The organism is Porphyromonas gulae DSM 15663 (assembly GCF_000378065.1).
Classification (GTDB): domain Bacteria; phylum Bacteroidota; class Bacteroidia; order Bacteroidales; family Porphyromonadaceae; genus Porphyromonas; species Porphyromonas gulae.
In genome coordinates this window covers 1-42736 of record NZ_KB899171.1, presented here as the reverse complement: position 1 = coordinate 42736, position 42736 = coordinate 1, and the positions used below count along the sequence as shown (strand labels likewise).

Sequence of the window (42736 nt, the reverse complement as noted above, 5' to 3'; positions counted from 1 at the left end):
CGAAAACGTTTTATATATAGATCGTCAGCCATTCGATGGGGGAAAGAAGCCGAAGACGTCTTTCATGGAAGCATAAAAAAGCAAAGCACCCGCCAAAGTTCCTGTCGAACTCCGAGCGGGTGCTTTGCTTTTTGTCGTGTGGGAGAGGTTCCCTTGTCAGCTTTATTCTTTTATTCTACCGATGTAGGAGCCGTCGCGGGTATCCACTTCGATGAGCTCTCCCTCCTGAATGAAGAGGGGTACGCGTACTTCTGCTCCCGTCTCCACGGTAGCGGGCTTCAGCGTGTTGGTGGCGGTGTCGCCCTTGAGTCCCGGCTCGGTGTAGGTCACGCGCAGCTTAACGTGCGGAGGCAGTTCGCAGGTGAGTACCGTTTCGCTGGCGGCATGTACCATGGCTTCGACCATATCGCCGTCTTTGAGGAACTGAACGCCGTCGATGCTTGCACCGGGTATGGTGATCTGCTCGAAGGTTTCGGGGTGCATGAAGTTGTATCCCATCTCATCCTGATAGAGGTACTGATAAGGGCGTCGTTCTATTCTGACTTCTTCGACCTTAACGCCGCTGTTCCAAGTCTTATCGAGGATACGTCCTGTAGCCACGTTTTTGAGTTTGGTACGGACGAAAGCCGGGCCTTTGCCGGGCTTGACGTGTAGGAATTCGACGATGAAGTAGTACTGTCCCTCTATTTCGAGACACATGCCGTTGCGAAAGTCTGCAGTTGTAGCCATTTGGGTATAATCGTTTTTTATTGATGACGAAAGGGGTAGGGGGCGGTTATCGAAATGCTGCCGATCCTTCGGAATGCAGGCTAAGCCCCCTGTTGCAGGTGCAAAAATAAGAAAAATTGTCGGTGCCGGCTTAGAGCGTAACGATACACTTTCGAGCGTAGACCATGCTATCCGGCCGCTGAATCCATACGACAATCACGTAGGAATAGCCGGTAGGCAAGCCTATGGACTCACCCAGATCCTTCCCTTCGGAGAATTTGCGACACCATCGTTTGGTGGCTGTCCCATCCATGTATTTGACCGTTTTTGCGGACATCAGATAGATAGCACTGCCACATAGCGAGCCTTTCGGGAGGTGGAGAACTTCCTCGGCGATGCTTGCAGGTGGAAGGTAGCTTTTCCCGTTTCCTTCCGTTTCGTCTTCGGACAGTCCCAACTGGGTGGTATCTGCGCCGGAGGATTGGGAGTTGAGGTAGCCGGGAGTGGCATATCCTGCCGATTGGAGTCCGCCTGCCCAGTTGGCCGGATCGGATGCCGGAGTCTCGAAGGAGATACGCTCAAGTGATACTCCTCGTCTCGTTACGTTTCCTTCTCCGAGCATTTGAGGAGAGTAGACGACTTCTTCGAGAGGTTGATCGAGGCCTTCCTCGAACAGACCGATCGTAAAGCCCTTATTGGCCAGCCGGGGCAGGTTGCTCATCGTGACTACATTTTGCGCTTGGGGGTAGAATTCGGTGACACCCTCACTCTTCTTGGCGAAGACGATGTATTGTCCCGGGTAGAGCGTATCGGCTACAGCAGGCAATGCAGTTGTGGTGGTGTAGCTGCCATTGCTGAGTATGCCTATGGCGAATTTAGAGGGAACGACAGGTTTGTCCGTGGGGTTGTATAGTTCGATGTATTCGCTTCCTCCTTCCAGTGGGTTGGCCATCAGTTCGTTGAGTGTAGGTTTCCCAAGTGAAGTTGGCTCTTCTTCCTCTTCTTCGGGTGGAGATGCAGTGCCTTCCGTGACACTGAGGTTGTCGAAAGTGAAAGCTTTGGATCGGCTTTTGGTGTAGAGGCAGTCGATGCCGAGGCCTCCCGATGAGAAAGGGGATTCGACATCGAAAGAAGAGCTTCCGATAAGGACGGTCTCATTGCCGGTATCATTGGCTCCATTGATCCGGAGTTGCCAGCCGCTACCGACTGCGTATGTGACCGTGAAGCTCGTGGATGGCTTAGTCCCCAGCGGATATGTACTGCCATCGATAAGAATGTCGGAGCGGACGATGCTGCTCTCGCCTGAAGGGAGAACGCGGAGTCGGACATCGAGCAGATCCACTCCTTTCGAGCCGCCACCCCAGCGAAGAGCTACGTAGTCGAACTCGGAGTCGCTGATCTCCCGGTAGCAGTACAGATAACAGTAGAGGTAGTTATTGAGGGTGGGGCGGAAGTCCAGCTTGACATCGCCTTTCCATGTCGTAGTCTTGAAGTACGGGACTGTGATGGCTATGCGCGATTCGTTCACGTCCTCGGGATATTCCACATGGAGCTTGAGCTGTTTTTTGATGATAGCAAAGTCTGCGATATGTCCTCGCCAAGGTGGAGAGGTCAGAGCTGTTATGTGGTCGAAATTTTCAGTCCACTGAGCCGAAAGGGGCGGACACATGACGCTCAGCAAGAAAAGCCAAACGGTAAGACGACGTATCATGGATTTTATTGTTTGTTTCTAAGCGTGGTTTTTCCGTATTTTTGTGCATTCCTTTAGAACAATACTTTAGGGTATTATTCTCACCAAGGACAGCAAAGGTAATGAGAAAAGAAGAGGCTCAGACTTTGTACCAGAGCCTGTCTCTCCGAGTTTTTGGGAAGCATATCAAATAGAAAAACAGAGTAGAAGAAAATGAAAATAGCTATTGTCGGCGTTAGCGGAGCTGTTGGACAGGAGTTTTTGCGAGTATTGTCCCAGCGCGATTTTCCCATAGATGAACTTTATCTTTTCGGCTCTTCGAGAAGTGCCGGAAGCGTTTATCCTTTCAAGGGCAAGGAATACGTGGTTCGCGAATTGAAGGACAACGATGATTTCAAGGGGATAGACGTTGCTTTCTGTTCGGCCGGAGGCGATACGTCCATTGCTTTTGCCGATACGATAACTCGCCATGGCACTCTGATGATCGATAATTCCAGTGCTTTCCGCATGCAGGAAGATGTTCCTCTCGTGGTGCCGGAGGTGAATGGAGATGATGCCTTGGTACACCCTCGCAATATCATCTCCAATCCGAACTGTACCACGATTCAGATGGTGGTGGCACTCAAGCCGATAGAAGACCTTTCTCATATACGTCGTGTACACGTGGCCACGTATCAGGCTGCCAGCGGTGCCGGTGCACTGGGTATGGCGGAGTTGGTACAGCAGGCCGGAGAGTTGGCTCGTGGAGAGGAGCCTACCGTGGACAAATTCGCTTACCAGCTGATGTATAACTTGATTCCGCAGATCGACGTCTTTATGGATAATGACTATACGAAAGAGGAAATGAAGATGCACCGCGAGACCAAGCGTATCATGCATAGCGATGTGATGGTGAGTGCCACCTGTGTGCGTGTGCCTGTCATGCGTGCCCACTCCGAGGCTATTTGGGTGGAAACGGAACGCCCTATCACTCCCGAAGAAGTTCGCACAGCCTTTGCCAAAGCTCCCGGAGTGATGCTGTGCGATGAGCCGTCAGAGAGACGGTATCCCATGCCCCTCTTCGGTACGGAGCGAGATCCTGTAATAGTGGGGCGCATTCGGCAGGATTTGGCCAATCCCAACGGTTTGGCTTTCTGGTGCGTATCGGATCAGATTCGGAAAGGGGCTGCACTCAACGCCGTTCAGATAGCCGAGTATCTCATCGCCAAAGGACATTTCGCTCGCTGATAGCAGTATCGCTTTGCGACATAGCCCGAAAGGAATAAACCCCGAAACAGAATGTAATACTTAAATGTTAGTTGAGCTTCATCTTGTTTAGAAGCAAGAGGCTTCGTAATATTGTCGAACTCCAATGGTAAAGAAAATCTTTATAATACTTAGATTCAGCTGCTTGATCCTCTTTTTATCAGGAATTAGTGTAACTACACTTTTTGCTCAATATAAGATTTCGGGGAGGGTTATTGATCGGGATAAAAAGCCTCTTAAGGATGTTCAAATACTCCTTTCTTCCAAAGACTCTATAGTAGCAATGGGTCTGACAAATGAGCAGGGGAATTTTGGCTTAAGCAAGATACCACAGGGTGATTATTTTTTATCAATCAGCTTGTTGGGTTTTTCTGAACAAGAAAACTTCTATCATTTGGACAAGGATATTACAAATTTAGAATTCCTTTTGCTAAAGGATTTGGATCATACTTTGGATGAGGTCGTAGTGACTGCAGAACGCAGAAAACAAACGGCTACCGGAGAAATTTATTACTTGTCTTCTAATGCTAAAAAGAGTGGTGATCCATATAAAGCATTGAGTGAGATACCCCGACTGAGGGTAAACCAAGCTTTGCAATCAGTAAAGTTGGATGATGGTACATCGCCATATGTCCTGATTGATGGAAAATTAGTCAATACAGGTATTACCCCTATTGATCCGCAGGACATTTTATCGGTAGAAATAGTTGATGTAGTAAATGCCAAATACCTACAGAAAGGAATTAAGACCCTTCTTAATATAAAGCTGAAGCCAAAGCGCAATCCATATCAATTTTATCAAGTGGCTGCACGTACAGATATACCTATACGTGAAGGATTTGGTGTTGGATATTTCGAAGTGGGTAACTCTAAAATCTCACTATATGGACGTGCTTCTTTGAGTGGAACATACAATGATGACTCTCAAATCGAAATGTGGCAAAAGAATACTAACTACTTTAAAAAAGCTTCGGGTACTTCTCGGAATAATAAACAGAGTTTGTTGGGAGAATTGATTTTAAAGTGGAGTCTTTCCGAAAAAGATTATATGGCTGCACAGCTCTATGGTATCACTACGAAACAGAAACAAGAAACATGGGGGAGTGGCTCATTGAAAACAACAAATGACATGAGCTTTTTGTACAGATCTACAAATCAAAATGATAGTTATGTCATTACCGCTGGCCTATACTACAAACATGATTTCTCAAAAGCCTCCAATTTGGAAGTAATGTTTGGATATAACCGAAATGGTAATGACAATAATGGTCAGCGTCAGGAGGAGTATCAAAGTCGAAATTATCTGAATGAATACATCTATGATAATAGCCGTTCTTCTGCTAATTTAGACATCACCTATTCAAAAATATGGGATAATGGTAGTAGTTTGCTGATAGGCAGTAATACTAGAGTCATCCATGATAACATAGAAGAAGAATGAAAATCTGCCAGTTTTCAAACATCGTAGGTGGGATGAATATCTATATGCAGGATATGGTGGAAGAATGGGTGCATGGATGTATATGGTCTCTGGTGGATTAGAATATGTATATCTACAAGCTGCTACAGAAACCAACAATTATATCAGACCACGCCTTTCCTTGTCTACGAATTACCAATTCAATAAGAAAAATAATGTTCGTTTGAGCTACAAACTGACGAATCAGGCACCTACTGAAGGACAACTTAACCCTTACAATACTTCTACCGATCCTCTGGTTATTGTCAAGGGAAACTCTGCCTTGACACCACAGCAACAACACAGTATACAAGGCTCTTATACATTGAAGGTGCATCAATTTACTTTTTCTCCGAATGTTTTATACAACCTATTTACCGATGTCATTGAGCCATATGCATATTTGGAAGATAATATACAAATCAATACATTCAGAAACAGTGGTAAATTCGCTCGTCTTGCATGGGGCACTAATCTCCGCTATAACATGAAAAATAGAAAGGGAAACTGCTATGTGGGAGGAACTCGAAATACAGATTATTTTACGGGTTTTGAGGCTAAGCATAGTTGGTCTGTAAATGCTGGTCTTTGGCTATTTTTGAACAAATGGACATTAGGTGGAGATATTTCATGGAGTGATTATACCTATACTCCATATACTCAGACAAAATATTTATCTCCTATATATGCACAATATCAGGTAAATTACAATATCACTCCTAACCTATATATAGCCATAGCTCTTCAGAACTTTGTCAGAACACTAAGCAACGAAACATTTACTCAAACTGGATCATTTAACTCTTATCACAAGGTTAGGATGACCGATGTTTCTTTTTGCCCTTGGGTACTAATCAGATATACTTTACGTAAGAATAGCAACAAGAAGATCAGACTTGAAAATGTTATCAAAAGTAAAGAGGAAGGAATCAGTTTGTAATCTTCTTTTTTTCTTGCTGGACAAGGAAACCCTTTGCAAATAGGAATCGATCTAAAAAAAGAGAAGCTGCCTCTTTCGGAACTGTTCCGAGAGGCAGCCTCTTGTGGATTCATTTCAATTTCAATAGCAAATGGGTTCTCAGGTTTTTCAGAAGATCTTGAGCTTACCGTCCGCAAAAGTCGTGCAAATCGAATAAACCGCCAAAGGAAAAAATATGTTGTTCAGCAAGTTTGCCCGTATCACATGTCGAAAGCGGTGGAGGAAAGACCAAAAGGATTCTCTGTTATAGTCTGAAACTAACCCCTACCATGACATAGGGAGTAGCCCAACCGGCCGATACTTCCGAGAACAGTGCAAAATCGCGCTGGACAAAGAAGCGTGCTCCGAGATGAATACCGTAGACAAAGCCGGTATCATTGCCGAAATAGCCTCCCAGAGTCTGACCTAAATAGCCATCGACAGCAGAAGCCAGCTGATAATGAAAGTCCAATTTAGTGGCTAAAATGATGGCCGAGAAATCGTGCTCCGTGCCGTAATAACCAAGGCGACCTCCTACGGTAATGGCACCTTTGCCTCTGGCAAGACCGCTGATGATGCCGGTTTCGAGGTCTACAGTGGGCATAAATGCAGCCGATCCGTGATGAGAACCGATACCCATACCGACGTTGAGCGAAACGTCGCCCTTGCGGATAGCACTCTGAGCATTCATGGAGAATATGCCGGCCAAGATGATAGCCAGACTAAAAATTACTTTTTTCATGCTGTTTTCGTTTTTTGACGTTTGATTGTCTCTTCTAATTTTTTGATTTGTTTATCCTGATTTCTGATTGTGGTCAGCAAGGCTTTCAGCTCTTCGTTTTCTATCGTAGAAGGGTAGCGGGCTTCTACACGAAGCAGGAAGTCGCTGAGCACATTCATATAGTTGTTGAAAGCATCGTAAGGCGTTTCGTACGGGCTGAAGTTGCCGGCGTCTCCGCCACGAGTTTTCATATAGTAGAAGTGGTCGGCACTCTGTAGATAGAGCCAGTCCTGTAGCATACGCTGATCGTCGATCATACGTACACGTTCGCCCCATTGTTCGAGTTTGTCGCGTGCTCCCTGTTGCAGCACATTGCCCAGCCACGTGCCGGTATCTTTTTCTTCCCCCACCCAGCTTATAGGGTAGATGGAGGAGAACTTGGCTACGGGGCTGTAGGACTCTATCAACTCCGATGGCGTGGCGAACTTGACCTGTTCGCTCTTCTCCGCCAATGAAGGGAGTGCACGGAAGAAATCGAAAATACCCGACTCCTGCGGATGGAGCGATCCCAAGACTTCGTAGTTCATGAAGAGATTGAATATCTGCTCCTCTTCGGGAGTCTCTTGGATCCAACGGATCATCTTGTCTGCCGTCAGCGGATATTCGTTCCAGTCGTAGCGGGTGAACATGGCACTGATGGCATTGCTCAGCCTCGGATTGCGGAGCAAGAGAGACAGCTCCGGAGCAGCTCCGGCCTTGTACAGATAGTTCGGACTCTTCCATCCGAGTATGTGCTTGGCTCCTTCCGTGAGCATCCCTTGAAAGCCCATCTCCGCCACTTGGGTGGCAATGTCGTCGGAGAAGATCAACTCTGTATTGCGCAGCACCCGGGGTTTTACGCCGAACAGCTCTTCGATCCGACGGCTGTGGATCATCGTCTGGTTGTAAAACTCTTCGGGATCATAGAGCGACGAAAGGGAATGAGCGTAGGTTTCGGCCAGAAATTCTACACAGCCCGTTTCGGCCAAATCCCTGAAGGTGTCCAAAGCTTCAGGCGAATAGGATTCCAGCTGTTCCAAAGCAGTGCCGGAAATAGAAAATGCTACTCGAAATTCGGGATGCTTGGCAATGATTTCCTTCAAAAGCAGATTGGCCGGCAGATAGCACTTCTGTGTGATCCGTCGCATGATCTCTTCATTGCGGAAGTCATCGTAGTAGTAATGGTCGTTCCCGATGTCGAAAAAACGGTATCGTTTCAGACGAAACGGCTGATGTATTTGGAAGTATAAGCAGATATGTTTCATCGTCCTGTTACTTTATTATATATGTCGCGTACCTTTTGTCCGGCAGTCTCCCACTTGATATTGTTCACCTCTCGCAGGCCTTCGTCGCGCAAGAAAGTATGCAGCTCCGGATAGGCTATGAGTGCGTGCATGGCATCCGCCATGGCATCTATGTCCCAATAGTCCACTTTGATGGCGTAGTTCAGAATCTCGGCACATCCGCTCTGTTTGGAAATAATGGAGGGTACTCCGCACTGCATGGCTTCGAGAGGAGAGATGCCGAAAGGCTCTGATACGGATGGCATCACATAGACATCGCTTGCCTTGAATACCTCGTACACCTGTTCGCCTTTCATAAATCCGGTGAAGTGGAAGCGGTCGGCTATCTTGTGTCGGGCTGCCAGCCTGATCATGGCGTCCATCATGTCGCCGTTTCCGGCCATTACGAAGCGTACGTTAGCTGTCCGTTCGAGCACTTTGGCCGCTGCTTCGACGAAGTATTCGGGGCCTTTCTGCATCGTGATTCGTCCGAGGAAGGTAATTACCTTGTCCTGTACGCCTCGTTTGTCGGGCAAAGTCAGAATAGAGGCAGGCAGAGGCTCCACCGCATTGTGCACCGTGGTCACCTTGTCGGGATGCTGTCCGTACTTTTCGATGACGGTCCGTCTGGTCAGATTGCTGACCGTGATGATATGATCCGCATGGTTCATACCGTCCTTCTCGATGGCAAAGACTTGCGGATTCACATTGCCCCTGCTGCGATCGAAGTCCGTAGCGTGCACATGAACTACGAGCGGCTTCCCCGTAACCGTTTTGGCATGTATACCGGCCGGATAGGTGAGCCAGTCGTGGGAGTGGATCACGTCGCACGGGATGGTACGTGCTATCACGCCTGCTACGACGGAGTAGTTATTGATCTCTTCCAGCAGATTGTCCGGATAGCGTCCGGAAAATTCGATACAGCCGAGGGCATCCGTCTTCTTGTAGCTGAAGTCGGCATAAATGTTGCTGCGCAGATCCTCGTATGTCCGGAGATCCATTCGGTTGCCCAAGAGTTGGGTCACCGTTTCGGTGGGGACATTCTTGTACACTATGGGAGCGCAGTTGGTACCTATGAGCCGGAGGAAACTCTTGTCCTCATCTCCCCACGGTTTGGGGATGACGAAAGTAATATCCATGTCGGGCTGCATGGCCATCCCTCTGGTAAGGCCATAGCTGGCTGTCCCCAATCCGCCGAGGATATGTGGGGGGAACTCCCAACCGAACATCAACGCTTTCATCTTTTCCATTTTGTATAATTGTACATATGACGTACACTCAGGTGCATATCGGATTCTGTCCTGTTCAGTAGTTCTTTGGCTCTCAATATCTCTCCTACGCTCATAGCAAAAGAGATGGCTCCGCGCCCCATAAAAGGCGGGTTGCCGTCGAACAACTCCGAGACGGTGCCGATACCGTGCATCTGTAGTTCCTCTTCCATGCCGATAAGCATCCTTTCGAGAAAGGTCACTCCGCTATTCCCGTATAAACGCAGATAGGCTTCGGTGTATTGTCCCAGCAGCCAAGGCCATACCGAACCGTTGTAGTAGGCCAGCTCCCGTTCTTCTTGTTTGCCACGGCAGTAAGGCCGGTAGCCTTCGCTCTTGGGGCTTAGGCTTCGAAGCCCTTTCGGTGTCAGCAGTTCTCTTGTGATGATCTCGAGTACTTGTAGCTGCCGGTCGCGTTGTAGTGGGGAGTAGGGGAGGGATATGGCGAAGAGCATGTTCGGGCGTACGCTCCAGTCCTGAGCTTTGCCATCCCGAACGTAATCGAAGAGATAGTTGTAGCAATTCAGAAATGTATCGGGGAAGGATCTTTCGATCCGGCTGATGATTTCGCCGATCTCCGGTTTTTCCCCATTGAGTTCTCGCTCGAAGCAGAGGGCATTGTACCAGAGAGCATTCAATTCGACGAGATAGCCCTCACGGGGGACAACGGCTTTGCCGTTCAGTTTGGCATCCATCCAACTTAACGGGAAGCCTGTGCCGAAGACGTAGAGGAGACCGTTTTCACGAATTTGTGCCGTCGGGTGCTCGGCGGACAGATAATAAGATACCACTTCGCTGACGAAGGTGCCGAATCTCTTGGCTGCTTCCAAGCCGTTGCGGCGTGCATACTGCTGGATGGCCCAAATAGCCCAAATCCCAACGTCCGGCTCGTGCAGTCCGTGTATGGTGTCGTCATCTTGATGCAGTCGCATGTAGCGTTCCATCGCAGGAATGACGGTATTGACGATGCGTTCGAATCGCTCCGGTGCTTCTACACATAGGGTACAGCCGGGCAGTGCCACGAGCAGATCGCGAGCTCGAACGTCGAACCACGGATAGCCGGCCAGAAGGTAGCCATCGTCGGGGGTAGGGCGGTAGTAGAGCTGGTGGGCTGCATTCCTCAAGCAGCTGAAAAAATCTTCGCGAGGGATGCGCTCTCGTACTTCCTTGGCAAATGTCGTTCGGAGGGTATTCGGATTGGCCTCTTCAAGACCGGCGGCAAAGTAGATGGATTCTCCTTTTTTTATGGGAATCTCGAATGTGCCGGGCATGTAAAGATCCTCCGTACACTCGTATCCGCGCTCTTTTTCCTTGGGGTATTCGAAGTCTTTGTACCAATATCCCTCCTCGCGGTATTCGGGTTCTTTGCTGAACTGCATGAAGAGATGGGGATAACCCTTGTAGAGGCTGATCCCTATGCCGTTTCGGGCCGGGATATGTCCGCGTTCGATCTGCCCGTTTTCGTGAGTGAGGGCTGTCACGCTCCTGAAAGCAAGCAGGGGACGAAAGCGCAGTAGCGTATCGCTATGTGCTTCCATCAGGGTGTACTTGAATATGGTACGATTGATGTAGTGGCAGAATACCTGTTCGCGCTTGAGCACCACTCCTCCCACGCGAAAGATGGTGGCCGGTATTATATCCACATTGTACTCGCGGATATACTTATGACCGTTGGGACTGATGACTCCGCCCTTGTAGTGATGAACCGCTACGTTGAACTCCGCTCCATGCTGGATAATGGTCAGATCCAGCGACGACAGCAGCACGCGATTCTGATCCCCCAGCTCCGGGATGGGAACGACCAACAGACCATGATATTTACGGGTGTTGCAGCCTACTATCGTAGAGCTGGAATAAGCCCCTTTTCGATTGGTACGGATGTATTCGCGCTGAAGCGATTCGTCCAGATTCGCCATGAGCGTTTTGTCGAATTTGAGGTAACTCATCGTCGTTTTGTTGGCTTCCTCTACGGAGTGTTGTTTATGCTAATATAGCAATTATTTCGCATATCTGCCACTTATTTTAACGTGCTTTTCCGATCCGGATCTTGAGGATCGTATGCGGATTTCCACGGATTGAAAATGATAAATACCTGAAAGACAGATAGCCAACGAACAGGATGATCTTTCCCTACGAACGTGAATGAAAATGAGGAAGGCATCATCTCGGATTCGTTTGGTTTGCGCGCCAAAATTTTCCTGTTTATAACGCCAAAAAACATGGTGCGAGAACTTTTTCGTTTTGGCGCGGGGAGTAAAAAAATTACGAGCCAAAACGAAAAAATTCTCGCGCCACTTTGTTCGGCAAACACGCGCCGCAATCGGAGCGTTTGCGGCGCGTATTTCGGAAGAAGTGGATTGCGGATATTGCCCCAAAGGGGCGGTGACGAAGGGACTAATCCCTGAGGATCGAATCGGCTTTACTCCGGCCGTTTTATCCTTCGACGGCGAAGTGCCGTTCCAGTTCGGACAGCGTCTGTTCGTTTGTTTGGAGGTCTTTGATGATCTCGCCTTTTTGCAGCACTACGATACGGCTGCTGACTTCGGTCACGTGGTTGAGGTCGTGGCTGGAGATAAGCATGGTGGTACCGTATTGGGCTGCATGTTCGTTGAGCATTTTCTTCAGCCGTATTTGTGATGAGGGGTCGAGTGCCGTGAACGGTTCGTCGAGGATCAATATATCGGGGCGAGAGAGCATGGCAGCAGCTATGCCTATTTTCTTTTGGTTCCCTTTGGAAAAGTCCCGGATGAGTTTGTTCTTGCCCAAAACTTCATCGGCAAAGAGGGGCGACATGTAGTCGAGAAAACGCTCTATCTCCTCCTTGTCGAGGTGATGGAGTTTGCCGATGAAATCGAAGTACTCCTCCGGACGCAGGAAGCCGATGAGGAAGCTTTCGTCGAGGAAGGCTCCGACACGGCCCTTCCAATCGTCACTGCCCGCTACGGGGATGTCGTCGATGGAGATGCTACCGCTATCGGCTTTGATCAGATCGAGGATGAGGCGGAAGAGAGTGGTCTTGCCGGCACCGTTATTGCCTACCAAACCGAAGGTTTCGCCGTGGCTTATGGAGAGACGGGGAATATCCAGTACGGTAACTCCGTTGTATTTTTTGCTCAGGTCGGTTATTTGTATCATATCTATTGCAGTGGTCTAAAGATTGTCGTCAAAATTATTTGCGTTCGCGGAAGCTTTCTGCCAAAGCGTGTTTCTGACGAGAGAAAACGCGTGTGCAGAAGCTCAGAAGAGGCTTGTGCACTAGGAGGGCGATCAGACCGATCAGACCGATGGCGATTTCGGCCGTACGTGTATCGGTGAGCCACTTCAGTACAACCAACAAAAACGGGGCGACCATCATCGTCGGCAACGCTATCAGGATATTGACCATCGAAGTGCCTTGCTGGTTCATTATGCTTCCCGACATTACCTCTATGTAGCCTTTATTGAAGCATGCCATTAGCAGGATGAAGATCGTTCCCAAGCCGCTGTTCCATAGGAAGAGCGAGATGTGCAGGTAGGCGATCTCCTCTCCCATCAGGAAATAGGGTGTACTCAGGATGAAGCTGGCAGCATTGAGTATCATCAGGATGATATAGTGGCTGCGGATGTAGGTTCGGGAGGTTATGGCTTGCGCCATCAGCCCGTCGAAGAAACCACAGTCCCACCGTATCACGAATTGCTGCTGCATCAGCATCAGGGAGCTGACGATGATATTGGCGATCATCGCATATGCGGTCATCTTGTCTATATTGCTTTCCTTGTAGAAGAGAAGGCCGTACAATATAAACAGGAAGGAAAAAATGAAAGTACTGCGAAGGCGTTTGGAGCGTAGGATGAGCTTGATATGCAGTGCTATCACCTCGCCTATGATACCATGCTGACGGACGAAGTTCAGACTGTGGTACCGCTCCGTGCTGCCGGACTTGGTGCGCTCTTTGGCATAGCGATGCAGTCTGAAATACCGCTGGCTCGCTATATACGTTCCGACCGAAATCAATGCCAAGCAGATCCATACGATATATACCGGAAGGGATGAGACGAAGCGGAACAGATAGTCCGACCAAGGCACGAATCCGGTGATCTCGGCAGCGAGCATGAGGGCTATGGCACCGATGACGATGATATAGAATCGGAGACCATCGCCCAGTATGCGCTTCAGGTATGGAGCCAGGAGCATATTGGTCAGTGTAAGCAGCAGCAGGGTGACGAGAGCTACAGTAAAATCGGTTGCCCCTCCTTCTATTCCCGTCATGATGCTGTAGGGCAGAAAGAGGAAGACGAAGACGTAGTAGTTGATCGGATTGGCCAATGGGCGGAATATAAGATACCGTGCTATGGCTTTGCGCGGTATCGGTAGCTGCCGATAGTAGTTTTCATTTATATAATTGAGCGGTTGCAGGAAAAGGCGGATCACCAGACCGGCAAGCATCAGGAAAGGAATGAGTCCGGTCATGATCTGAACGGCAGTAAGTGCCGGAAAGCCGTCCTTGATCGCTATCGGAAAGATAAGACCGAAAACAAAAAGGCTCACGCCTACGAACAGGAAGTAAATGGCCCAAAATATCGTTATGGCAACGCTCTGTGCCGAGATGGTGGAGCGGATCGTGCGCCGCCATTCGTGTCGGAATAGTTCTCGTTGGTACATTGGTTCTGTATTATATCTTCGCTTCAATGGAAAAACCCCGAAAGTCAGACGATGGGCTTTCGGGGTTTAATTCCACTTTTTCAGTACATATTGCTTGTTAATATCCTTCCTTTTGGGGGGATTATCCTTGGATGGCTGCAATGCCAGGGAGGGTCTTGCCCTCGATGGCTTCGAGCAAGGCTCCTCCACCCGTGGAGACGTAGGATACCTTATCGGCAAGGCCGAATTTATTTACGCAGGCAACGCTGTCTCCTCCTCCCACGAGCGAGAAGGCTCCATTGGCCGTAGCTTCCACGATGGCTTCGCCGACGGCTTTCGAGCCTATGGAGAAGTTGTCAAATTCGAATACACCCGTGGGGCCGTTCCAAAGGATCGTTTTGGATTCGAGGATTACTTTGCGGAATTTCTCGATCGACCGGGGGCCTATGTCCATCCCCATCCAGTCATCGGGTATCTCCATATTGCTGCATACTTGGGTGGCTGCATCGTTGTCGAACCTGTCGGCTACTCGCGTATCGACGGAGAGTATCAGATTGACGCCCTTTTCGGCAGCTTTCTTCACGATGTCGCGAGCCAAATCCAGCTTGTCGTCCTCCACGATGGAGACGCCTATGCGACCGCCTGCCGCTTTGGTGAAGGTATAGGTCATTCCGCCGGTCAGGATCAGGTTGTCCACTTTGTTGAGCAGGTTTTCGATGATTTCTATCTTGGTCGATACCTTGGAGCCTCCCATGATGGCGGTGAACGGCCGCTTGATGTCGTGCAGCACTCTCTCCACGGCTTTTACTTCTTTCTCCATCAGGTAGCCGAACATTTTGTGGTCTCGGTCGAAGTGGTCAGCGATCAGTGCCGTAGAAGCATGCGCCCGATGGGCTGTACCGAAAGCATCGTTCACGTAGCAGTCGGCCATGGAAGCCAGCTTTTGGGTAAACTCTTTCTGAGCAGCCTTGACGGCTTTCTTCGCTGCGGCTTTCTCTTCGTCCGAAGCATCGTCGGAGAGTCCGCGCGGCTTACCTTCCTCTTCGGCATAGAAGCGGAGATTTTCGAGCAGCAGCACTTGGCCGGCTTTGAGCTTGGCCGCCTTGTCCATGGCATCGGCCCCGATGCAGTCGTCGGCGAAGAGGACGTCCACGCCGAGCAGTTCGGATACGTGCGGCAGGATATGCCGGAGGGAGAACTCCGGTGCCACGCCTTTGGGGCGTCCCAAATGAGAGCCGATGATGGCCATACCGCCATCGGCTATGATCTTGCGGAGGGTGGGGAGGGCTGCGCGGATGCGAGTGTCGTCGGTGATCTTAAAGTTGTCATCGAGGGGAACGTTGAAATCGACGCGCACGAAGGCTTTCTTGCCTGCGAAATTGAATTGTTCTATCGTCATTGTATTGAATGTTTTTGCCCCTGACGGGAGTGGTTCGTTTATTGTGCGGACAAACATACGAAGTTTATATAGAAGAGCAGTTGCTTTGTCCCTTTAATCCGCCCTCGGAATCCCATCGTTTCGGTATCGGTCTCGAACGGAAACGGCGTTATTGGTTCCTGAAGAATTTATATATCTTTGCTCGGTCTCGAGGGTCACCCGATCCCGTCTTGCGGGACGAGCTTCTTGTAGTTGGTCGGGGACGATTGGACGAGACTTGCAACAGAGATTTTAGAACAAACTTAATTATTCAGGTAATGAGCAAATTAGATTTGACAAAGTATGGCATTCTCAATGCCACTGAGATTATCCACAACCCATCTTACGAGTTCCTTTTTGAAGAAGAGACCAAAGCCGGTCTCGAAGGCTTTGAGAAAGGACAGCTTACCGAACTGGGAGCAGTCAATGTGATGACCGGTGTCTATACGGGTCGTTCGCCCAAGGATAAGTTCTTCGTCATGGACGATACAACCCGAAACACCATCTGGTGGACGTCGGACGAATACAAGAACGACAACAAGCCCGTGACTCCGGAGGCATGGAAGAGCATCAAAAAGCTGGCCGTGGAACAGCTCTCCGGTAAGCGTCTTTTCGTCGTGGACACGTTCTGCGGTGCCAACGAAAGCTCACGGTTGAAAATCCGCTTTATCATGGAGGTGGCCTGGCAGGCGCACTTCGTCAAGAATATGTTTATCCGCCCCACGGAAGAGGAGCTGGCCAACTACGGCGAACCTGACTTCGTGGTGATGAACGCTTCCAAAGCGAAGGTGGAGAACTACAAGGAGCTGGGACTGAACTCCGAGACGGCCGTCGTATTCAACCTGACCGAGAAGGTGCAGGTGATCCTGAATACATGGTACGGCGGTGAGATGAAGAAAGGTATGTTCTCCTACATGAACTACCTCCTTCCCCTGCGCGGCATGGCCTCCATGCACTGCTCTGCCAATACGAGCATGGACGAGAAGGAGACGGCTATCTTCTTCGGTCTGTCCGGTACGGGCAAGACCACGCTCAGTACGGATCCGAAGCGCAAGCTGATCGGCGACGACGAGCACGGCTGGGACGAGGACGGTATCTTCAACTTCGAAGGCGGATGCTACGCCAAGGTGATCAACCTGAGCCGCGAGAACGAGCCGGATATCTACAATGCCATTCGCCGCGATGCGCTGCTGGAGAACGTGACCGTGGATGCCGCCGGTAAGATCGACTTCGACGACAAGTCCGTGACGGAGAATACCCGCGTCTCTTATCCGATCTATCATATCGACAACATCGTGAAGCCCGTGTCCAAAGCCGGCCATGCCAAGAAGGTGATCTTCCTCTCGGCCGATGCTTTCGGCGTATTGCCTCCCGTTTCCATCCTGACTCCGGAGCAGACCAAGTACTACTTCCTCTCGGGCTTTACCGCCAAGCTGGCCGGTACCGAGCGCGGCATCACGGAGCCTACGCCTACGTTCTCCGCTTGCTTCGGAGCGGCTTTCCTCTCGCTCCATCCTACGAAGTATGCCGAGGAGCTTGTGAAGAAAATGGAGATGGTAGGAGCTACGGCTTACCTCGTCAATACGGGTTGGAACGGTACGGGCAAGCGTATCTCCATCAAGGATACGCGCGGTATCATCGATGCCATCCTCGACGGCTCCATAGACAAGGCTCCGACCAAGGCTATTCCTTTCTTCGACTTCAAGGTGCCGACGGCTCTGCCCGGTGTGGATCCGAATATCCTCGATCCGCGCGACACCTATGCCGATGCCACCGAGTGGACGACGAAAGCAAAGGATCTGGCCGAGCGTTTCACCAAGAACTTCGTCAAGTTCACGGGCAACGATGCCGGCAAGGCTCTCGTAGCAGCAGGGCCTAAGCTCTAAGCTTTCCGAAAAAGAAAGAGAAAAAAGAGAAAGGGGGCTGTGTCATTCGCGACACAGTCCCTCTTTCATTCTCTTCTTTTTGTAATTGTAGAGCTTCTCTCAAAATCTAATATTAGATTTTACCGAATCTAATATTAGTTTCAGCCAAAACTAATATTAGTTTGGGCATGCTGAATAATAAGTCTTGTCGGCTTGTCTTGGTGAGATGATTTGTATATACTTAGCTGTGGATTGTCTATATTTGGAAGGTGCTAAAAAACAGACTGCAAAATGAATCAGATCAGCCTTCCGCAACGATCCGCCTTTGCCTCCTGCCTCGATGGTAAGGACGTGGATCTCTACCATTTGACCAATGGAAAAGGAATAGACGCTTATATTACCAACTACGGTGCCCGAATCGTTTCTCTCATCGTGCCGGACAAAGACGGCAATCAGGTGGACGTCGTCTTGGGGCACGACTCCCTACAGGAATACATCGACTCGGAGGAGCAGTACTTCGGTGCCGTCTGCGGCAGGTATGCCAACCGGATTGCCCGCGGTTCTTTCTCCATAGACGGCAGAAGCTACAGCCTGCCGATCAACAATGGGCCGAACTCTCTGCATGGCGGCATCAGCGGATTTAATACGAAGGTGTGGGAGGTGAAATCCGCCGGCCCCTCTTCGCTTGTGCTGGAATACGTGTCGGCAGATGGAGAGGAGGGGTATCCGGGTGAGCTGGTCGTTCGGATCATTTACAGCGTCACGGATGAAGGCGCATTGCACATAGACTATCGCGCTACGGCGGATGCTCCTACGGTTCTGAATCTGACCAATCACTCCTATTTCAATCTCTCAGGTGCAGGCGATCCCTCCGTACATGATCATACCCTCATGATACAAGCCCGGCATTATCTCCCCACAGACGATACGGCCATTCCCTACGGCGAACCGGCCGAGGTAGAGGGGACGCCGTTCGATTTCCTCATGCCTCACGGCATAGGGGATCGGATCGACAGTGCGATGGATCAGCTCATTTGGGCAAAGGGATACGATCATACCTTTATCGTGGACAAGCCCTTGGGGGCATATGGCTTCTGCTGCCGTTGCATATCGCCCAAGACCGGAATCGTATTGGATGTCTATTCCTCCGAACCGGGTATGCAGGTGTACACGGGCAATTGGATGAGCGGAAAGCTGAAGGGGAAGTCCGACCGGCGTTATCCGGCTCGTTCGGCCGTTTGTTTCGAGACGCAGCACTATCCCGATTCGCCGAACAAACCGAATTATCCTACGACCCTCTTGCGCCCTGGCGAAGTATTCGAGTCCCGGACGGCGTTCCGATTCGGTACCGTCGAATGATCTTCTCACAAGGATTTTATACCAACCCAAACATAAACAAGCAGAAATTATGGAATTAGACTTCGTAAGGAGTAGATTCATCAAGCACTTTGACGGATCTACGGGTCAGATCTTCACCTCTCCGGGGCGCATCAATCTGATCGGCGAACACACGGACTACAACGGAGGTTTCGTCTTCCCCGGTGCTATAGACAAGGGCGTCATGGCCGAAGTAAAGCCGAATGGATCGGACAAGGTAAGGGCATATTCGATCGACCTCAAGGACTATGTGGAGTTCGGCCTCGGGCCGGACGATGCTCCCCGTGCCACTTGGGCCAAGTATATCTATGGCGTCTGTCGCGAGATGATAGTCCGAGGCGTGGAGGTAAAGGGATTCAATACGGCCTTCTCCGGAGATATTCCGCTCGGAGCCGGCATGTCCTCTTCGGCAGCCTTGGAAAGCACCTATGCTTTTGCCTTGAACGAACTCTTCGGCAACGGCAGGATCGACAAATTCGAATTAGCCAAGGTCGGTCAGGCTACGGAGCATAAGTACGTGGGCGTGAAGTGCGGTATCATGGATCAGTTTGCCAGCCTTTTCGGGAAGAAAGACCATCTTATCCGTTTGGACTGCAAGACGCTCGAGCATAAATATTTCCCATTCCATCCCCAAGGGTACAGGCTGGTGCTTTTGGATTCGGTCGTAAAGCATGAGCTTGCTTCCTCTGCGTATAATAAAAGGAGAGAGTCCTGCGAAAACGTGGTCAAGGAGATTAAGAAAAAACATCCCGAAGTGGAGTTCCTGCGAGATGCTTCCATGAGTATGCTGGAAGAGGTGAAGGGCGAAGTCTCCGCCGAGGATTATATGCGTGCCGAGTACGTCGTCGAAGAAGTGCAGCGAGTGCTCGATGTGTGCGATGCTCTGGTGCGTGACGACTACGAAACCGTAGGGCAGAAAATGTACGAGACGCACGATGGTATGAGTCGTCTCTATGAGGTGAGCTGCGAAGAGCTCGACTTCCTCAACGGCATAGCCCGGGATTGTGGCGTGACCGGTTCGCGCGTTATGGGTGGCGGATTTGGAGGTTGTACGATCAACCTCGTGAAGAAAGAACTCTACGATCTCTTCATCGAGAATGCCAAGAAGAGATTCAAGGAGCGATTCGGCCGCGAACCCAAGGTGTACAATGTGGTTATCGGTGACGGCTCTCGCAGATTGGACTGACCGAGAACGCCGTTTCGTCAGCAGCGATAGCTGCAAAAGAAAAGAGGATATGCCGGCACCGAAGTGCATGGGGCATATCCTCTTTCCCTTTCTGCTTCCATCCCGAACGGAAGAGATAGTGGGGTAGCGGAGGATTACTTTTTCCTGATGAGCTTGAAGATCTGTTCTTCTCCTTCGGTGACTAACTTCATCGTTTCGTCCATCCAGCTGATGGCTGCTTTCTCTCTATCTTCTCCGCCACCGTCCCGTCTGGTGATGATGATAACCTCATCGTTGCCGTTGCATTCGTAGTAGATTTCCTCTTTCGATTCCGCCGGTTTTGTTCCCATTCCTTCTATTCGGATGGTGAGCATGGCTTTGTTCCCTTCGTTGAATGCCAGCTCCATATAGGCTTTGAAAGAAGGGCTGACGTTGTCTGCCGACAGATTGATTTCTTCGGGAGAAAGGTGCCTCCTCCAGCACGTCCCAACGAGCGATTTCGTAGAGTTTTCCGCTGCCCCGACAAGGAAGGTCAGCATACCGATAAGAAAGATTCCCAGGGTTTTCACTGTTCGATTCATGGATTTTTCGTTTGTTGATGATCTCTTTGTTCCAACAGGAAAACGGGCTTAGCAGGAGTTTTATTATCTGAGATCGATGACTTCTACGTTGGGGTAGTCTTTTTTGGCAAGTCGGAACAGTTCGGAAGATGCTTTTGTCGGACTGATACCGGTGATTTTTGTCACGATCCTTGTCCCATCTTCCAGAATAATCATGGCACCGGTCGGGCGTGAGCCTTGGGTGCTGACCTGTAGCTCGATTCGTTTGATCCCGTTAGCCGTTTTGGGCGTGAGGCCGATTACGTTCCCCCCTTTCGTCGGAGGCAGCATGGCTGTGCGATAGCCGGCTTCGGATCGGGTGAGGATGATCAGTGGGTTGATCATAGCCAATTCCGCATTCGTCGGGTGGGAGATGTTGAGCGTATTCTCGGATGCATCGTAGTAAGAGAGCGTTTTTTGGCCATCGAATACGGCTGTGATAGAGCCGAAGCCGAGACGAAATTGATTGCCTTTGAGGATGAGGCTACCGGAAGAGAGGGGTGATGAACCCATGTCATTGGGAGCTATGGTCTCTGCCTGAAAGTCGATTCGCGTCCCATCGGGGTTGGCAAGGTGCTTGGCTGCTGCTTGGAGTTCGCCTTGTACTGTGCGTTGGGCCAAACCCGTGGCGGGAATGAAAAGGAGCAGAAAGAGGATCCGGAACATCCGGATCCGGTGCAAGGATGTCTTCATTGTTTCTTTCGGATTATCGGAGTGTTTCGAACAAGCGTTCCAGACTCATTTCATCTTGGATCAATACCTGCCTCGGTTTGCTACCGTCCTGCGGCGAAACGATACCGGCACCTTCCAGTTGGTCCATCAATCGCCCTGCACGGTTGTAGCCGATATTGAACTTTCTCTGGATATTAGAGGTGGATCCCTGTTGTGAGTTTACCACCATGCGGGCTACTTCTTCAAAGAGAGGATCTTTCTCCTGCGGATTGAAGGCCTTCAGTCCTCCCTCTTCGCCTTCGGGCACATACTCCGGCAGCTCATAAGCCGAAGTGTAACTTTCCTGAAGCGAAATGTGGTGGGTGACGGCCTCGCACTCCGGCGTATCGAGGAAAGCGCATTGCAGACGTACCGTGTCTTTTCCCTGATAGAAAAGCATATCTCCACGGCCGACGAGCTGATTGGCTCCCGGTTGGTCCAGAATGGTTCGGGAGTCGATCATGGAGAATACTTTGAAGGCGATACGTGCCGGAAAGTTCGCTTTGATAATACCGGTGATAATGTCAGTGGAGGGTCGCTGGGTGGCTACCACCATGTGAATACCTGCGGCACGTGCTTTCTGGGCGATGCGGGTGATCGGACGCTCTACCTCTTTGCCCGATGTCATGATCAGATCGGCAAACTCATCGACGATCAGTACGATATAGGGCAGAAATTTATGACCGTGCAAGCGGCTGAGCTTGCCACTGATAATCTGATCGTTGTATTCCTTGATGTTCCTCACTCGTGCTTCCGTCAGCATGCGGTAGCGATTGTCCATTTCGATGCAGAGAGAGTTCAGAGTGGGTACCACCTTGGTCATATCCGTCACGATGGCTCTGTCCTCGTCGGGGAGCTTGGCCAAATAGTGACGCTCGATAGCTTCGTAGACAGCGAACTCCAGCATCTTTGGGTCTACGAGTACGAACTTCAGTTCGGCCGGATGCTTCTTGTACAGGAGAGAGGTGATCATGGCGTTCAGACCCACGGATTTCCCCTGTCCCGTAGCACCTGCTATCAGGAGGTGAGGCATCTTGCAAAGGTCGAAGATGAACACTTCATTCGTGATCGTCTTGCCGAGTGCCACGGGCAGATCCATGTCGGACTCTTGGTATTTCTTGGAAGTCAAGACCGAGTACATGCTTACGGTCTGTGGCTTTCGGTTGGGCACTTCTATACCGATCGTCCCTTTGCCCGGCATCGGCGCGATGATACGGATACCTCCTACAGCTTTGAGACTCATGGCGATGTCGTCCTCCAGATTGCGGATGCGACTGATTTTGATACCCGAATCCGGTGCAACCTCATAGAGCGTCACCGTAGGGCCTACTGTGGCCTTGATCGGTGTCACATGAATCTTGAAGCTGTCCAGCGTGGCGATGATTCGCTTTTGGTTCTCTTCTATCTCGTTCATGTCGATCGGAGGTTGCTGCAGGTCGTACTGGGTAAGCAGATCGACAGGAGGGAACTTGTATGAAGCCAAGTCCATTCTGGGATCCGTTTTGGTTTCCGCCAGCAGAGCTTCGTCCGCCTTTTCTTCCTCTTGAGCCAGTTCCACAGTCATCGATCCCACCTGTATGGACTGCGAAGAATCATTTTCCTCTTCTTTCTTATGAGCCGGAATATAATCATCCGGTTCATCGGCATTTTCACTCTCGGGGCTGTCTTCGTATTCCGAATTGTTGAGATAGCCCGATAGATTCTCGCTTTCGCCCCTGTCGTAGCCATTGCCGAACTGCTCGTCCCCGGACTCGTCATGATTGTTTTTCTTCTCCCTCTTCGGCAGTTTGGGGATAGAGATCCAGCTTAGTCCCAGCAAACGGCGGAAGAAACCCATACATTCACTGCGTACCACTACCGCTATGATGACGGCAAGGACGAGCAGAACTATGATCAGGCCGGCCTTACCTATATTGCGTTCGAGAAACAGTGTCCATTCCTGACCGTGCATACCTCCCCAACGAAGAAAACCTTCGAGACCTGAAAGTTTGTAGATGAATGCGGCTGCAAGGCTCGTCCAAAAGGTCATCACACCGCAGAATATCAGTCGTTTTACGATGGATACGCGCTTGACAACGCCCATGAGCTTCAGCGACAACGAAAAAACGTAGAAAAGGAGGAAGAGCGTTCCGAATCCGAACAGCCCGTTCATCAGCCATTCCGCCCATACTGCACCACGGATACCGCACAAGTTGGCCACAAGGGCGCGACCGAGGAGGATGTCGCTGACAGGCGCATCCCGCACGACGCTCTGATCCACTCCCCCATGTACGAAGAACGAACCTATGGCTATAGCAGTATAGAGTGCGATGGCCAGCAGTATGGCTCCGAAGACGAAGCCGACCTTGTCGCGACTGAAAGTATCCCGTATGGGGGTGATGAATATGCGGCGTAGAAAGTTGCCCTCTTTTCTTCTATTTGTGGAGGATGTATTTCGTCCGGAGCTTCTGCTCCCTTTGCGTTGTTTTGTAGCCATCTGAAAAAACTCTGCTCCCCTCGTAAAGGGGAATTGTTGTTTACGGGTTTTGTTTGCTTTGAATCCTGACAAAAGTACGAATTTTTGTGCCCTATCCATTTCACTTTTCAGTTAAGTTTTGAGTCCCTTTTTAGATGAATGGAAGCAATCCCAGATCTCTTCTCTCTGTTTCATGAACGGGAAAACTGTCACTCTTCTTTGTCCGTGCTCTCCTGTTTCTGGAACCAAAAACGACCGAATTGCGGTTCGTGGATTTTGAAAAACACGTCTGAGAAGTTTTTCGTTCCGGCGCGACTTTTTTTCAATTCCCGAGCCAAACCGAAAATTTTCTCGCGCCACGTTTTTTGCAACGTCATTTGTCTGATTTTACGAACCACATGAGATCTTAGAAAGTCGCGAGAGGGAAGCGAAAAAGACTGTTTGCCGCCTATACCGTATTCTTCGCTTCTGCCTGCGTGTCGTCTGCTTGGATGTAGGGTATATCGCATCGGGGAAGTTCCTTTCCCCTCGGCATCGAAACAGCAGGGTGTAGAAGTCGGCTTTTGTTCCTATTTTTGTGATTATGGTCGAGATTTATATCTGAAACAGAATTGTAAGAGGCATATCCGTGAATTGCCGCTTTTCATGTAGTTGGGCTTTCCTGTACGTCTCATAATATTGTGTGCCGGTGCAAGAACCTGAAAGATGTGAGTACGGTTGTACTCTTACAAGGTGCGTCGGTTTGAATAAGGATAAGACTATACGAACCGAAGTGCAATAGAACAACAGATACAATACAAAATAAGAAGAATAAGAAATGAATAGAATTTGCGAATTATTGGGTATCGAGCATCCGATCATATCGGGAGGAATGGTATGGTGCAGCGGTTGGAGACTGGCTTCTGCTGTGAGCAACTGCGGTGGTTTGGGACTTATAGGTGCGGGATCCATGCATCCGGACAATCTGGAACACCACATCCGTTCTTGTAAAGCTGCTACAGACAAGCCTTTCGGTGTGAACGTACCTCTTCTCTATCCCGAGATGGACAAGATCATGGAGATCATCATGAGGGAGCATGTGCCCGTAGTGGTAACGTCAGCCGGCAGTCCGAAGGTATGGACACCCAAGCTGAAAGCTGCCGGTAGCAAGGTAATACATGTAGTGAGCAGTGCCACATTCGCTCGCAAATCGGAGGCTGCCGGTGTAGATGCCATCGTAGCCGAAGGATTCGAAGCCGGCGGACATAATGGACGGGAGGAGACTACGACCCTCTGCCTGATACCCGAAGTGGTGGATGCCGTGAGCATTCCTGTGGTTGCTGCCGGAGGGATTGCTTCCGGCCGTGCAGTTGCCGCTGCTTTGGCCTTGGGTGCCGATGCCGTACAGGTGGGCACGCGTTTTGCTCTGAGTGAAGAAAGCTCCGCTCATGAAGACTTCAAAGCGCATTGCCGCCAGTCTGTGGAGGGAGATACGATGCTTTCGCTCAAGGCTGTATCGCCTACGCGGCTGCTGAAGAACAAATTCTATCAGGATGTATTCGCTGCCGAGCAGCGTGGTGCTTCCGTGGAAGAGCTACGCGAGCTACTCGGTCGTGGTCGTGCCAAGCAGGGTATCTTCGAAGGCGACCTGCACGAGGGCGAATTGGAGATAGGCCAAGCAGCATCGCAGATACGTCATGCGGAGACAGTGGCCGAGATCATGGCTGATCTGGTGGATGGATACAAGCGATCGTTGGCCGGTATGCCTGCTGTGATATGAGCCTGAATCTATCGGGAAACTACCGCCGGAAAGTCTGTCCCCGTTGTGGGAGAGGCTTTCTATGCGGTCATGATCTTCCCGATATGCGATGCGACTGTAGGACGGTACAACTGCAATCGCATCACTTCGAATTCCTCCGACGACATTATCACGACTGCCTGTGCCTGACCTGCCTGAAGGAAATAGCAAGTGCATCCGCAGAGCAAATACTCCGAATGCGCCCGTGAGGAAACTTCCTGTATGAGGAGGCCTCAAAAAAAGAACCGATTATCACTTTAATAACAACAGTTACGATTACTATGGCAACTCCAGATTTTAAGTATCAGAAGCCCTTCCCTATGGGGGACGATACGACAGAGTATTATTTGCTGACGAAGGAGTATGTGTCCGTGGACAAGTTTGGCGATCATGATGTCCTGAGAGTGGAGCCGGAAGCTCTGCGATTACTTGCGCGGACGGCTTTTCATGACATTGCTTTCTATTTGCGACCGGAGCATCAGCAGCAGGTGGCTCGGATCCTATCCGATCCGGAAGCCAGCGAAAATGACAAATTCGTGGCTCTGACTTTCCTGCGCAATTCGGAAGTTTCGGCCAAAGGACAGCTCCCGTTCTGTCAGGATACGGGCACGGCTATCATCCTCGGCAAGAAGGGACAGCAGGTCTGGACGGGCGGTCATGACGAAGAACAGCTCTCGCATGGTGTCTATGATACCTATACACAGGAGAACCTGCGCTATTCGCAGAATGCTCCCTTGGACATGTATAAGGAAGTGAATACGGGGTGCAACCTGCCGGCACAGATCGACCTGATGGCCGTGGACGGCATGGAGTACGACTTTCTCTGCATAGCCAAAGGAGGAGGGTCGGCCAATAAGACGTATCTCTATCAGGAAACGAAAGCACTGCTCAACCCCAAGACGCTGGTGAACTTCCTCGTGGAGAAGATGAGTTCTTTGGGTACGGCTGCCTGTCCTCCGTATCACATCGCATTCGTGATAGGCGGAACTTCGGCCGAAGCGAACCTCAAGACCGTTAAGCTGGCTTCGGCCAAGTACTACGACAATCTGCCGACTTCGGGCAACGAAGGCGGGCGTGCTTTCCGCGACATCGAGCTGGAGAAGGAGGTGCTGGAGGCTTCGCATCGCTTGGGCTTGGGTGCTCAGTTTGGCGGTAAGTACTTCGCTCACGATGTGCGCATCATCCGCCTGCCCCGACATGGAGCGAGCTGTCCCGTAGGTATGGGTGTCAGTTGTTCGGCAGACCGTAATATCAAAGCAAAGATCAATAAAGACGGTATCTGGATTGAAAAGATGGAGACCAATCCGGCACGTCTCATCCCTGAATCCATGCGTGAGGGTACAGAGGGCACGGTAGTCAAGGTGGATCTGAATCGTCCGATGCCTGAGATTCTGAAAGAGCTGTCGCAGTATCCTGTTTCCACCCGTTTGTCTCTCAGCGGTACGATCATCGTCGGGCGTGATATTGCTCACGCCAAACTGAAGGAGCGTATCGACCGTGGTGAGGGTTTGCCCGACTATGTCAAGAATCATCCCATCTATTATGCCGGTCCGGCCAAGACGCCGAAGGGGATGCCGAGCGGTTCGTTCGGGCCTACGACGGCAGGCCGTATGGATAGCTATGTGGATCTTTTCCAATCGTACGGGGGCAGTATGGTGATGATAGCCAAAGGCAACCGCTCACAGCAAGTGACGGATGCATGTAAGAAGTATGGCGGATTCTACCTCGGCAGCGTCGGTGGCCCTGCAGCCATTCTGGCTCAGGACAGCATCAAGAAAGTGGAGTGTCTGGAATATCCCGAGCTGGGAATGGAGGCTATCTGGAAGATCGAAGTGGAGGACTTCCCTGCCTTTATTCTGGTAGACGACAAGGGCAATGATTTCTTTACTCAGATAAGGGAGAAGTGTAAGGGTTGTGCCTTGCATTGATATTGTACGGTTTTTTCACTGAAAACATCGGAGGCTATGTCGTGAGAGTTCTCTCTCCGGCATAGCCTCTACTGCTTCTTTTTAGTTTACCTTTGTTTCCTAAGCAAACAGGCTCGGCTCATGGAAACGAAATATATCGTATCTGCACTCAAATATCGCCCCGATTCTTTTGCCTCGATGGTCGGTCAGGAGGCATTGTCCGCTACGCTCAAAAGCTCCATCGTACAGCAAAAGACTGCTCATGCCTATCTCTTTTGTGGCCCGCGTGGGGTGGGAAAAACCTCTTGTGCACGCATCTTTGCCCGTGCCATCAACTGTCTGGAGCGGTTGCCGGATGGGGAGGCTTGCGGACGATGCGAATCCTGCAAGGCTTTCGATGAGCAGCGATCCATGAATATATATGAACTGGATGCCGCTTCGAACAATTCGGTAGATGATATTCGTCTCTTGATAGAGCAGGCCAATGTGCCGCCACAGATCGGAAAATACAAGATCTACATCATCGACGAGGTACACATGCTCTCGCAGCAAGCCTTCAATGCTTTCCTGAAGACTCTCGAAGAACCGCCTTCTTATGTGATCTTTATATTGGCGACCACAGAGAAGCACAAGATCCTGCCTACTATTCTCTCGCGCTGTCAGATATTCGACTTCAAACGAATACCACCGGCCCGAATAGAACAACACCTGCGGTACGTGGCGGACAGCGAGGGGATAAAAGCCGAAGCCGAAGCTTTGGCTATAATAGCGACAAAAGCCGATGGAGGAATGCGCGATGCTCTTTCGCTCTTCGACCGCATTGCCCGTTTCTCGGAAGGCAATATTACCTATGCCAATACGATAGAGAATCTGAATATCCTCGACTACGATTATTATTTCCGTCTGACGGATTTCTTTCTGCAGGGGGATTACAGATCCGTCTTGATCGTGCTGGACGAATTGCTGGCCAAGGGATTCGACGGACAGGTAATCGTGAGCGGATTGGCTTCTTTCTTCCGCGATTTGATGATGGCTCAGGATGCTTCTACTCTGCCGCTGTTGGAGCAGTCCGAAGTAGTCATACAGCGATATGTGGATATGGCAGCACGTTGCCCCACTTCTTTCTTGTACCAATCGCTCAAGATACTGAATGCCTGTGACCAGCAGTATCGCCAGAGCAATGGCAAACGCCTGCTGTTGGAGTTGTCGCTGATGAATATCGCAGCTTTATTCAGCAAGGGGCTGACTGCTCAGCCCGCAACCCATGCGACGCAGCAGGCGAATCCTGTGGCGAGCGGATCAGTACCTCCTCAGCCGGCTCCGGCCAAAGTGCAGCCATCCCCTGCTCCTTCTCAACCTTCTGATCCGCCCACACCAAGTGTCGATGCGCAGCAACTGCAACCTGAAACTTCCGCTCCGACCATCACCGAAGACAAGCCTGTGCAGACTAAAGTGGTACCTCCAACGCGCCCGATGGCAACACCTATTGTAGGATCCGAAGGTCGGTTTACATTGAGAGGAATCCGCAGTAAGCAGGAACAACTCCAAAATGACAAGCAGGAGATTCGGACAGAAATGACCGAATCATTCGATGAAGAGCAGCTGCAACTCGCTTGGATCGAATTTGCCGAAACAAAGCTCTCGGAAGAGATCCATCTGAAAAAGACGATGGCTAATTGCCTTCCTAAGCTCCGACTCGGAACCTCCGCTTTCGACGTGGAAGTACTCAATAGCAATCAAGAAGAGGAGATCAATAACGTTTCGTCTCGTTTGCTGAGTTTCCTTGCGGATAAGTTGCATAATACGACCATACAAATGAGTGTCCGCGTATCCGAAGCTACGTCTCTGAACCGTGTGCCTGTCTCTTTGGACGAAAAGATCGAACGCCTTAATCAGGAGAATCCTCTTTTTGATGAGCTTCGGACTCGTCTCGGTCTTAGTCTGGTATAGCCTTTCGTCCATTTTATAAAGAGACGTAAGTTCTCTCAAAGAGGATGAAATAGGACGGGCGATTATACCTTCCTCTCGGAGCTTCCATAGCTTCTTTCAAAAACTACTAGTAAATTTCGCTGAAACTACTAGTAGATTCTTCCAAAACTACTAGTAGTTTTGCGGGAAACCACTAGTAGTTTTGACATGCGTTAAAAGAGCATTGACGTGTCCTGAAAAATGTTGGTAGCCACTGAGGCGGTTAATTCCATCTTGGCTCGACACCGTTTTGGGCTATGACCGATTAAGGATTTACCCCTGTCTTCCATGAATCTGCCGACTTGATCGTTTTCAGCATATCTATACATACAAAAAGGCCACCCCTTCATATGAAAGAGCGGCCGTATCTGTCTCTGTTTCTAACCTAACCTGAAATTATTCGGCAGGATGGATAGCTTCAGAAGGGCATGCTGCAGCACAAGTGCCACAATCAATACATGTGTCTGCATCGATTTTATAGATGCTACCTTCAGAGATAGCTGATACCGGACATTCATCGATGCATGATCCGCATGCTACACAACTGTCATTAATAACGTAAGCCATAGTTTTGTAATAGTTTTATGGTAAGACAAATCTTGTTTATCGTATCGCTTTTCTGAAACAAAGGTAGAAAGAAAACTGGATGTACCAACATATAGGTATATGAATTTTTTCTCGCGTTTCTATCCTATGGAGTTAACTCGTTGGTTTTCTAATGTATTAAAGGGATTGCAAAGAAATTTTGGGCAATAAGTATTCGAGGGAAGTAGTATCGAGATACAAGAAAAAAGCGAATGGAATACCTATAGAGAGCTATATATGCTTGTTACCGGCAATCATTCCCACATAAAATTGGCATGAGATCAGGCAATAGGAATTAAGAAGAAATAAGGTGTTGTTTATTTCTCCCTTGGTCGGGCTTCCTTAGTAGAGGCAGCGGAAGAGAAGAAAGAGAGAAGGAAATCCGAAAATGCACGACGAACAGGTGTGGAAGAAGAAAAATCATTGCCAATCAAAACAACACTGTACCATTCCCCTTGGAATCTCACATAGCCGGCATAACCTAAAATACCCCGCATACTACCACTCTTGAGGTATGCCTCTATTGCTTCGTCCTTCATGAAGCTCTTCACTGTACCCTCTCTTCCGGCAAGAGGTAGGCTGTTCATGAACGAAGCGGTAACAAGATCGCCACGACTGATCATATCGATCAGTATTTGGCTGAGCGCATTCGGGCTAAAGTGGTTTCTACGGGAGAGACCGGATCCATCCGAGAGAGAAATGTCCGTATGCTGCAATCCTGTTTGGGAAGCCCAATAGTTTTGGACAACGGACAAACCTCGCTCTGTAGTATTGCCCCGATGGTTTTTCGATGCAAGGGGAGCTAATTGTTTCACAAAAGCTTCTGCAAAATGGTTCAGACTACGAAAATTCATTACTCGTACCAATGAATCCAATGGAAGAGATTCGTAGATCAATAATTCTTGAGTGATCGGTACAGCTTGGTACGAAGCGCGGCTCTCTCCTTGGCACAAAGTACCCGCAGCCGATAATAAGCCTTTGGCCCATGCTGCTCCGTATAGAGCAGGGTCGGGTAAATCCGTCTTGAGACGATAAGAAGCAATATTTGTCGGAAGTACCCCCGTAAGTGTTCGCTTGAGATTCAGCCCTTCGCCATAGCATCCGGCCGTATCCTTCCCTCGGCGGATCACCTTGATTCTGTTTTCCCACCGGACTTCCGGATGAGGAGGCTCTATTCTCAAAATACGAGCTTCCGAACCTGCTTGGCCTGTAGCAAGGATGACATCTATTCTGTTATCATTGATGTTAAATCCATAGACGCCGGCTCCGAAATAGTTGCCCTTGTCCTCATCAAGCCAACTCTCATTGACTCCCTCACGGTCAAAAGCCGATGCATCGATGATAATATCCCCTGTTATTTCTTTTATACCCCATTGCTTCATGGCATCGACCAGAGCATAGGCAAATCGACCGGAGTCAGTCGGTAAATAATTGGATGCAAGAGAAGGATCGCCTCCTCCTTTAATGATGAGGTTACCATCCAGAATCCCTTTTCGAATTTTGCCATCAATTCCTACTTTGGTATAAAATGGCATTTCGGGTCCCTTCAGGCGCAAAATGGATGCAGAGGTTACGAGCTTGACCAGAGAAGCCGGACAAAACTGTTCGTTTCCGCGATTGGATACGAAAAGGCTATCGTCCCGGCAGCGACGTATCTCCACGCCGATACGACTTTTTGTCTGCCTTTCAGCCTTCTTGATAATACCTATCGCACCCTTGTCTTGTGCAGAAAGGCTCTGCCCAAGAATGGCCAAAAGAATTAGCAAAAGATATTGTTTTATTATACGAGACGAGGGCATGAGTGCGTTGGGTGAATGGCTTTTTGTTTAGAAAATGACCTCCATTAAACAATGGCGATAGAACGGCTAGGCTCAAACAGCTGTCCGCTCATTGTCCAACTCCTCGTAAATAGAGTTTTTGCTAACAAATTCGGGCACCATCTCTTTGAGTAATCGTACTGTTCCTGTCATATCAACGTCTTTGGCCTTTTGCTCCAAAAGAGGGAGGAGTCTTTCTATCAGTTCTATGTCTACCTTACGAGTTTCCGCGATCTGAATCTTGGGGTGGATGGTAGGTTTGGTATTTTCCTTGTTATTCAGCAACTCTTCGTACAGCTTCTCTCCCGGCCGTAAGCCGGAAAAGACGATTTCAATATCCCTATCAGGTTCATATCCGGCCAACGTAATCATACGCTTGGCCAAATCATAAATTTTGACCGGCTCGCCCATATCGAACACGAATATCTCTCCACCTTCGCTCATGGAACCGGCTTCCAAGACTAACTGACAAGCCTCAGGAATAGTCATGAAGTAGCGGATGATATCCGGATGCGTGACCGTTACCGGCCCTCCTGCTGCTATTTGTTTCCTGAAAAATGGGATCACTGACCCATTGGATCCGAGTACATTCCCAAAGCGAGTGGTGACAAACCGTGTATGCCCCTGGATGCAGCCATCCTTTATCGCTTGGTCTAAAGATTGGACGACCATTTCGGCTGCTCGTTTCGTTGCTCCCATTACATTGGTCGGATTCACGGCCTTATCTGTCGATACCATCACCATGCGCTGTACTCCGTACTCAATAGCTTTGCGAGCTATCAATGTGGTACCAATCAAATTGTCCAAGACGGCCTCACATGGATTTTCCTCCATCAAGGGAACATGTTTGTATGCTGCAGCATGAAAAATGATTTCGGGCTGAAATTGCTGCAATACATAATCCAATCTGGAAACGCAACGAACATCACCGATAACCGGAGCTATTTTCTGATTCGGATAGTCTCTCTCTAATTCAAGACGTATTTCATGTAATGGCGACTCCCCCATATCAAAAAGGATGATATGCTTAACATGGAGTTTTGCAAGCTGTCGCACAATCTCGCTGCCGATCGAACCCGCTGCACCCGTGACCATGATACTTTTTTCTTTTAGTTCATGTCCGATTGACTCCATATTGAGGAATATCGGGGTGCGCCCCAAAAGATCTTCCACCTGGATTTCGCGCATCATGCGGCGTCCTTTGGGGTCTGCTTGTTCTATCGGCTTCTGACAAATAAAAAGTTTTATACGTCTTGCGATACACTCGGTAACAATATCCCTGTACTGGTCAAAAACATCCTCATTTGTAAAAAGCAATGTCTTTACACCCTGAGTGGAAATGATTTTTGCAAACCGATCAACTGTATTAAAATCAAAAATCGGAAGGCCATTAAGCCTCATTTTCCTGAGATTCGGATCACGTACGATAAAACCTTGTATATCCCATTGTCGCACCGAAGCATTGGTGATTTGATATGCCAAAGCTACACTACTACTGTCCATGCCGACTACCAAAGCTTTTCCATGGACTGCTTTGGTCCTGTTGAGTATATGATACACATAGACCACGGTTGTCCTAAAGGCTAATAGCAAAAACAACGTAAACAAGATGTCTATCAGTGTGACGAAAAAGACTAAAGGAATGGAAAAGAAAGCACAACCGACTAAAAATAGGATAGTTCCTTTACAGATACTGAAATAAAAGACTTTGCTAATCTCTCGAAATGTACTGTGGCGGATAATCCCACGGTAGAGACCAAACAAAAGCGAGAAAAGAATACTGGCAAAAAATGAGGTAGCCAAATAGAGTGAAAAAAGAATAGCCCTTTGTTCTATGCCCTTGTTAAGAAAGAAATAGACACAAAAAAAGCTAATAGCAGATGCTATACATGAGATGAGAAGATCAAATATAAAAACAACCTTTCTGCTAGCGTACGAATCTTTGAAAGATCGAAGAAGATTTACAATCAATGATCGAAAAAATTTCATCGTTAGTTATTATCATATAATTCTTGGAACAAAGATAAGAAAACAGCTATATATAATTCTTTTTCAGAGCATGGTTCTGCAGTGAATAAGTAAACGGAAATGTCTGTTTTGTAAATATATTATAAAAGGATGTCCGAATTCGTAGAAAGATTTGGACATCAAAAAAAGAGGTGTAGCTCCGTCGGGAATCGAACCCGAATCTATGGTTTAGGAAACCACTATTCTATCCGTTGAACTACAGAGCCAAAAAGACGAGACCGACCTTAATCGGTCTCATCCGTTTTCTTTTTCGGGGACAAAGATAGGGAATAAACCAACTTAATGTTGTTCTTTCTCTTTCTTGATTAGGCGTTCTGCTGCCTCGGATGTTGCTATCTGTCGGTAGTACTCCTGACTGTAGCCGGGGAAATCAGGCATGGCACTGAACCCGTATCCATTCGTCTTGAATCGGCCGTTCTCCTCTTTCTTGCGGTTGCCATCCATATATTTTACCATCAGATATTCGCCAAGACGCTTCCAGCGCGCTGTCGCCTTCTCTGCTTCTTCGTTACTGTAATTGGTCAGGAAAGCCACGGCTTTGGCCGGATCCTGAGCATATAGTTCTTGGGCTTGCTTGTCAATAATAGGAAGCATGCGATCGCAGCCGCCTTCAAGCTCTCGTTGTACAGGTCGAATGTCTGCTATCATCTGATCATAGCGATGATATGCCATGTTGGCCACCCAGTTATGGATCCAGAAAGCCGAAGTCCAAGAGAAGTGCATCATATCGCCATTGCCCTGACGGAAGCACTCTGGCACACGCGTAGTAGAACAATAGATAGGGGTCATAACAGCCATATCGGCATCGTCCACACCAAACCAATTGACACCACCGATTGCGTCGGGAAGCCAGTTACGCAGCTGAGCAACAAACACAAAGCCAGTCTGCTGGGTGGCAATTGCACGCTCATTGACGTACTCTTTTCCATCTACTTCGAAGCTCATCGGACGCCAACGGTAAGGCACTTTGTAGGGGCCGGCACCCGGATCGTTCGTCATACACAGTGAAGTGCCTTCATAGTGATCGCGCATCATATCACGCACATCGGCTACAGAGAGTTTGCGATCGGGGACAATGTAGAGAGGCATCTTATCCTTGCTTTGATTCCTGATGAATGCTTCGTACTTGCCCATACGCGAATTGAACTTATTGAAGAATGCCCATACGCGTGCTTCACAACCGCGAAGACCTCCTTCGGTATAGGGGTTGTATGCTTCCTGGAAACTGAAGTCCTTGTCAGCTCCTTTGAAGAAGCCCATTTCGCGAGCGAATGAAACTACATCCGGAGAGTAGAGATAATCTTTGCTCTTGAAATCGATTTGTTGGATACGAGCCTGATTGGCATGTGCACTGATGGCATTGTCGGGAATGCGTACAGCTACCCACACGGCTCCTTTGCGCCCCTTGCCCTTGCCGATCATTTCCAGAATCCAGACTTCGTTCTTATCGGCAATGCTAAAACTTTCGCCACTGCTGTGATAGCCATATTCTTTTACCAAATTGGTCATAACGTCTATGGCCTCACGAGCTGTTTTAGAACGCTGGAGAGCCACATAGATCAGGCTACCGTAGTCCATGATACCATCGCTTTCAGCCAATTCGGGACGTCCGCCCCATGTCGTCTCCGCAATAGCTACTTGATGTTCGTTCACATTGCCGATCACATTATAGGTATGCGCTACTTCCGGAATGAATCCAAGAGGTTTGTTCGTGTCCCATTCGACGATTTGGCGCATCGTTCCTTTGGCCCAGTCACGAGCAGCCCAGTGGTACAGCTCACCATAGAGTGTATGTGAATCTGCCGAATAGCTGATGATTACCGAACCGTCCGTCGAAGCTCCTTTGGCTACGATAAGATTAGTACATGCGTCTGCCTTAGGAGTCGCTACAACGATTCCCAATAGCACAGCACAGAGAAAACCGAATTTTCTTTTCATAAAGATGAGCAAAAGTTATGATTGTGATTATTGATTTTATACTTCTATGATTTCAGGGCTTCTATTTACAAACGTACCGCCGTAAAAGAATCTCACCAAAGGTAAGGCATTCGGATGAAACAAAGAATAAGGTACCCGTACAGCCTCATTGGCTACGACTCAATCCGGAAGCCAGATAGGCATCCGCCAGTGTCAGCCAAGCCATAGCCTCCACCACAGGAACCGCACGCGGCACCACGCAAGGATCGTGCCGTCCTTTTGCAGAAAGCAATATGCTTTCGCCCTGTTCATTGACAGTATGTTGCTCTCGGCCAATAGTCGGGGTAGGCTTGAATGCTATACGAAAATGAATATCCTGACCGGTGCTGATCCCTCCGCTAATACCTCCCGAATGATTGGACAGAAACGAAACGCCTCCCTCTTCTCCGCCGACCATCTGATCATTGGCTTCGGAGCCACGCATGGAGGCCAAGGCAAATCCATCTCCGATCTCAAATCCTTTGGCTGCATTGATGCTTAGCATCGCAGCTCCAAGAGCAGCATGCAGTTTGCCATAAAGAGGTTCGCCCCAACCGACCGGAACACCACTTACATGGCAATCGACTATGCCTCCCACACTGTCGGATTCGTCCTTGGCTGTTTCTATTACAGCTTCCATCTGTCTGGAAACATCGGGGTCAGGGCAACGAATGGGGGAGGACTCTACTTCTTCAAGGCTATATTTCTTGGCCTTTTCCTGAGGTAGGCGGACGGAGCCGATTTGTGACGTGTAGGCTGTACACCGGATTCCCAATGGAGCAAGTAGTTGTTTGGCAACGGCTCCTGCCACTACGCGGATAGCAGTCTCGCGTGCGGAAGAACGTCCTCCACCACGGGGATCTCGGATACCGTATTTATGGAAATATGTATAGTCAGCGTGTCCTGGACGAAAGATGGTGCTGAGACTGTCGTAGTCGGCAGAACGTACATCTTTATTATCTATTATAAATGCAATGGGAGCACCGATGGTTCTTCCCCGAAATAGGCCGGAGACGAACTGTACCATATCGCTCTCTTGTCGGGGAGAGGTATAAGACGACTGCCCGGGACGGCGACGAAGCAACTCTTGCTCGATAGCTTCCGTATCCACGAAAAGCCCTGCCGGACAGCCGTCAATGATACCCCCGATAGCCTTGCCGTGGGATTCGCCGAATGTAGTCAGCCGGAATAGCTTGCCTATTGTGTTCATAACGATGTATAATAGCTGTGTTTGTGTTTGCGATATTCTCTGCTTCAGACAGTGTTTCTGACGAAGAGGAGATGTGGAGAAATTAAAAAACTCCAAGCCATTGCTTTTTTAGAGACAATGGTTTGGAGCTTTTCTCTGTTTATTATTCGTTCCGATCAGTGACAGCCACAACCGCTGCCGCAGTCGCAACCATCTGACGATGATTCTCTTTCGCAGCTACAATCGCAACCGCAGCCGGACTGGCCTCCAAAGAACTGCTCGATCTCTTCTGCTGTTGCTTCGCGCTCTTCGATGATTTCTCCTACAAAATGAAGATTCTCACCGGCTAAAGGATGGTTGAAGTCCATTACCACTACATCGTCCCGAACTTCCAGTACGGAGCCTTGCAGGGTGTTGCCTTCGGCATCGCGCATCGGCACGGTGTTGCCTTCGTATACGATGGAAGAGTCGAATCGGCCTTCCTCGTCCTTGAAAATATCTTTGGGCAGCTCCAGTACGGCATCCTCCTGACGTGCCCCGTAGGCATCTTCGCTCTTAAGTTCGAAGTCGAACCTGTCACCGACATTCAGTCCGAACAAATTCTTTTCAAACTCAGGCAACATCATACCCATACCGTGTATATAACGCAGTGGTTGCTCTGCCGTAGCTTGCTCCATCAACTCTTTTTCTTCTGCAGATCCTACGTATAAGTCATAGCTGCAGATCACAAATTTATTTGCTGAAATACTCATTTTACCAAAATTATCTTGTTAAACGCCACCAAAAGTAGCATAAAAGGGGATCACTCGTAACTGCTCTGTAGAAACAGACGGGCAAATTTCCTCTCTGCGGCTCTCAATGCCATCACTTTGCGCATCGGCAGCACACGTTTGAATTTGTAGTAGTACTCCTTCTCCAGCCGTGCCTCAGCTATTTTATTGTCCAAGCTCTTATTGATGATCAGCTCCATGTCGCTATCGGTCAATTCGGGTTTTCTTTCCATCAGAGCTCGCTTCTGCCGAACATCCTTCCATAGGTCGTAACGCTTCGTGTCCAGTTCGTTGTATAGTGGGAGGAAAGCATCCGCCTCTTCCCGTGTCAGCTCCAACTCAAGAATGAAAAAGGAGTTGCGCTGATTCATGAACTCCTTCTTTCTTCCCTGTTGTTCACATTCCTGATATTTGGTGGCCAAAGAGTAGGGAGGCATAGCAGCCTGCAAGAGGGTTGGCAGCATGGCTGCCAATATAATAGTAAGAGAGAAGATTCGCTTCATACCGATTTAGATGGGGTGCGAGTGTCGTCCGATCATTCGCTGAAATCCGTTAGTACCCATTCGTCCGACACTGTCTCAGCACAGTTGTCATGGAGGAAATCCCTATAATCGGTGTCCTCGCTCCATCTGGCATCACCATGGTCCAATGCCACAAGTCCGGCCGATGTGGAGGTCGCTTTACCGGTATCCCCACTTTCTCCGAAAAGGCTGAAAGCCTTGAACATCCCGATCATCAGCAGGAATGATGCCGCCAAATAAAGCAATGGGCGTAGTTTATGCCACAATGCTACAGAATGCACCATCTCATCACTCTCTGCTTCTACAGCAGGGATCTGAGCCATGAGCTTGTCCGTAAAAGAGGAAAAGTAGTCATCCGGCACAGAGTAGTGTCGTGCACTATCCTCTTTCGGTCGGATATTCACATCGGGGTCGAACTGTTTCATGCGAGCTTAGTTAGTTACGATTATAGAGACTTCTTATTAGGGCGGGTTTAATCATCAGGCAACAAAAAACGCTCCAACTTCTTGACTGCATGGTGGTACGAAGCCTTGAGTGCTCCTTCCGAGGTGCCGGTGATCTCGGCCATTTTTTCGTAGGGCATTTCGTCGTAATAGCGAAGGTTGAACACCAAGCGCTGCTTGTCGGGCAATTCCAATATAGCCTTTTGGAAAGCGATCTCGGCCTCATCCCCATCGAAATAGACATCCCCCGTAAGGTTGTCCAGCAGATAGGAGTTTTCGTCCGTGATCGATATATTCATGTCGTCTTCGATCTTTTTCTTCTTCAGGAAATTGAGCGATTCGTACATGGCTATCCGATAGAGCCACGTAGAGAGTTTGGCTTCCCCCCGAAATCCGTCCAATGCACTCCATGCCTTCATAAAAGTATTTTGGAGCAAGTCGTCCGTGTCGTCATGACTGAGCACCATCCGACGGATTTGCCAGTAGAGTTTACGGTTGTAGAGGCGTACCACCTTTTCGAAGGCCGTACGCCGCCTTGCCGGATCTCTCAGCTCTTCCAGCAACTCTTCTTCCGAAATCAATAGCTTGTCAGCCATAATGATGCCGTAAAGATAGCAAAAGAGCGCTTTATCCATGTCAAAAAAGCCAAAGATTCAGCTCATACGATATTCCACATCAAGTTCCTTTTATCTTGTTGCCTTTACCGAAAAGTATTATAAATGCTTTTGGCTTATCCCCCAAAAAATACGCGCCAAAAAAGTTTTCAACAACGAAGATGAGTTTGGAATGATTCTAAATAAGCACCTAAATGGAAATGGATTTTGAAGTCAAAAAACAGAGGGGACGAATTTTTTACGCTCAAAACATGCTTTTCGTAAGAGCAGATAACGATCTATATAAAAATCGTTTGCGATAAATATATAGATCGTTTTCCATTTGTATATAAATCGTTTTCCATTTATATATAGATCGAAAGTCATTTCTATATAAATAGCAGACTGAAAAAGACCTTTCAGAGAGCTGAAATAAAAGAGGCACGCGTACGATTCGTGGTCGAACCGTGCGCGTGCCTTTCCACTTTGAAGACATATCAGAGGGCTTATTCCAGGCTATTCGTCATAGGGATATATGCTATTTGTCCGAATACCGAGACAGAGTGTACAGGAATGGAATGTACACGACAGGATTGTCCGGAAGGATGCAAGATATAAAAGCCTTCAATGTGCATATTCAATGATTGTAAAAGTTTATTTTCCAAGTAGTTCTATTCAAGCAATCGGCACTCTCGGTAGCAACATTCAATTTCCGAATAGAGAGCTCCATCATGATGACAAAAGTAAGAAAATATTCAGTCTCAGAAAGCGAACCGATTCGAATCCCTGGGTCTGCAGATTCCACCTATCTTTGTAATCGATCTCATTCAATCCTGACATCCAATATGTCTATTCTCCATTCCTTTAATAAGGATACCATCTGTGCTGTTGCTACTGCCTCAGGTGTAGGCGGTATCGCTGTAATTCGAGTTTCGGGTGCGGAGGCTCTGTCCATTGCACTTCGGCTTTTTAGTCCAAAGGGTAAGGCATTAAGTCCCGAGAGCATTCGCCCACGCCATGCCTATTATGGCGAAGTGTGGCACGAGTGCGAACTCATCGACGAACTCATTCTGACCTACTTCCACGCTCCCCACTCCTTTACAGGCGAAGACACCATAGAGCTTGCCTGCCACGGCTCGGTTTATATCCGCCGTCGCTTGCTGGAGGTGCTGATGGCAGAGGGTTGCCGTATGGCTCAGCCGGGCGAATTTACTCGCCGTGCTTATCTCAATGGACGTATGGATTTGAGTCGTGCCGAGGCGGTAGCGGACATCATTGCCAGCGAGAGCAAGGCACAGCACCAAATGGCGATGAAGCAACTGCGTGGTGGGTATAGCGAGGAGCTGAACGCTCTGCGAGAGGAACTCTTACGCCTAACAGGGCTTATGGAGTTAGAACTTGATTTTCCCGAGGAAGATGTAGAGTTTGCCGACCGTACCGAGCTCCTTGCACTTTGTGACCACATCGAACTTAAACTCCAAAAACTCATCGACAGCTATCGCCTTGGTAATGCCGTGAAGCGTGGCATCCCCGTTGCTATTGTCGGCACAACGAACGTCGGCAAAAGCACGCTGCTCAATGCCCTCCTTGGCGAGGAGCGGGCTATCGTGAGCGACATACACGGCACCACGCGCGACACGATCGAGGACACGATGCACATTGGGGGCTACCTCTTTCGTTTCGTTGATACGGCGGGGCTTCGTGAAACCACCGATACCATAGAGAGTCTTGGCATTGAGCGTAGCCGAAACAAAATCAAAGAGGCAGACATCATTCTTGCCGTAGTGGACGGCACACGTCTTAGTGAAGCTAACCAACTGGACTACATCAAAAGTATTTGGGACGAAAGGGGGGAGCGAACATTTATTCTACTTGTCAATAAAAGCGAAAGCCTCACCGAGACCGACCGAATCAGGCTCAGCGAGGCTCTACAAACGAAGCTCTCAACTACTACGACACCGCTATTTATTTCGGCTCGTGAGGGCAAGGGGATAAACGAACTACAAGGCGCACTCACCCAAGTAATGGATACGGCTAAGGCAAGCGAAGCCGACCTAATTGTGAGCAATGCCCGCCATCATCAACTCTTGCGTGATGCCCTTGATGCTCTTCTGCGCATGCGTTCGGGCTTTGATATGGGGCTCTCGACCGACCTATTGACGCTCGACCTCAGACACGCCATCACCTCGATCGGCGAAATCACAGGTCGCGACATCACCAGCGACGACACCCTCCACTACATCTTCGCCCACTTCTGCATCGGCAAGTAATACATCCATAAGTATTCACTGGAAGAATAAGTCAATTAAATAACAGAAATTAGTTCATCCAATTGTTGATTTAGTGTATAGATAATTCGCTCGTATTCAAAGGTAAATACATCTGAGAATCCTCTCTGAGTAGTTCTTATGGTATTTTGGAAACTATGAACTAGTGCACGCTTCTCCTCCTTCCTTACATCATTAGAAATAATGCAATCAAGGACATATCTACCCGTATCATACACCCAAGGATAATCATATTTTAATATTCCTAAGGTTAATATAATACTGTATACTTGGTGTTGACGAGATGAGGCTTCTTTGAATCTACCATCTTCCATAAGTATCCTCATACGCCGATTCATTTTTCGTTTTATTCCATTGTCCATAACGAAGTCAACTTTTTGAGCTAACTCGGAAGAGCTTCGTTTTAATTCTTCTATACTTTCATAAATTTTAGGGTCAGGAGATCGAAGTAGCTTCTGATTATTTCTAGATAGGTCTAGTATTTCCTCCAGAATATCATTATTTAGTTGCGTTTTTTGCCTAACAGTAGGAGCTGATGCAGGTTCTTCTTGTGGTATTGCTTTCAACTCTTGCTCTAAACAAGGGTACCAAACATCAAAAGTCTTTTCTAATTGTTTCTCATCGAGAGAGTCCTCACCACAAGCTTTGTTTATTGTTGTAACAAGTTTTCTAACATCCTCTTTTTCAAATACGGTAAGTTGGAACTGAAGGAGAGGACCTCCTTTAATATCTGAGCCTTTAAGATCAAATAAAAAAGGGGCAACGAAGGATTTGTCTATTGATTTAGAAAGTGCTCCCAATGTTGTCCTAAACGTTTTGGAGGATATAAGAAAAAGGAAGTAGAGCTAAGGAACAAAATGTTACCTTAGTAAAGAGTCCCCAACTCCTCTACTTCCTTTATGACAAATATAACACTCTTTGCGCAAGCCATCGGTAAACTACCGAAAGAAAAGATTAGAAAGATTATTCGCGAGTCCGGTACAGACAAACATTGCAAGGGTTACGATACTTGGAGTCAGTTTGTTAGCATGATGTTCAGCCAATTCTCAAACTGCGACTCTGTGAGAGACATTTCCAATGGTCTTAATTCCGCCAACGGCAATCTCAACCACTTAGGAATAGCTCGTGCTCCTTCTAAATCTACCATCGCTTATCAGAACGCCCACAGAAACAGTAAGGTATTCAGAGATATCTACTATGCCACTTTTCAACATTTTGGACAGCAGGGCTTGTGGCAACGTCGCAAATTCCGTTTCAAGGCTCCCATAAAATTGCTTGACTCCTCAATGGTGAGCTTGACGCTGTCCCTTTAT

At 48.8% G+C, this 42736-nt stretch carries 37 protein-coding genes and 1 tRNA gene; 13 read left to right on the top strand and 25 right to left on the bottom strand.

Features of this window, described 5'->3' with window-relative positions:
* Positions 1 to 162: 162 nt before the first annotated feature.
* Together efp and F452_RS0108120 are read right to left on the bottom strand one after the other, a co-directional pair.
* Positions 163 to 729, bottom strand: coding sequence for an elongation factor P (gene efp, locus F452_RS0108125; protein WP_018964650.1), 567 nt, complete (start codon positions 727 to 729; stop codon positions 163 to 165).
* Between the two features lie 130 nt (positions 730 to 859).
* Positions 860 to 2419: a lamin tail domain-containing protein gene (locus tag F452_RS0108120; RefSeq protein ID WP_018965716.1), complete on the bottom strand. Its 1560-nt coding sequence runs from the start codon at positions 2417 to 2419 to the stop codon at positions 860 to 862.
* A 192-nt stretch (positions 2420 to 2611) separates the two neighbouring features.
* Here F452_RS0108120 and F452_RS0108115 point away from each other — a divergent pair, with 192 nt between their 5' ends.
* The 3 genes from F452_RS0108115 (at position 2612) to F452_RS11150 (ending at position 6042) form a co-directional block, all read left to right on the top strand.
* Positions 2612 to 3625 (top strand): aspartate-semialdehyde dehydrogenase, encoded by a 1014-nt coding sequence (locus tag F452_RS0108115; protein ID WP_026292313.1) that lies wholly within the window; start codon positions 2612 to 2614, stop codon positions 3623 to 3625.
* A 124-nt stretch (positions 3626 to 3749) separates the two neighbouring features.
* On the top strand, positions 3750 to 5084 hold the full coding sequence (locus tag F452_RS11155; RefSeq protein ID WP_018965714.1) for a carboxypeptidase-like regulatory domain-containing protein: 1335 nt from the start codon (positions 3750 to 3752) through the stop codon (positions 5082 to 5084).
* A 4-nt stretch (positions 5085 to 5088) separates the two neighbouring features.
* A complete protein-coding gene (locus F452_RS11150; protein WP_262497963.1) occupies positions 5089 to 6042 on the top strand; it encodes an outer membrane beta-barrel family protein in 954 nt (317 codons plus the stop codon).
* Between the two features lie 283 nt (positions 6043 to 6325).
* On the opposite strand, the gene F452_RS0108100 is transcribed toward F452_RS11150, so the two are convergent.
* The 8 genes from F452_RS0108100 to F452_RS0108065 all read right to left on the bottom strand — a co-directional run bounded on the left by F452_RS0108100 (position 6326) and on the right by F452_RS0108065 (position 15391).
* Positions 6326 to 6802: a hypothetical protein gene (locus F452_RS0108100; RefSeq protein ID WP_018965711.1), complete on the bottom strand. Its 477-nt coding sequence runs from the start codon at positions 6800 to 6802 to the stop codon at positions 6326 to 6328.
* Positions 6799 to 8085: a glycoside hydrolase family 57 protein gene (locus tag F452_RS0108095; protein ID WP_018965710.1), complete on the bottom strand. Its 1287-nt coding sequence runs from the start codon at positions 8083 to 8085 to the stop codon at positions 6799 to 6801. The genes F452_RS0108100 and F452_RS0108095 overlap by 4 nt, the downstream gene beginning before the upstream one ends.
* The gene (locus F452_RS0108090; protein WP_026292312.1) at positions 8082 to 9344 is read right to left on the bottom strand and encodes a glycosyltransferase; all 1263 of its coding nucleotides are present in this window, start codon (positions 9342 to 9344) and stop codon (positions 8082 to 8084) included. The genes F452_RS0108095 and F452_RS0108090 overlap by 4 nt, the downstream gene beginning before the upstream one ends.
* Positions 9341 to 11317, bottom strand: coding sequence for a glycogen debranching enzyme N-terminal domain-containing protein (locus F452_RS0108085; RefSeq protein ID WP_018965708.1), 1977 nt, complete (start codon positions 11315 to 11317; stop codon positions 9341 to 9343). The genes F452_RS0108090 and F452_RS0108085 overlap by 4 nt, the downstream gene beginning before the upstream one ends.
* Before the next feature lie 51 nt (positions 11318 to 11368).
* On the bottom strand, positions 11369 to 11644 hold the full coding sequence (locus F452_RS12860; RefSeq protein ID WP_235317530.1) for a DUF1661 domain-containing protein: 276 nt from the start codon (positions 11642 to 11644) through the stop codon (positions 11369 to 11371).
* 160 nt (positions 11645 to 11804) lie between these two features.
* Positions 11805 to 12506: an ABC transporter ATP-binding protein gene (locus F452_RS0108075; protein ID WP_018965706.1), complete on the bottom strand. Its 702-nt coding sequence runs from the start codon at positions 12504 to 12506 to the stop codon at positions 11805 to 11807.
* Positions 12507 to 12540: 34 nt separating this feature from the next.
* On the bottom strand, positions 12541 to 14013 hold the full coding sequence (locus tag F452_RS0108070) for a DUF5687 family protein (protein WP_018965705.1): 1473 nt from the start codon (positions 14011 to 14013) through the stop codon (positions 12541 to 12543).
* A gap of 121 nt (positions 14014 to 14134) precedes the next feature.
* Positions 14135 to 15391 carry a phosphoglycerate kinase gene (locus F452_RS0108065; RefSeq protein WP_018965704.1) on the bottom strand — a complete coding sequence of 419 codons (1257 nt, stop codon included), beginning with the start codon at positions 15389 to 15391 and terminating at the stop codon, positions 14135 to 14137.
* Between the two features lie 296 nt (positions 15392 to 15687).
* On the opposite strand from F452_RS0108065, the gene pckA reads away from it, so the two are divergent.
* The 3 genes from pckA to galK all read left to right on the top strand — a co-directional run bounded on the left by pckA (position 15688) and on the right by galK (position 19837).
* Positions 15688 to 17295: a phosphoenolpyruvate carboxykinase (ATP) gene (pckA, locus tag F452_RS0108060; RefSeq protein WP_018965703.1), complete on the top strand. Its 1608-nt coding sequence runs from the start codon at positions 15688 to 15690 to the stop codon at positions 17293 to 17295.
* Positions 17296 to 17565: 270 nt separating this feature from the next.
* Complete coding sequence (locus F452_RS0108055; RefSeq protein WP_018965702.1) at positions 17566 to 18633, top strand: aldose epimerase family protein; 1068 nt, start codon at positions 17566 to 17568, stop codon at positions 18631 to 18633.
* Between the two features lie 49 nt (positions 18634 to 18682).
* Complete coding sequence (gene galK / locus F452_RS0108050; protein ID WP_018965701.1) at positions 18683 to 19837, top strand: galactokinase; 1155 nt, start codon at positions 18683 to 18685, stop codon at positions 19835 to 19837.
* A gap of 134 nt (positions 19838 to 19971) precedes the next feature.
* Here galK and F452_RS0108045 read toward each other — a convergent pair whose 3' ends face one another.
* From F452_RS0108045 to F452_RS13395, 4 genes are all read right to left on the bottom strand, one after another.
* The gene (locus F452_RS0108045; protein ID WP_026292311.1) at positions 19972 to 20397 is read right to left on the bottom strand and encodes a hypothetical protein; all 426 of its coding nucleotides are present in this window, start codon (positions 20395 to 20397) and stop codon (positions 19972 to 19974) included.
* Between the two features lie 63 nt (positions 20398 to 20460).
* Positions 20461 to 21108, bottom strand: a complete 648-nt coding sequence (locus F452_RS0108040; RefSeq protein ID WP_018965699.1) for a LolA family protein — start codon at positions 21106 to 21108, stop codon at positions 20461 to 20463.
* A 13-nt stretch (positions 21109 to 21121) separates the two neighbouring features.
* Positions 21122 to 23602, bottom strand: coding sequence for a DNA translocase FtsK (locus F452_RS0108035; protein WP_018965698.1), 2481 nt, complete (start codon positions 23600 to 23602; stop codon positions 21122 to 21124).
* Between the two features lie 188 nt (positions 23603 to 23790).
* Positions 23791 to 23907, bottom strand: coding sequence for a DUF1661 domain-containing protein (locus tag F452_RS13395; RefSeq protein WP_394331883.1), 117 nt, complete (start codon positions 23905 to 23907; stop codon positions 23791 to 23793).
* Between F452_RS13395 and F452_RS13390 the strand changes: the two genes are divergently transcribed.
* The 5 genes from F452_RS13390 to F452_RS0108015 all read left to right on the top strand — a co-directional run bounded on the left by F452_RS13390 (position 23858) and on the right by F452_RS0108015 (position 29215).
* Complete coding sequence (locus F452_RS13390) at positions 23858 to 23983, top strand: DUF1661 domain-containing protein (RefSeq protein ID WP_369684604.1); 126 nt, start codon at positions 23858 to 23860, stop codon at positions 23981 to 23983. The two genes, F452_RS13395 and F452_RS13390, sit on opposite strands and share 50 nt — an antisense overlap.
* A gap of 415 nt (positions 23984 to 24398) precedes the next feature.
* On the top strand, positions 24399 to 25340 hold the full coding sequence (locus tag F452_RS0108025) for an NAD(P)H-dependent flavin oxidoreductase (protein WP_026292310.1): 942 nt from the start codon (positions 24399 to 24401) through the stop codon (positions 25338 to 25340).
* Entirely contained in the window at positions 25337 to 25567 is a 231-nt protein-coding gene (locus F452_RS13385; protein WP_080637711.1) for a cysteine-rich CWC family protein, read from the top strand. The genes F452_RS0108025 and F452_RS13385 overlap by 4 nt, the downstream gene beginning before the upstream one ends.
* A 72-nt stretch (positions 25568 to 25639) precedes the next feature.
* On the top strand, positions 25640 to 27286 hold the full coding sequence (locus F452_RS0108020; RefSeq protein WP_026292309.1) for a fumarate hydratase: 1647 nt from the start codon (positions 25640 to 25642) through the stop codon (positions 27284 to 27286).
* A gap of 120 nt (positions 27287 to 27406) precedes the next feature.
* Positions 27407 to 29215 carry a DNA polymerase III subunit gamma/tau gene (locus F452_RS0108015; protein ID WP_018965694.1) on the top strand — a complete coding sequence of 603 codons (1809 nt, stop codon included), beginning with the start codon at positions 27407 to 27409 and terminating at the stop codon, positions 29213 to 29215.
* Positions 29216 to 29629: 414 nt separating this feature from the next.
* On the opposite strand, the gene F452_RS11605 is transcribed toward F452_RS0108015, so the two are convergent.
* The 10 genes from F452_RS11605 to F452_RS0107965 all read right to left on the bottom strand — a co-directional run bounded on the left by F452_RS11605 (position 29630) and on the right by F452_RS0107965 (position 39138).
* On the bottom strand, positions 29630 to 29800 hold the full coding sequence (locus tag F452_RS11605; RefSeq protein ID WP_010956309.1) for a DUF362 domain-containing protein: 171 nt from the start codon (positions 29798 to 29800) through the stop codon (positions 29630 to 29632).
* Positions 29801 to 30135: 335 nt separating this feature from the next.
* The gene (gene dacB, locus F452_RS0108005; RefSeq protein ID WP_235317531.1) at positions 30136 to 31584 is read right to left on the bottom strand and encodes a D-alanyl-D-alanine carboxypeptidase/D-alanyl-D-alanine endopeptidase; all 1449 of its coding nucleotides are present in this window, start codon (positions 31582 to 31584) and stop codon (positions 30136 to 30138) included.
* Between the two features lie 105 nt (positions 31585 to 31689).
* Positions 31690 to 32826: a UDP-N-acetylglucosamine 4,6-dehydratase family protein gene (locus tag F452_RS12340; RefSeq protein WP_160224166.1), complete on the bottom strand. Its 1137-nt coding sequence runs from the start codon at positions 32824 to 32826 to the stop codon at positions 31690 to 31692.
* 971 nt (positions 32827 to 33797) lie between these two features.
* Positions 33798 to 33869 (bottom strand) — tRNA-Arg (locus F452_RS0107995).
* A gap of 73 nt (positions 33870 to 33942) precedes the next feature.
* The gene (locus F452_RS0107990) at positions 33943 to 35601 is read right to left on the bottom strand and encodes a dipeptidase (protein WP_018965690.1); all 1659 of its coding nucleotides are present in this window, start codon (positions 35599 to 35601) and stop codon (positions 33943 to 33945) included.
* Positions 35602 to 35746: 145 nt separating this feature from the next.
* Complete coding sequence (gene aroC / locus F452_RS0107985) at positions 35747 to 36829, bottom strand: chorismate synthase (RefSeq protein WP_018965689.1); 1083 nt, start codon at positions 36827 to 36829, stop codon at positions 35747 to 35749.
* 155 nt (positions 36830 to 36984) lie between these two features.
* The gene (locus tag F452_RS0107980; protein ID WP_018965688.1) at positions 36985 to 37560 is read right to left on the bottom strand and encodes an FKBP-type peptidyl-prolyl cis-trans isomerase; all 576 of its coding nucleotides are present in this window, start codon (positions 37558 to 37560) and stop codon (positions 36985 to 36987) included.
* Positions 37561 to 37610: 50 nt separating this feature from the next.
* Positions 37611 to 38081, bottom strand: a complete 471-nt coding sequence (locus F452_RS10860; RefSeq protein WP_018965687.1) for a hypothetical protein — start codon at positions 38079 to 38081, stop codon at positions 37611 to 37613.
* A gap of 32 nt (positions 38082 to 38113) precedes the next feature.
* Positions 38114 to 38524 carry a hypothetical protein gene (locus F452_RS0107970; RefSeq protein WP_018965686.1) on the bottom strand — a complete coding sequence of 137 codons (411 nt, stop codon included), beginning with the start codon at positions 38522 to 38524 and terminating at the stop codon, positions 38114 to 38116.
* A gap of 47 nt (positions 38525 to 38571) precedes the next feature.
* Positions 38572 to 39138: an RNA polymerase sigma factor gene (locus tag F452_RS0107965; protein ID WP_026292307.1), complete on the bottom strand. Its 567-nt coding sequence runs from the start codon at positions 39136 to 39138 to the stop codon at positions 38572 to 38574.
* An 842-nt stretch (positions 39139 to 39980) separates the two neighbouring features.
* Here F452_RS0107965 and mnmE point away from each other — a divergent pair.
* The gene (mnmE, locus tag F452_RS0107950) at positions 39981 to 41405 is read left to right on the top strand and encodes a tRNA uridine-5-carboxymethylaminomethyl(34) synthesis GTPase MnmE (protein WP_018965682.1); all 1425 of its coding nucleotides are present in this window, start codon (positions 39981 to 39983) and stop codon (positions 41403 to 41405) included.
* Positions 41406 to 41440: 35 nt separating this feature from the next.
* Here mnmE and F452_RS11140 read toward each other — a convergent pair whose 3' ends face one another.
* Positions 41441 to 42223, bottom strand: coding sequence for a hypothetical protein (locus F452_RS11140; protein WP_018965681.1), 783 nt, complete (start codon positions 42221 to 42223; stop codon positions 41441 to 41443).
* A gap of 99 nt (positions 42224 to 42322) precedes the next feature.
* Between F452_RS11140 and F452_RS0107940 the strand changes: the two genes are divergently transcribed.
* On the top strand, positions 42323 to 42736 hold a 414-nt coding region (locus F452_RS0107940; RefSeq protein ID WP_018965680.1), incomplete at its 3' end, for a DUF4372 domain-containing protein.

What these genes read in the sequence shown, in the direction of transcription:
- efp (WP_018964650.1), bottom strand. Translation starts at nt 729, where the DNA reads ATGGCTACAACTGCAGACTTTCGCAACGGCATGTGTCTCGAAATAGAG.
- F452_RS0108120 (WP_018965716.1), bottom strand. Translation starts at nt 2,419, where the DNA reads ATGATACGTCGTCTTACCGTTTGGCTTTTCTTGCTGAGCGTCATGTGT.
- F452_RS0108115 (WP_026292313.1), top strand. Translation starts at nt 2,612, where the DNA reads ATGAAAATAGCTATTGTCGGCGTTAGCGGAGCTGTTGGACAGGAGTTT.
- F452_RS11155 (WP_018965714.1), top strand. Translation starts at nt 3,750, where the DNA reads ATGGTAAAGAAAATCTTTATAATACTTAGATTCAGCTGCTTGATCCTC.
- F452_RS0108100 (WP_018965711.1), bottom strand. Translation starts at nt 6,802, where the DNA reads ATGAAAAAAGTAATTTTTAGTCTGGCTATCATCTTGGCCGGCATATTC.
- F452_RS0108095 (WP_018965710.1), bottom strand. Translation starts at nt 8,085, where the DNA reads ATGAAACATATCTGCTTATACTTCCAAATACATCAGCCGTTTCGTCTG.
- F452_RS0108090 (WP_026292312.1), bottom strand. Translation starts at nt 9,344, where the DNA reads ATGAAAGCGTTGATGTTCGGTTGGGAGTTCCCCCCACATATCCTCGGC.
- F452_RS0108085 (WP_018965708.1), bottom strand. Translation starts at nt 11,317, where the DNA reads ATGAGTTACCTCAAATTCGACAAAACGCTCATGGCGAATCTGGACGAA.
- F452_RS0108075 (WP_018965706.1), bottom strand. Translation starts at nt 12,506, where the DNA reads ATGATACAAATAACCGACCTGAGCAAAAAATACAACGGAGTTACCGTA.
- F452_RS0108070 (WP_018965705.1), bottom strand. Translation starts at nt 14,013, where the DNA reads ATGTACCAACGAGAACTATTCCGACACGAATGGCGGCGCACGATCCGC.
- F452_RS0108065 (WP_018965704.1), bottom strand. Translation starts at nt 15,391, where the DNA reads ATGACGATAGAACAATTCAATTTCGCAGGCAAGAAAGCCTTCGTGCGC.
- pckA (WP_018965703.1), top strand. Translation starts at nt 15,688, where the DNA reads ATGAGCAAATTAGATTTGACAAAGTATGGCATTCTCAATGCCACTGAG.
- F452_RS0108055 (WP_018965702.1), top strand. Translation starts at nt 17,566, where the DNA reads ATGAATCAGATCAGCCTTCCGCAACGATCCGCCTTTGCCTCCTGCCTC.
- galK (WP_018965701.1), top strand. Translation starts at nt 18,683, where the DNA reads ATGGAATTAGACTTCGTAAGGAGTAGATTCATCAAGCACTTTGACGGA.
- F452_RS0108045 (WP_026292311.1), bottom strand. Translation starts at nt 20,397, where the DNA reads ATGAATCGAACAGTGAAAACCCTGGGAATCTTTCTTATCGGTATGCTG.
- F452_RS0108040 (WP_018965699.1), bottom strand. Translation starts at nt 21,108, where the DNA reads ATGAAGACATCCTTGCACCGGATCCGGATGTTCCGGATCCTCTTTCTG.
- F452_RS0108035 (WP_018965698.1), bottom strand. Translation starts at nt 23,602, where the DNA reads ATGGCTACAAAACAACGCAAAGGGAGCAGAAGCTCCGGACGAAATACA.
- F452_RS0108025 (WP_026292310.1), top strand. Translation starts at nt 24,399, where the DNA reads ATGAATAGAATTTGCGAATTATTGGGTATCGAGCATCCGATCATATCG.
- F452_RS13385 (WP_080637711.1), top strand. Translation starts at nt 25,337, where the DNA reads ATGAGCCTGAATCTATCGGGAAACTACCGCCGGAAAGTCTGTCCCCGT.
- F452_RS0108020 (WP_026292309.1), top strand. Translation starts at nt 25,640, where the DNA reads ATGGCAACTCCAGATTTTAAGTATCAGAAGCCCTTCCCTATGGGGGAC.
- F452_RS0108015 (WP_018965694.1), top strand. Translation starts at nt 27,407, where the DNA reads ATGGAAACGAAATATATCGTATCTGCACTCAAATATCGCCCCGATTCT.
- F452_RS11605 (WP_010956309.1), bottom strand. Translation starts at nt 29,800, where the DNA reads ATGGCTTACGTTATTAATGACAGTTGTGTAGCATGCGGATCATGCATC.
- F452_RS12340 (WP_160224166.1), bottom strand. Translation starts at nt 32,826, where the DNA reads ATGATGCGCGAAATCCAGGTGGAAGATCTTTTGGGGCGCACCCCGATA.
- F452_RS0107990 (WP_018965690.1), bottom strand. Translation starts at nt 35,601, where the DNA reads ATGAAAAGAAAATTCGGTTTTCTCTGTGCTGTGCTATTGGGAATCGTT.
- aroC (WP_018965689.1), bottom strand. Translation starts at nt 36,829, where the DNA reads ATGAACACAATAGGCAAGCTATTCCGGCTGACTACATTCGGCGAATCC.
- F452_RS0107980 (WP_018965688.1), bottom strand. Translation starts at nt 37,560, where the DNA reads ATGAGTATTTCAGCAAATAAATTTGTGATCTGCAGCTATGACTTATAC.
- F452_RS10860 (WP_018965687.1), bottom strand. Translation starts at nt 38,081, where the DNA reads ATGAAGCGAATCTTCTCTCTTACTATTATATTGGCAGCCATGCTGCCA.
- F452_RS0107970 (WP_018965686.1), bottom strand. Translation starts at nt 38,524, where the DNA reads ATGAAACAGTTCGACCCCGATGTGAATATCCGACCGAAAGAGGATAGT.
- F452_RS0107965 (WP_026292307.1), bottom strand. Translation starts at nt 39,138, where the DNA reads ATGGCTGACAAGCTATTGATTTCGGAAGAAGAGTTGCTGGAAGAGCTG.
- mnmE (WP_018965682.1), top strand. Translation starts at nt 39,981, where the DNA reads ATGTCTATTCTCCATTCCTTTAATAAGGATACCATCTGTGCTGTTGCT.